Origin of the sequence: Flavobacterium luteum (assembly GCF_008806775.1) — a bacterium.
Classification (GTDB): domain Bacteria; phylum Bacteroidota; class Bacteroidia; order Flavobacteriales; family Flavobacteriaceae; genus Flavobacterium; species Flavobacterium luteum.
Window position 1 is genome coordinate 1 of sequence record NZ_WAEM01000005.1, and the last position, 57,671, is coordinate 57,671.

General features: G+C 34.1%; 37 protein-coding genes and 1 tRNA gene (1 of these 38 running past the window's edge). 26 read left to right on the plus strand and 12 right to left on the minus strand.

Annotated features, from left to right (window positions below; all coding sequences use genetic code 11):
* From F6464_RS10140 to F6464_RS10210, 15 genes are all read left to right on the plus strand, one after another.
* Positions 1-1,534, plus strand: a 1,534-nt coding sequence (locus tag F6464_RS10140; RefSeq protein ID WP_151107696.1) for a T9SS type A sorting domain-containing protein, incomplete at its 5' end; no start/stop codon positions are given.
* 271 nt (positions 1,535-1,805) lie between these two features.
* Positions 1,806-3,179, plus strand: a complete 1,374-nt coding sequence (locus F6464_RS10145; protein ID WP_151107697.1) for a T9SS type A sorting domain-containing protein — start codon at positions 1,806-1,808, stop codon at positions 3,177-3,179.
* 175 nt (positions 3,180-3,354) lie between these two features.
* A complete protein-coding gene (locus F6464_RS10150; RefSeq protein ID WP_317132238.1) occupies positions 3,355-4,821 on the plus strand; it encodes an arylsulfatase in 1,467 nt (488 codons plus the stop codon).
* Between the two features lie 52 nt (positions 4,822-4,873).
* On the plus strand, positions 4,874-6,373 hold the full coding sequence (locus F6464_RS10155) for a sulfatase family protein (protein ID WP_151107698.1): 1,500 nt from the start codon (positions 4,874-4,876) through the stop codon (positions 6,371-6,373).
* 262 nt (positions 6,374-6,635) lie between these two features.
* Positions 6,636-8,681 carry a T9SS type A sorting domain-containing protein gene (locus F6464_RS10160; protein ID WP_191963359.1) on the plus strand — a complete coding sequence of 682 codons (2,046 nt, stop codon included), beginning with the start codon at positions 6,636-6,638 and terminating at the stop codon, positions 8,679-8,681.
* Between the two features lie 13 nt (positions 8,682-8,694).
* Positions 8,695-10,455, plus strand: coding sequence for a T9SS C-terminal target domain-containing protein (locus F6464_RS10165; RefSeq protein ID WP_151107699.1), 1,761 nt, complete (start codon positions 8,695-8,697; stop codon positions 10,453-10,455).
* A gap of 142 nt (positions 10,456-10,597) precedes the next feature.
* On the plus strand, positions 10,598-12,601 hold the full coding sequence (locus F6464_RS10170; protein ID WP_191963360.1) for a T9SS type A sorting domain-containing protein: 2,004 nt from the start codon (positions 10,598-10,600) through the stop codon (positions 12,599-12,601).
* Positions 12,602-12,623: 22 nt separating this feature from the next.
* On the plus strand, positions 12,624-14,378 hold the full coding sequence (locus F6464_RS10175) for a T9SS C-terminal target domain-containing protein (protein WP_151107701.1): 1,755 nt from the start codon (positions 12,624-12,626) through the stop codon (positions 14,376-14,378).
* A gap of 28 nt (positions 14,379-14,406) precedes the next feature.
* Positions 14,407-15,999: a sulfatase family protein gene (locus tag F6464_RS10180; protein WP_151107702.1), complete on the plus strand. Its 1,593-nt coding sequence runs from the start codon at positions 14,407-14,409 to the stop codon at positions 15,997-15,999.
* A 6-nt stretch (positions 16,000-16,005) separates the two neighbouring features.
* Entirely contained in the window at positions 16,006-17,415 is a 1,410-nt protein-coding gene (locus tag F6464_RS10185) for an arylsulfatase (protein WP_151107703.1), read from the plus strand.
* A gap of 11 nt (positions 17,416-17,426) precedes the next feature.
* Complete coding sequence (locus F6464_RS10190) at positions 17,427-18,965, plus strand: sulfatase family protein (RefSeq protein ID WP_151107704.1); 1,539 nt, start codon at positions 17,427-17,429, stop codon at positions 18,963-18,965.
* 2 nt (positions 18,966-18,967) lie between these two features.
* Positions 18,968-20,116 (plus strand): aldose epimerase family protein, encoded by a 1,149-nt coding sequence (locus F6464_RS10195; RefSeq protein ID WP_151107705.1) that lies wholly within the window; start codon positions 18,968-18,970, stop codon positions 20,114-20,116.
* Positions 20,117-20,310: 194 nt separating this feature from the next.
* Positions 20,311-22,782, plus strand: coding sequence for a TonB-dependent receptor domain-containing protein (locus tag F6464_RS10200; RefSeq protein WP_151107706.1), 2,472 nt, complete (start codon positions 20,311-20,313; stop codon positions 22,780-22,782).
* Between the two features lie 288 nt (positions 22,783-23,070).
* Positions 23,071-25,422 carry a hypothetical protein gene (locus tag F6464_RS10205; RefSeq protein WP_151107707.1) on the plus strand — a complete coding sequence of 784 codons (2,352 nt, stop codon included), beginning with the start codon at positions 23,071-23,073 and terminating at the stop codon, positions 25,420-25,422.
* A 412-nt stretch (positions 25,423-25,834) separates the two neighbouring features.
* Entirely contained in the window at positions 25,835-29,953 is a 4,119-nt protein-coding gene (locus F6464_RS10210; RefSeq protein ID WP_151107708.1) for a hybrid sensor histidine kinase/response regulator transcription factor, read from the plus strand.
* A 539-nt stretch (positions 29,954-30,492) separates the two neighbouring features.
* On the opposite strand, the gene F6464_RS10215 is transcribed toward F6464_RS10210, so the two are convergent.
* From F6464_RS10215 to F6464_RS10235, 5 genes are all read right to left on the minus strand, one after another.
* Positions 30,493-32,343: a glycoside hydrolase family 36 protein gene (locus tag F6464_RS10215; RefSeq protein WP_151107709.1), complete on the minus strand. Its 1,851-nt coding sequence runs from the start codon at positions 32,341-32,343 to the stop codon at positions 30,493-30,495.
* Between the two features lie 522 nt (positions 32,344-32,865).
* Positions 32,866-34,653 (minus strand): hypothetical protein, encoded by a 1,788-nt coding sequence (locus F6464_RS10220; RefSeq protein ID WP_225318066.1) that lies wholly within the window; start codon positions 34,651-34,653, stop codon positions 32,866-32,868.
* Positions 34,646-36,592 (minus strand): beta-galactosidase, encoded by a 1,947-nt coding sequence (locus tag F6464_RS10225; protein WP_151107711.1) that lies wholly within the window; start codon positions 36,590-36,592, stop codon positions 34,646-34,648. Before F6464_RS10225 ends, F6464_RS10220 begins: the two co-directional genes overlap by 8 nt.
* Before the next feature lie 290 nt (positions 36,593-36,882).
* Positions 36,883-38,247, minus strand: coding sequence for a flavin monoamine oxidase family protein (locus tag F6464_RS10230; RefSeq protein ID WP_151107712.1), 1,365 nt, complete (start codon positions 38,245-38,247; stop codon positions 36,883-36,885).
* Positions 38,248-38,323: 76 nt separating this feature from the next.
* Positions 38,324-38,557 carry a hypothetical protein gene (locus F6464_RS10235; protein ID WP_151107713.1) on the minus strand — a complete coding sequence of 78 codons (234 nt, stop codon included), beginning with the start codon at positions 38,555-38,557 and terminating at the stop codon, positions 38,324-38,326.
* Between the two features lie 1,112 nt (positions 38,558-39,669).
* Here F6464_RS10235 and F6464_RS10240 point away from each other — a divergent pair.
* Positions 39,670-45,819: a T9SS sorting signal type C domain-containing protein gene (locus F6464_RS10240; RefSeq protein ID WP_151107714.1), complete on the plus strand. Its 6,150-nt coding sequence runs from the start codon at positions 39,670-39,672 to the stop codon at positions 45,817-45,819.
* Between the two features lie 245 nt (positions 45,820-46,064).
* Here the strand turns inward: F6464_RS10240 and F6464_RS10245 are convergent, their stop codons facing one another.
* Positions 46,065-46,538, minus strand: a complete 474-nt coding sequence (locus tag F6464_RS10245) for a T9SS type A sorting domain-containing protein (protein ID WP_191963363.1) — start codon at positions 46,536-46,538, stop codon at positions 46,065-46,067.
* On the minus strand, positions 46,519-46,662 hold the full coding sequence (locus F6464_RS14510; RefSeq protein ID WP_191963364.1) for a hypothetical protein: 144 nt from the start codon (positions 46,660-46,662) through the stop codon (positions 46,519-46,521). The genes F6464_RS10245 and F6464_RS14510 overlap by 20 nt, the downstream gene beginning before the upstream one ends.
* Before the next feature lie 314 nt (positions 46,663-46,976).
* On the opposite strand from F6464_RS14510, the gene F6464_RS10250 reads away from it, so the two are divergent.
* Both F6464_RS10250 and F6464_RS10255 read left to right on the plus strand, forming a co-directional pair.
* On the plus strand, positions 46,977-47,234 hold the full coding sequence (locus F6464_RS10250) for a hypothetical protein (protein WP_151107716.1): 258 nt from the start codon (positions 46,977-46,979) through the stop codon (positions 47,232-47,234).
* A 15-nt stretch (positions 47,235-47,249) separates the two neighbouring features.
* Positions 47,250-47,444 carry a T9SS type A sorting domain-containing protein gene (locus F6464_RS10255; RefSeq protein ID WP_151107717.1) on the plus strand — a complete coding sequence of 65 codons (195 nt, stop codon included), beginning with the start codon at positions 47,250-47,252 and terminating at the stop codon, positions 47,442-47,444.
* A 1,185-nt stretch (positions 47,445-48,629) separates the two neighbouring features.
* Here F6464_RS10255 and F6464_RS10260 read toward each other — a convergent pair.
* A complete protein-coding gene (locus F6464_RS10260; protein ID WP_151107718.1) occupies positions 48,630-48,842 on the minus strand; it encodes a hypothetical protein in 213 nt (70 codons plus the stop codon).
* A gap of 521 nt (positions 48,843-49,363) precedes the next feature.
* On the opposite strand from F6464_RS10260, the gene F6464_RS10265 reads away from it, so the two are divergent.
* The 5 genes from F6464_RS10265 to F6464_RS10280 all read left to right on the plus strand — a co-directional run bounded on the left by F6464_RS10265 (position 49,364) and on the right by F6464_RS10280 (position 51,848).
* Entirely contained in the window at positions 49,364-49,843 is a 480-nt protein-coding gene (locus F6464_RS10265) for a hypothetical protein (RefSeq protein WP_151107719.1), read from the plus strand.
* Between the two features lie 11 nt (positions 49,844-49,854).
* Complete coding sequence (locus F6464_RS10270) at positions 49,855-50,247, plus strand: hypothetical protein (RefSeq protein ID WP_151107720.1); 393 nt, start codon at positions 49,855-49,857, stop codon at positions 50,245-50,247.
* 82 nt (positions 50,248-50,329) lie between these two features.
* Positions 50,330-50,494, plus strand: coding sequence for a hypothetical protein (locus tag F6464_RS14515; protein WP_191963365.1), 165 nt, complete (start codon positions 50,330-50,332; stop codon positions 50,492-50,494).
* On the plus strand, positions 50,469-51,482 hold the full coding sequence (locus F6464_RS10275) for a recombinase family protein (protein WP_151107721.1): 1,014 nt from the start codon (positions 50,469-50,471) through the stop codon (positions 51,480-51,482). Before F6464_RS14515 ends, F6464_RS10275 begins: the two co-directional genes overlap by 26 nt.
* Positions 51,483-51,497: 15 nt before the next feature.
* Complete coding sequence (locus tag F6464_RS10280) at positions 51,498-51,848, plus strand: hypothetical protein (RefSeq protein WP_151107722.1); 351 nt, start codon at positions 51,498-51,500, stop codon at positions 51,846-51,848.
* Between the two features lie 114 nt (positions 51,849-51,962).
* Here the strand turns inward: F6464_RS10280 and F6464_RS10285 are convergent.
* From F6464_RS10285 to F6464_RS10300, 4 genes are all read right to left on the minus strand, one after another.
* Positions 51,963-52,040 (minus strand) — tRNA-Val (locus F6464_RS10285).
* A gap of 80 nt (positions 52,041-52,120) precedes the next feature.
* The gene (locus F6464_RS10290) at positions 52,121-53,341 is read right to left on the minus strand and encodes a bifunctional folylpolyglutamate synthase/dihydrofolate synthase (RefSeq protein WP_151107723.1); all 1,221 of its coding nucleotides are present in this window, start codon (positions 53,339-53,341) and stop codon (positions 52,121-52,123) included.
* 34 nt (positions 53,342-53,375) lie between these two features.
* Positions 53,376-54,260: an energy transducer TonB gene (locus F6464_RS10295; RefSeq protein ID WP_151107724.1), complete on the minus strand. Its 885-nt coding sequence runs from the start codon at positions 54,258-54,260 to the stop codon at positions 53,376-53,378.
* 68 nt (positions 54,261-54,328) lie between these two features.
* A complete protein-coding gene (locus F6464_RS10300; RefSeq protein WP_151107725.1) occupies positions 54,329-55,441 on the minus strand; it encodes an anhydro-N-acetylmuramic acid kinase in 1,113 nt (370 codons plus the stop codon).
* Between the two features lie 94 nt (positions 55,442-55,535).
* Here F6464_RS10300 and F6464_RS10305 point away from each other — a divergent pair, with 94 nt between their 5' ends.
* The 3 genes from F6464_RS10305 to F6464_RS10315 all read left to right on the plus strand — a co-directional run.
* Positions 55,536-56,672, plus strand: coding sequence for an acyl-CoA dehydrogenase family protein (locus tag F6464_RS10305; RefSeq protein ID WP_151107726.1), 1,137 nt, complete (start codon positions 55,536-55,538; stop codon positions 56,670-56,672).
* Positions 56,673-56,802: 130 nt separating this feature from the next.
* The gene (locus F6464_RS10310) at positions 56,803-57,480 is read left to right on the plus strand and encodes a Crp/Fnr family transcriptional regulator (protein WP_151107727.1); all 678 of its coding nucleotides are present in this window, start codon (positions 56,803-56,805) and stop codon (positions 57,478-57,480) included.
* A gap of 83 nt (positions 57,481-57,563) precedes the next feature.
* On the plus strand, positions 57,564-57,671 hold the 5' end (the start) of the coding sequence (locus F6464_RS10315) for a DM13 domain-containing protein (protein ID WP_151107728.1). It continues 306 nt past the right edge of the window; 108 of the gene's 414 nt are visible here — the first part of the coding sequence; its start codon is at positions 57,564-57,566; its stop codon lies beyond the right edge, outside the window.

A 57,671-nucleotide genomic window follows, 5' to 3' on the forward strand; every position in this document is an offset into this window, starting at 1 on the left:
AGTTAATCAAAGTTTAACGGTGTCAAAAGCCAACCAAAGCATTACTTTTAGTGCCTTGCCTTCTAAGACAGTAGGTAATGCTGACTTTAACCCAGGAGCAACAGCCAGTTCTGGTTTAACTGTTTCTTATGTTAGTAGCAACACAGCAGTAGCAACCATAGTAAATGGATTGATACGCATTGTTGGCGCTGGTACTGCTACTATTACTGCTTCTCAAGTAGGCGATACGAACTACAATGCAGCTCTTTCAGTTAATCAAAGTTTAACGGTGTCAAAAGCCAACCAAAGCATTACTTTTAGTGCCTTGCCTTCTAAGACAGTAGGTAATGCTGACTTTAACCCAGGAGCAACAGCCAGTTCTGGTTTGACTGTTTCTTATGTTAGTAGCAACACAGCAGTTGCAGCCATAGTAAATGGATTGATACGTATTGTTGGCGCTGGCACTGCTAGTATTACTGCTTCTCAAGTAGGCGATACGAACTACAATGCAGCTCTTTCAGTTAATCAAAGTTTAACGGTGTCAAAAGCCAACCAAACAATTACTTTTAGTGCCTTGCCTTCTAAGACAGTAGGTAATGCTGACTTTAACCCAGGAGCAACAGCCAGTTCTGGTTTGACTGTATCTTATGTTAGTAGCAACACAGCAGTTGCAACCATAGTAAATGGATTGATACGTATTGTTGGCGCTGGTACTTCTACTATTACTGCTTCGCAATTGGGTAATACGAACTACAATGCAGCAACAAATGTATCCCAAACACTTACCGTATTAGCGCAGGTAGTAACAACTTATGCTCCCACTTCCTTTACGGTGCTTCTCGGTACAAGTAATACGGGTACTGTTAGTAGATTAGCGTTAAATGACAATTCTGTTTTGGTTTTTAATTCGTCAACGTCCGGTACAAGAAGTTCAGATTGGTATAGTAGTACTTTTATTACTCAGGCTCCATCTAGTGTAACAAAGCTTACCATAAACTATGATGGCAAGTATTCGATAAGTAGAACACAACTACTTTACTTATACAATTGGTCCACTTTGTCTTGGACTCAGATTGATTCTCGCACGGTATCTACTACCGATGTACTGGTTACCAATATTCAAAATTCGCCTGTCAATTTTATTTCTCCTACAGGAGAAATTAGGTTAAGAGTTTTCAGCTCAGGAGGCAGTAATAATTATACTTGTTCAGCGGATTGGGTAAGTTTTACAGTGCAAAATACTAGTGGTTTAAGATTAAAACAAGATACGAGCCAAACAGTTTCTTCGAATAATACAAAAAATTTCAAAGTTTTTCCAAACCCTGCCACTGGATTCTCAAACTTTGAATATAGTATTCCTGCGGAAGGAAAAGTTCAATTAAGTATTTATAATTTAAACGGTCAAATGATAAAAACAATTGTCAATAACGAAACGCATTTATCAGGCAATTATACAAAAGAATTTAATGTTAGTGGTTTGGGTAATGGAGTTTATGTTGCTCAATTAAAAGTTGGTAACGAAGTTAAGATTATTAAAGTAATTGTTAAGAATTAATACAGAATTTATATAAAGGTTTTTATTTATTAGGACTGCAACATTTTTTGTCACAGTCCTTTTTTTTGTTACATAGCGATAAAAAGGTGTTGGTTTTTAATGTCTTGTATGAATTGGACTCGTTATATTTACGCTTTTTTTTAAATATTAGTTCCCTAAGTTAATAAACGATATTGAAACAAAATCGCCTTATATATAATACTTTTTCGCTAAGACTAATTTAGAGTTATTGTCTATTTTTACAAAAAATATAACTTTAAACTTTTTTATTATGAAAACAAAAATTACTTTTCTATTCTTATTTATTATTCCTTTTCTAACTTTTGCTCAACAATTTAACACTCCTGGAGATAATGAAGGTTTTGTTATTGTAGGAACTACTACAAACACTTTAGTTGCAAATGGTACTGATTTGGTGTTAACCATGGCAAAAAGTGGTAACCCTGTAATTGCAACAGCAACTGCTAATATTGATGCAGACACTAATAATTATCTTGAAATCAGTTTAAAAAACAACAGTACTACCGATCAATTGAGATTTTCTAATACAAACCCTGCAGTAGCTCCTTTTTCGAATATAGTTATAACAAAGGGAGATACCAGCTATCAAACGTATTATGTTGATATTACCGCTTGGACAGGGATTGTAAATGTATTGAGTATTGTTGGTAAGCCTACTACTGGGGGTTATACCTTTGTGGGTGCAGGCGAAACTATTTCAATTGATTATATTAAACCTGTTGTTTCCTTGCCAATCGTAGTAACTCCTGAAGTAAACACTTTTAGTTTTGACGGGGCTTCTAATGGTGGTTTTACAACACTTTTGAGAGCTACCGCAGTTCAAGCTACGGAATCATCAAAAGAAACTTTAAAAATAACGTGTACTGCTGCCAATACAGGTAACTCTAAAGTGAGTTTAGCTGCAGGTGTTGCTCATGTTGGTGGTCTAAACAAATATGCGCACATAATTATTAAAAACACATCCTCGAATAATGCTTTCCAAATAGCTGGTCTTGTTGGTGGTGTAGTTAAGTCTTTTAACCCAAAACCAGTTTTCACGGCTAATGATACAGACTATATGACTTATGATTTTGATTTAACCACTTGGGATGATGCTAATCAACAACCTGATTTAATCATCGGTGTTAAATCGACTTGGGCAGCGACAGGAGTTTATGCGGTAAATGATCAAGTTATTTCTTCAAATAGCACGTATAAAAACTTAACAGGTATAAATACTACAAACAATCCAAGAGCTGATATAATAGCTAATGCAGCTGCGGTACCACCTCTTCCTCAAAATTGGGAATTAGTTGGCATAGAAGGTGCCCTTTTAGATATTACAAATCCAATCTACATAGATCAAATTGTTTTTGACAACGAGAAAGGAAATTTAGGAAATAGAGATTTTGGATCAAAAAGCAATACTATTGCTATTTATCCAAATCCTGCCAGAAATGTTCTTAATGTGAAATCAGACAATACGATTTCAAAGATTGATGTATACGATATGCAAGGTAAAAAAGTGGCTTCTAAAAACAATACTTCTGATATCAATGTATCTTCATTAGGAAAAGGAATTTATATTATTTCAGTGCTACAAGATAACGGAAGTGTAGCTTCAAAACAGTTTGTAAAAGAGTAACAAATTCTCAATTTAAATTCAATACTTACTAATTTATAATAAAGCAAACATCCTAATTTTTATACAATTAGGATGTTTTGTATTAATACAATTGCTAAAATTAAATCTGAACTGCAGTGAGAAGAAAGAATTTAAATTTAGTATCGAACTAATAATTATAACTTAAAAAATGCAAATGATTAATTTAATGATGAGAAAAGGATTCTACATTGTTTTTGTAAGCATTTTTTGCTTATTTCAAACTACAGTATACGCACAACAAAAGCCAAATATTATTTATATACTCGCTGATGATTTGGGCTATGGTGATTTGTCTTGTTACGGTCAAGAAAAAATAAACACCCCAAATTTAGACAAACTTGCCAGTCAAGGCATGCAGTTTATGCAACATTATGCAGGAGCTCCTGTTTGTGCGCCATCTCGATCTTCCTTGATGAGTGGACAACATACTGGTCATACTTCCATTAGGGGCAATGCTACAGAAAAAGGGATGGAAGAAGGTCAAGTACCAATGAGTGGAAAAACCATTACTTTAGCCGAAGTTTTAAAACAGGCAGGTTACAAAACTGGGGCTTTTGGAAAATGGGGATTAGGCTATATCGGTTCCGAAGGGGATGCGAATAGTCAAGGCTTCGATGAGTTTTTTGGTTATAATTGCCAGGCAGTTGCTCATCGCTATTATCCTGATCATTTGTGGCACAATCGCGACAAAGTGATGCTTGAAGGTAACGATTGGAAACATACTGTTACTTATGCTGCAGATGTTATTCATGATAAGGCCTTGCAATTTATTTCTGACAATAAGGAGAAGCCTTTTTTTATGTATTATCCAACGACCCTTCCTCATGCCGAATTAATCGTTCCTGATGATGCTATATTTAAAGCGGAAAGAGAAAAATTTGGAAATGAAAGACCCTACGTTGGAAAAAAGAAAGGTGATGGCGCAGATTACGGCGAAAAGTTAGTGATTAAAGAATATACTAAGCAAAAATATCCACACGCTACTTTTGCTGCTATGGTTATACGATTGGATCAACATGTTGGAGAAATAATGGCTAAGTTAAAGGAATTAGGTATCGAAAAAAACACCATTATTATGTTTTCAAGCGATAATGGCCCGCATGATGAAGGTGGAGCAGATCCGGATTTTTTTAATAGTAATGGCGATTTAAAAGGCATAAAAAGAGATGTTTATGAAGGTGGGATTAGAGAGCCCATGATTGTCCAATGGCCAGCTCAAATAAAAGCCGGTTCAAAAACCAACAATGTAACGGCATTTTGGGATGTGATGCCTACATTGGCAGAGGTTGCCCAAGTAAAAACACCCAAAGAAAGTGATGGAATTTCTTTTTTACCCACTTTGATTGGAAAAAAACAGAAACAGCACGATTTTTTGTATTGGGAATTTCATGAAAAAAACTCAAGTCAGGCGGTTCGATTAGGCCAATGGAAAGGAATACGACAAAATATTACAAATTCAAAGAATGCTCCAATAGAATTGTATGATTTAAGCACTGATGTAGGTGAAGAAAAAAATATTGCCACCGTTCATCCCGATATTGTGGCTAAAATTGCAAAAATTATGAATGATTCTCATATTGAAAATGATAGATTTCAATTTGATTATGAAAATAGTAAATAAGAGCAACATTATAAGCCATTAATAAAACAAATCAATATTAATTTATAAATAAATGATTTTAAATAGCAAATCGAAAGTAGTACTATTACTAATTGTTTTTCTAAATTTATCTTTTGCATTCGGTCAAAAATCAAATAAAAGTGGAAACAATAAACCTAATATCCTCCTCATTTTATCGGATGATCACAGCTTTCCTCACGTCGGTTGTTATGGAGATGAAAATGTATTAAAGTATAATTTAACGCCTAATTTAGATTCGTTTGCTAAAGAAGGAATGCGTTTTACAAGAGCTTACACAACCGCGCCCCAATGTGCTCCATCAAGAACATCGATATTTACGAGTTGCAGCCCAGTGAGTATTGATGTGTCCCGGTTTGGAGAGCCTTCAAGAAAGGAAGTTCCTTTTTTTACGGATGTGCTAAGAGAAAATGGATATTGGGTAGGACTTGACGGCAGAAACCATCATTTAGACGGAGCAATAGAAAGCAAAAATCCAATGATAAATGAAGTCCTTACAAAAGAAGGAATGAAGAATCTAGAACAACGTTTTGACCATGTTGCTCGATTCAATACCAAAGGAGAAAATTTTTCAAAAGTACCAGAACGATTCAATACGGTTTTAAGTGAGATTCCTGAAAACAAACCCTTCTTTCTTTATTTTGGGTTTAACCAACCCCATCGTTCTTTTGATGAAGATTATGAGGAAATTAATCCAAATGATTTGGTTTTACCTCCTGATTTTCCAGATTTGCCAGAGATCCGAAAAGACTATGCTAGGTACCTTTCAGATGTGAGAGATATGGACAAATGTATGGGCTATGTATTAAAAGTTTTGGCCGATAGAAAGTTAGATAAAAACACTATTGTCATTTTTATGGGTGATAATGGAGATTCTTTATTGAGAGGAAAGGGAACACTTGCCGGAAGAGGGATTCATGTTCCATTAATTGTCAGATGGCCAGGCGTAGTGAAGGGTAATGTATCTAGTGTTGCTTTGGTCAGTGGCGAGGATATTGGACCTACCTTATTGGACGCTTTAGGATTAAATTTCAAAAAAGAAGTTTCGGGAATAAGTTTTCTAAGTGTTTTAAAAGGAACTCCAACAGGAAATGAACGAAAGTATGTTTTTGCCGAACGTGGTTTTCATGCAGGACCTTTGATAAGAACTGATGGTTTGGACCTCTCTAGATCGGTGACTTCCAGCCAATATCATTTTGTTTTCAATGCGTTGCCAAAACAAGAGTTTGCTCAAGTTGATATGGTAAAAACAAAGGCTTGGGAAGAACTGCTCAAATCTCATTCGGAAAACACTTTGGGAGAGACTTACAATAGATTGTATTTTTATAAGGAACGCCCCATTTTTGAATTGTACGACTTAAATAGAGATCCTTTTGAATTAAACAATTTAGCTGGTCAGAAAGAAAGTATTGAAATCGAAAAAACACTTAGAAATGAAATGGAAGCTAAGATGCTTAAGGATCATGATTTTCTTCCTTTGCCCTCTGATGTAATTGAATATGGAAAGAAAAAAAAGGCAAAAACTGAGGAATAATGTTCTTGTTTTTTTCTTGTAATTTTTTTTAAAATACTATGCTTGAAGCAGCTTTTTGTTATAACGCTTGAGGATGCTGGTATTTCTTAATTATTTCTTAAATTATTCATTTTTTGAAATAGTGAAACAAAATTGCATACTAATGACCAATTATTACTCATTACTCTAGGTAACAAGGTTTATTTTTGTCGCTAATTATACAATTATATGTTTATAATAAATTAAAATTGGGTTTTTAACAATTGTATTAAGCAATTAAAAAATGAAAAAAACGCTTTATAAATTCATTTCACTATTTTTTTTCCTGATACTCTTTTTGACCAAAGCACAATCGCAATCCCTACCAATTTCTTATTATGGTATCTGGGATCGAGGCGAAGGAATAGTAGATTATTCAGATCCAAAGGCAGATTTTGTTTTGGGTATTGAAACTTCAGCGAGATGGGATGATATTCAGCCTAATGGTCCAAATAGCTGGGACTTTAAGGATTTTCAAAACACGTTGGATCTTGCTGTTGCCAATAATAAGTTAATTCGGTTTAGTATAAATGTTGGGGGAGATTCCCCAGTGTGGCTTTTTAATAATGGTGTTCCAAGAGTATATGTAAATAGCAACGCTCCCAAGAATGATCAATACGCCAATCGATACCCATATTATTTAGATCCAGAGCATAAAATGTTCTATTTTAAAATGATTGAAAAATTCGCACTTTTTTTGAGAAATCAGCCCCCAGAAAAATTTAAGCACATTGCTTTTGTACAAGTAAAAACAGGAGCAACTGGTGATGAAGAACCATATAAAGGAACTGTTGTTGATAATAACTACGCCATATCTTCAAATCTATGGGAACAATTTCGTTTGGATGCTTTCAATGAATTTAAAAAATGTTTCAACGATGTTCCTGATCGAAAAGTTGTTTTGATATTCAACAATGTGGATCCTATCAAACAACCGGAAGCCTACAATTACGTCATGAACGATTTAGACCCGGTAATTGGTTTTGGCATTAAAGGCGGCGCCTATAACCGAGGGCATCATTTATCAGACGAGCAAACTTTCAAAGAGCAATGGAATCCGTTTTTAATTAATCCTAAAATAAGTCCATTAAATCCCAAAGGGGTAAAACTATTTTCGGCTTCAGAAATGGATCAGTCTTGGACAAAAGGTTTTTTTGCTTTGAACTATGAAATTGGATTTTATTGGTCATCCCTTGGAGGTATTAATACTGGGGTTTCTTGCTCAAACATTTCGGTAAGTGCTATGCGGTATGCTTTTGCTAATCCCGGGATTATTGAAACTTTTAAAATGTACAACAGATACGCTCAACAGGTTTATCCTGAAACGGCAACTACTGCTTTTTCTGTTTTTCACGAAGGACTAAATGCTGCCGATAAAGATAAATTTCCAGAGGATAAATATGGAAAAGCAACGATGAGCAACACAACCCGTTATCAAAAAATATGTGATGACCCTAAATATTATAGCAGAGGAGCCCGTATGGATGATATGGCCGCTGTAGTATTAGGACAAGTTGGTCAACGTGAAAATCAAGATTTTTACAATGATGCTGGCTGGGAGATTTGCGAAGGAAACATTGAGCGATTTTTTACCCAAATCAAACCTGATGACACATCAATAGGCCTATTTAGGGTTCGTGGAGCAATTACTGCCAATTCATCAAAATACGACCGTTTTGCTCGTTCTTTTGAGAATACAACAGGTAAAAATAAGATGTATTTTAAATTTGACAAAGAGGTGTTTACCAACTCAATCCCTAAAAGTTTACAATTCAAAATCATTTGGTTGGATAAAAATGCTGGTTCAACCTGGGCATTTAAATACCGATCGGCTCAAGGAATTAAAGTGGCAAAGCTAGTGACTGGACTAGGTGATAATACTTGGAAAGAAGTAATCTTTACTATTACCGATGCCATTGTAGATGGTAAGGGGGTAAATGGTTCTGATTTTACGCTAGAAAACACCGATATTGTTGACGATATTTTTAATGGTATCGAAGTAGGTATCGAAAGAACTGCTTTATCAGTTGGCTCGACTAAGATAATTCCATTCGATTTCATATCGTTTTTCAAACAAAATGAATTTAATGTCAAAATTAACTTGAATACCGATTCTAGAGCCAATATTAAACTTTATGCTATAAACGGAAGTTTAATTTTATCCGAAGATATTAATTTAAAAGCTGGAAACACTTTTTTCTCAAAGACGGTATCGGTTTCATCGGGAATTTATATAGCGGCAGTAAAATATGAGGATCAAACAATTTCTCATAAAATTATAAAAAAATAACGAATAAATCAATATGAAATATAAAAAAAACTGCTATCGCGTATTCCTTTTTGCACTTCTTTCTTTTGTTTATGTAGCTAAAGCTCAAAAAATAGCAATTCCTATAAGTTCCTACGGAACTTGGGATCGTGGCGAAGGGATTGACGATTATGATAATCCAAAAGCCGATTTTGTGATGGGAATAGAAGTAGGTGCACGTTGGGCGGATGTACAACCAAACGGGCCAAATAAATTTGATTTTTCTGTTTTTCAAAATACATTAGATAGAGCTGCAAAATATCATAAAATAGTTAAAATGAGTATTAATGTTGGAGGAGACGCTCCAATGTGGCTTTTTAAAAATGGTGTTCCTTTAGTGAATGTAAAAAGTAATAAACCCAAGAATGATAAATATGCAGATTCCAATCCCTATTATTTGAATGAAACCTATAAAAATTATTATTTCGAACTGATTAAGCAGTTTTCGCTATTTTTGAGAAATCAACCAAAAAATAAATTTGATTGCATCTCATTTGTACAAGTAAAAACAGGTTCGACAGGCGATGAAGAACCTTACAAAGGCAATCCTTATAATAAAACATATATAATTCCTGAAGATAAATGGGAAGCATTTCGCCTAGAATCTTTCACTCAATTTAAAAAATATTTCAATGATGTATCCGATCGTCAGATTGTTTTAACATTCAATAATGTAGATCCTGAAAAACAGCCCGAAGCTTTCAATTGGGTGATGACAAAAATAGACCCTAAAATTGGTTTTGGTTTAAAAGGAGGTGCATATAATAGGGGTCATCATTTAACTGGTGAGCAATCGTTCAAAAAGCAATGGACACCTTATTTGATTAATCCAAAAGGAATGAAGCTCTTCTCAGCTTCAGAAATGGATCAATCTTGGCAAAAGCCTATTTTTAATATAAATAAAGAACTTGGTTTTTATTGGGCAGCATTGGGTGCCATCAATACCGGACTTTCGTCAACCAATATGTCTAAAGGAGCCATCCAATTTGGTTATGAACACAAGGAGATTAGCGATATTTTTAGAATGTACAATAAATATGCCCAGCAAGTTTATCCTGCAACTGCAACGGCAGCAGTTTGTGTATTTCATGAAGGTCTTAATGTAGCAGACAAAGTCAAATTTCCCGAAAGCAAATTTGGAAATGCCAATGCAAAGAATTTAGATCGGTATGCCGCTATTTGTAATGATTCCATCTACAAAAGTCACGGTGCAAAAATGGATGATTTAGAAGCTGCGGCTATAGGGCAAGTAAACCAAAGGGAAAAACAAACAGGGTATAATGATGCTGGATGGGACATTGCTGAAGGAAATTACGAACGATTTCTAACTCAAATTAATCCAGATGAAACATCGATAGGACTATTTAGAGTACGTGGAGCCATTGATAAAAAATCCTCGAAGTACGATCGGTTTGCACGTTCGTTTGAAAATGCAACGGATAAAAACACGATGTATTTTAAATTTGATGATGAGATGTTTGCCAATTCTAAACCCAAAAAATTAAAATTCACCATTACTTGGTTGGATAAAAACGTAGGTTCTACTTGGTCCTTACAATACAACAATGGAAAACAAATGAAAACCGTTCTTGAAGTAAAAGGAAAAGGAGATAATAAATGGAAGACTCAGATTGTGGATGTAGCCGATATGTCATTAGATCATAGTGGACCGTTACAATCTGATTTTGTTTTGGTAAATACCGATAAAACAGATGATATATTTAACGGCATTGAAGTAGATATTCAAAGAAATTAAAAGATAGAACATAGCCATAAATGAGTATTAATAGGTATAATTTTTTTATTGTACCTAAAATCTTGAGTTTAAAATAAAAATTTTTAAGATGAAAAAACTAACTTTTAAATATTGCATATTCTTCGTTCTAATGGTTTCAAGTTTGAAAACAATACAAGCACAATCTTTACCGATTTCTAGTTATGGCGTTTGGGACAGAGGCGGTAAAATCACTGATTTCTCTAAAAGCAATGTCGATTTTGTTATGGGTATTGAGGCGAGTGCAAAATGGGAAGATATTGAACATGTTAAGGGAACCTTTAATTTTTCTTCTTTACAAACAGAAATAGACAAAGCCTATACTAATAATAAACCAATCAGACTAAGTGTGGAGGTAGGGCCAGATGCACCACTTTGGATGTACAAAGGAGAACCCTACTCAGGTGGTATTACTTATCCACAAGTTGAAAAGGTAACGACCAGTGGTGGAAATGATAAACCCTTCTGGCCTTTTTATCCAGAATATTTAAGCCAAACGTATCAAGATTATTTATGGATATTTTTAAGTAAATTTTCCGATTTTCTAAGAAATCAACCTCAAAGGAAATTTTCAAAAATAGCATTTGTTCAAGTAAAAACGGGTTGTACCGGCGACGAAGTTCCTTTTAAAGGGAATGTTGATAATAACCTTTATGATATATCAAACAAAGATTGGTATGATTTTCGTTTGACCGTTTTTGGAAAATACAAACAATACTTTAATGATGTACCGAATAATCCAATAGTTTTATCGTTCAATAACATTGACCCATCAGACCCTAATGAAGTATATGCTTGGGATTGGATTACTACTCAAATTGACACTAAAATCGGTTTCGGTATAAAAGGAGGGGCATTCAATAGAGGCCATCATTTGAGTGGGGAGCAAAGCTACAAGGAATCTCTGCACCAATATTTGGTCAATCCTAAATTACCAATAAAAACATTTTCGGCATCAGAAATGGACGGAACTACTCAAGATACCTATTTTCAAATCTGTGAAGATATGAGTTATTATTGGGCAGCACTTGGTGGTATCAATGTAGGCTTATCAACCAATAATTTAAACGCTGTCGCGATGGATTATGCAATAAACAATCCAATTGGTACAGATACCTTTAGAATGTTTACCAGATACGCTCAACAGGTTTATGCAGCGACCGCAACCACCGCTTTTTCTATATTTCACGATGGCTTAAATTCAGCAGATACAGCAAGATTTCCTGAAAAAGATTTTGGAAATACGAAAGCAACTATGGACAACACCGATCGCTATGTGAAGATATGTCAAGCTTATGCCAGCAGAGGAGCAAGAATGGATGATTTAGCTGCAGTTGTTCAAGGGCAAGTATATCAAAGAGCCCGCCAAACAGGGTTGAATGATGCCGGTTGGAATATTGCGGAAGGAAATATTGAACGCTTTTTTACACAAATTAATCCTAATGACACCTCCATCGGGTTGTTTAGAGTGCGGGGAACCATAACGGCAAGTTCCTCAAAATATGATCGATTTGCCCGTTCTTTCGAGAATAGTAGCGGTAAAAACACCATGTATTTTAAATTTGACCCGGAGGTATTTACCAATTCAATCCCTAAAAGTCTGCAATTCAAAATCATTTGGTTGGATAAAACAAAAGGTTCAACCTGGGCTTTTAAATACAAATCCCCACAAGGAATAAAAGAGGCAAAACAAGTTACGGGAATAGGTGACAATAATTGGAAAGAAGAAACTTTTACCATAACCGATGCCATTGTGGACCAAAGTGGTGATTATGGTTCCGATTTTACGCTTGTCAATACAGACACGGTAGACGATATTTTTAATGGCATTGAAGTAGGTATCGAAAGAACAACTTTGCCTTTGTCCGTTGGCTCGAATACAATACATCCAGCAGATTTTATTTCATTTTTCAAACAAAATGAATTCAAAGCCAACATTAATTTTAATACGAATTCAAAAGCGAACATTAAACTTTTTAACCTCAATGGAAGTCTAATGATGTCAGAAGACGTTATATTGAAAGCAGGGAATAATTTCTTCTCCAAGACTTTGTCGATTTCTTCAGGAGTTTATATTGCAGTATTAAAATTGGAGGGTAAATCCATATCTCAAAAAGTAATTAAATAATAAAAGCCAAATAAATATGAAAATGAAAAAAAACAGATTTAATTTAAGTTTACCGTTTGTTGTACTCTTTTTTTGTTTCATTATATCACAAGCACAAAAAGTTGCGGTTCCCATAAGTTCTTATGGAGTATGGGATCGTGGAGGAGGAGTTGAAGACTATTCCGATCCGAAGGCCGACTTTGTATTGGGAATAGAAGTATCGGCTACATGGGCAGAGGTTCAGCCTAATGGGCCGGGAAAATTTGACTTTTCTGAATTTCAAAAAGTGTTAGATAAGGCCGCGATGTATCATAAAATAGTCAAGGTAAGTGTTAATGTAGGGCCTAATTCACCCTTATGGCTCTATGATAATGGTGTGCCATTGGTAAAAGTAATTAGCGATAAACCTGAAAAACATGCTGTAAAATTTGCCAATTACCCCTATTACTTAAATGAAACACACAAAAAATATTATTTTGAATTGATAAAACAATTCTCACTTTTCTTAAGAAATCAGCCCAAAAATAAGTTTGATTGTATTGCCTTTGTGCAGGTAAAAACAGGTGCTACCGGTGACGAAGCACCATACAAAGGGGAACCTGAAGATGGAAAGTTTGCCATTAATAAAAAGACAGAATGGGAAAAATATCGTTTGGAGGCATTTGCACAATTTAAGAAGTATTTTAATGATGTAGCCGATAGACAGATTGTTTTAACATTTAACAATGTTGACCCGGTAAAACACCCCATTGCCTACAATTGGGTAATGAATACAATCGACCCGAAAATTGGTTTTGGCATTAAAGGCGGTGCCTATAATAGAGGACATCATTTAACGGGCGAACAATCTTTCAAGGAACAATGGAATCCTTATTTGATCAATCCGAAAGGGATGAAACTGTTCTCAGCTTCTGAAATGGATGAATCATGGAGGCAACCAATATTTAATATTAATACAGAATTAGGATTTTATTGGTCAGCTTTAAGTGGAATTAATACAGGATTATCGTCTTATAATTGCTCTAAAAAAGCCATTCAATATGCCTTGGGACATCCTGAAATTAGAGACATTTTTAAAATGTACAACAAATATGCACAACAGGTCTATCCAGCCTCTGCCACTACGGCTTTTTCCGTTTTTCATGAAGGTCTAAATGCTGCCGATACGATTAAGTTTTCTGAGAAAACATTCGGTAAAGCAAAAGAGAAAAATCTGGAACGCTATACCAATATTTGTAATGCCTATGCGTCAAGAGGAGCAAAAATGGACGATTTGGAATCAGCCACCATAGGTCAAGTCAACCAACGGGAGAGACAAAAGGGTTATAATGATGTTGGATGGGACATTGCTGAAGGGAATTACGAACGTTTCTTAACACAGATAAATCCCGACAAAACGTCTATCGGGTTATTTCGAGTTCATGGAACAATTGATAAAAAATCCACTAAATACGACCGATTTGCTCGTTCCTTTGAAAATGCAACCGGCAAAAACGCCATGTATTTTAAATTTGATGATGAGATGTTTGCCGCTTCAAAACCCAAAAGTTTAAAATTTACCATAATTTGGTTGGATAAAAATGCAGGTTCAACTTGGGCATTAAAATACAATAAAGGAATGAATACGGCTCTTGAGGTAAAAGGCAAAGGAGATGATAAATGGAAAACGGCTGTTATTGATGTCGCAGATATTGAGTTAAATCATAAAGGCGAGTTGGGTTCCGATTTTATTTTGGTTAATACAGATAATGTTGATGATATTTTTAATGGCATTGAAGTAGATATTCAAAGAAAGTAGAATAGTATTGTATCATAAATTCAAAAAAATGAAAAAAAGTTTTTATTTGTTGGCATACAGTTTGTTTTTAATGGTCTTTTTTTTGCGTTCTGCAGATGGGAAAGCTCAAAATAAGCGACCTAATATACTTGTTATAATGGGGGATGATATCTCACGAAATAGTATGGGAGTATATGGAAGCAAGTACATCAATACACCTAATTTTGATCGAATCGCAAATGAAGGAGCACTTTTTACCAATGCCTATGTTTGCAACCCAAAATGCTCTCCATCAAGAGCTTGTTTCCTAACAGGCAGGTATTCTTGGCAATTGGAAGAAGCCGCAAATCATATTCCAGTTATGCCGGCAAAATGGAAATTTTATCCTGAGTTATTAGAGAAAAGTGGTTATGCGATAGGTTTTACAGGAAAAGGTTGGGGTCCAGGAGTGTATTACGGTGAACACAATCCTGCAGGTTGGGAATTTAATGATATATCACTTACGCCTCCTTATAAGGGAATTAGTAAACAAGATTATGCGTCTAACTTCGAGGCATTTCTAACCAAAAGAGACACTGAAAAGCCCTTCTGCTTTTGGTTTGGAACTCATGAAGCGCATCGTAAATACGAAAAGGATTCTTATAAGAAAGAGAATAAAGATTTAAGTAAAGTTACTGTTCAAGCCTTTTTCCCAGACAATGAATTGGTTCGAGGCGATTTGGCCGATTATGGAGTAGAAGTGGAGTACCACGATCGTCAAATAGGATTAGCATTGGCCTCTTTAGAAAAAAGAGGTTTGTTAGACAATACGATAATTATTGCAACCTCAGATCAAGGAATGCCTTTCCCACATGTAAAAGGACAAATTTATGATGAAGATTTTCACGAAGCTTTTGTAGTACGATGGGGTGACAAAATTATTCCAGGAAGAGTCGTTACCGATTATATCAACTTCCCAGATGTTGCACCCACAATTATGGAAGCAGCTGGTCTAAAACCCGATAAGCAAATGACAGGCAAGAGTTTTCTGGATGCCTTACTTTCAGAAAAATCGGGACGAATTGATGAAAAACGTTCCTATTCATTAATTGGAAAAGAACGTCACGATAACGGAACCAGTGATGGGAATCAAATTGCTGTTAGCTATCCCGTAAGGGCAATTAGAACCGATAAATATTTATACTGCCACAATTACAAACCAGACAGATGGCCAGTTGGAGATCCTGAATTCAACTATAACAATTGTGATGATTCGCCAACAAAATCGTATTTAACTAGTTTAAAAGAAGGGGACAAAGATTATAATTATTTTTCATTATCTTTTGGAAAACGCCCAGCAGATGAGCTGTTTGATTTAGAAAAAGATCCCGATTGTGTTAATAATCTTGCATCCGACCTTCAATATGCTTTCTTAATCAAGGAATTGAAAGCGAAGATGGAAACCGATTTAAAAAAGCAAAAAGACCCTAGAATACTTGGCAAAGGTGACATTTTTGATTACTATCCACAGATTCGTGAGGAAAAAATAAAAAAACTGTATAAGGACAAATATTATAATATGTTTGACAAGTTTTTTGAAGTATTTGGTAAAAAAACAGTTCCAGTACCTGCAGGTTTTGTTGAAAAAGATGGAGAAAATTAATTAAAAATGAACATAATAATGACTACAAGAAAAATACTAGCTTTTGCAATTTTGCTGACTTCACTTTCGATAAATGCACAAGAAATAAAAAACTCTAAAAAACCTAATATTATCTTCATATTAGCCGATGATATGGGCTATAATGAGTTGGGTTGTTATGGTGGAAAAGTAATTGAAACCCCAAATATTGATCAATTGGCAAAAGAGGGAATGAAGTTTTCCAATCATTATACTGGGTCTAATATTTGTGCTCCATCGAGATGTGCTTTAATGACAGGCAAGCATACGGGGCATACCTTTATACGAGACAATAGAGCACTTCCTTACGAAGGTAACGAGCCCATACCAGCAAGTGAAATTACAGTTGCTGAACTATTAAAGACTGCGGGATATACTACTGGAGCTTTTGGGAAATGGGGGCTTGGGTATCCTGCTTCGGAAGGATCTCCAAACAATCAGGGTTTTGACCAGTTTTTTGGCTATAACGGACAGATTCATGCCCATAATTATTTTACCTCATACTTACGCAAAAATGACTTAGTAGAATTAAATTCAAATATGGACATTCCGTTTTCCGCTTATAGTGCAGATCTGATTAAAGATAGAGCCTTAGAGTTTGTTGAACTCAATAAAAACAAACCCTTTTTCATGTATTTTTGTCCTACATTACCTCATGAGCCATACCACCAGCCGGATGATAAAACTTTAGAGTATTATGGCAAAAAAACCGGATTTCCTGTTGGAGAAGCCCATTCTGAAGAATTCAGCGTTCCTAAATATGCTGCGTTGTCATCAAGATTAGATCAGCAAGTAGGCGAGATTGTGGCTAAATTAAAAGAAATGAACCTCTTGGATAATACACTCATTATTTTTGCGAGTGACAATGGTACTGCTCTCCGTCCAGAGGAAGATAGCTATTTGCATACTGCTGGAGATTTAAGAGGTCGAAAATCTGAAGTGTATGAAGGAGGTATTAAAACCCCGTTAATTGCGTATTGGAAAGGGAAAATTATTCCGGGAAGTAGTAGTGAACTTATTTCTGCATTTTGGGATTTCTTGCCCACTTGTGCCGAAATTGTAAATGTGAAAACCCCTGATAATATCGATGGTATTTCTTATTTACCAACTCTTTTAGGTATTAAAGGTAAACAACAAACACATGAATATTTGTATTGGGAGCGCAACCAGTGTCAAGCTATCAGAAAAGGGGATATGAAAGCCGATATTTTTTATGATAAAGCCACTCAAAAACAAAAAGTTGAAATTTATAATCTTGCCAAAGATCCTTACGAGAAAAAGGATTTAGCTGATGCAATGCCAGAACTTAAAGAGGAGTTTGTTAAATTAGCTCAAACCGCCAGAATAGAATCTGAAATTTTCCCATTAATTAAAAAGAATAAAAAACCAAAAAAATAAACCTTTAGTCAATGAAATTCACACCTATTTTTTTAAGCTTCTTAGCACTATCTTTTAGTTTAAATGGTATAAGTCAAAATAAAAATTCAAATGTAAAACCCAATATTGTTTTTATTTATTTGGATGATTTAGGCTACGGAGATTTAAGCTGTTATGGTACAACCTCTATAAAAACGCCAAATATTGACGCCTTAGCCAATGGAGGAGTGCGATTTACAAACGGTTATGCTACTTCAGCAACTTGTACCCCAAGCCGTTACGGTCTTCTTACAGGTGTTTATCCATGGCGAAATAAAGACGCCAAAATTCTTCCGGGTTCCGCGCCTTTATTGATTGGCAAAGATCAGCAGACAATTCCAAAAATGTTAAAAGAAAAGGGATACCAAACCGCTGTTGTGGGCAAGTGGCATTTGGGTTTAGGCACTGGAATTGTGGATTGGAATAAACAATTAGATGCAGGTCCAAATGATGTTGGTTTCGATTATTCTTATATTATGGCGGCTACTCAAGATAGAGTACCAACCATTTACATTGATAATGGAAAAGTAGTTAATTTGGATAGTAAGGATCCAATATCCGTAAATTATGATAAAAATTTCCCAGGACAACCCACAGGGAAGGAAAATCCAGAATTACTCACGATGAAATGGCACCATGGTCACAACGGTTCTATCGTAAACGGGATTCCACGTATTGGTTTTGTATCAGGTGGTGCTAGTGCAAATTGGAGCGATGTCGATTTAGCAGATCATTTCTTGGCGAAAGCACAAACCTATGTAAAAATCCACAAAGCAGAACCATTTTTCCTCTATTATGCTTTAAATCAACCTCATGTACCTCGTACTCCCAATCCAAGATTTGTAGGTAGATCGGGAATGGGACCTCGTGGAGATGCTATTTTAGAAGCGGATTATTGCGTAGGTGAAATAGTAAAAACGTTAAAAGACGAAGGAGTTTTAGACAACACCTTGATTATGTTTTCTAGTGATAACGGACCAGTTTTGAACGATGGTTATTACGATGACGCATTAGAAAAACTAGGCAATCATAAACCCAACGGTCCATTAAGAGGCGGCAAATACAGTTTGTTAGAAGCTGGCACTCGAGTTCCATTTTTTACATATTGGAAAGGTACTATTACACCCCAAGTTTCTGATGCATTGGTTTGCCAAGTCGATTTAATGGAATCTATTGCCAAGTTGGTTGTAATGGATGTAAAAAAAACAGACAGTCAAGATTTACTAAATGTATTTTTGGGTAAAAGCAATAAAGGAAGAAAAAATCTCATTATTGAAGCCAATACTAAAACTGCGTTCCGCCAAGGTGATTGGTTGATGATTCCACCTTATCCAGGTGATCCAATTTTAGCGGAAGTCAATATCGAAGTAGGCAACTCCAAAGATTTTCAATTGTATAATTTAAAAAAAGACATTGGTCAAAAACAGAATCTTGCTAAATCGCAACAAAAACTTTTAAGCGCAATGGTGAAAGATTTCGAAAAAATCAGAGGTAATGATTATAAAAATGTAGAAAAAATAGAGTTGAAATAACCATGAAAAAACAAGTCCTTTTAGCCTTGCTATTTTTAGTTTTCATTTCTTTTAAAGCTACTAGTCAGAGTTATTTGCAAAATGGGGGTTGTGCTCAATTAAACCCAATAGATTTCAATACGTTAATAAATGGAAAGAAAACAGGGTTGTTTTTTCTTAAAAAAGGAAATCTAACGGCTGCCATAACTAATTATGGTGGCCGTATTGTTAGTATATGCGCGCCTGATAAAAACGGTCAAAAAGCCGACGTAGTGCTTGGCTTTAAGAGTATTGAAGATTACCTAAAAGCAACTGGAGTGTACCACGGAGCCATTATAGGAAGGGTGATAGGAAGAATTTCTAAAGGAATCTTTGAAATGGATGGAAAAACATATTCACTTCCTATAAATAATGGGGCTAATCACCAACACGGAGGACTAATGGGATTTCATAATCAAGTCTGGGATGTAAAATCAGTTACACAAAGTTCAATAGTTTTGTCTTATAATTCTGTTGATGGAGAAATGGGTTATCCCGGCAATTTAAAAGTGGAAGCCACTTATACCTTAACTTCAAATAATGATTTGACTTTGAAGTTAAGTGCTACTACAGATAAAGCAACTCCTGTAAACTTGACCAATCATGCTTTTTTCAACCTTGCAGGAGAAGGGAAGGGAACTATTTTAGACCACATTGTAACGATTCCGTCTAATTCTTTTTGCGCTGTAAATCCCGATAAAATTAAAACAGGTGAAATACTAAATGTTGAAGGAACTCCTTTTGATTTTAGAAAATCAAAACCTATAGGAAAAGATATCATTTTAGAAAATTCAAATGAACAGTTGAAAATAGCTGGCGGATATGATCAAAGTTATGTCTTAAAGAAAAAACACAGTGCTAAAATTGTTTTAGCGGCAACGGTTGTAGATCCCAAAAGCGGACGAAAATTAGAAGTTTTTACCAATAATCTAGGAGTGCATTTTTTTAGTGCCAATTTTTTTAAAGGTACCGATATCGGAAAAATGGGAAAACCATTTAATTTTAGAGAATCGTTTGCAGTAGAAACCCAAGATTATAATTCACCAAATCAAAAATCTTTTCCAACACTTATTCTCAACCCTGGCGAAAAATATGAAAGCTATACTGTTTACCATTTTTCTAATACTAAGTAGGTCTTTTTTGTTGAATAATGACCTGTTTTGTAGTTAAAAATTAAAAAAAATCACAGAAAATGATAAAAATTTAAATGTAGAATAACGATTTGATTACTATTTTTTTATCTAATTAATGATGACTTGAATTAAGTATTAAATCATAATTTAAATAAGTATTCCGATAGGAAAAATATAAATTTTAAAAGTATAAAATGTCAATAAAAACACTTTGTTTTTTTTATTTTATTTTAATAGTTATAAATACAATAGCTGCTCAAAATGGCTCTATAAAAGGATTAGTTCAAGACAATCAAACCTTAGAACCTATAGAATATGCTAGTATTGCAATAATCAATCCGATTACACAATTGGTTGTTAATGGAGATTTGTCAAACAAAACTGGTAGTTTTTTAATCAAAAATATTAAACCAGGCAACTACAAAATTAAAGTCTATTTTGTAGGTTATGAAGAACTACTTTTAAACAACATTATAGTTGTGAATAATCAAAATGTTCAGTTAGGATTAATTAAATTAAAAATTGCAAGTCAAGCACTAGATGAAGTAGTGGTGAAAGGTAAAAAAATGAACTCTTCTAATAAAATAGATAAGCAACAATACAAAGCTAGCCAGTTTGAAACTGCCAAAGGTGGTTCCGCCATCGATGTAATTAAAAACCTACCTTCGGTCACTGTAAATGGGCAGGGCGATATTAGTCTCAGGGGTTCCAACGGATTTATGGTTTTGGTCAATGGCAAACCCGTTTTGACAGATGCAGCAACCATTTTGAGTCAATTACCCGCCAATACCATTCAAAATATAGAATTGATCACTGCACCTTCTGCAAAATATGATCCTGATGGCAAAGGCGGCATCATAAATATTGTCACTACCAAAGGCAGCACGGATGGTTTTGCACTTTCTGCCAATGCAATGGGAGGATTAGCAAGCACCGACGATTATAATAATTTGGAAAAACCAAAACGTTTTGGTGCCGATATCACAGCCAATTATAAAAAAGACAAAATAGACCTTTCTGTTACGGCCAACTATCAAAGGAATGACAATAACGGTTATCGAGAAGGCGATGCTTACACCAGGGATTTCGATGCAAATACCATCACCCGATTTCCATCTAATGGTGAAAGAAGTTTTGATAAGTACAATTATTCCGCTAAAACTGCCTTGCTTTATACAGCCAATAAAAACAATTCGTTCAATTTTGGTTTTTATCTCGGCAAGAAATTCCAAGCCCGAAGAGCCGATTTGGTTTACAACAACAGCACTTCCGACTTGACAACGGATGCCGTTTTAAGTACGTTTCCTTATTTCAATTCAAATGTGCAAACTAAGGAAGGAAAATTTACCTTGGTCAATTTTGATTATACCCACACCTTTTCCAATGCATCTACTTTGACCGCTTCGACACTCTATGAACACGCGAATTTACATGGAAATACCATCAATTTGAATATGGATTATCCAGCCAAGGAGACTGTTTTTCAAGAAGTAAACAATCCTTACACCAATCCGATTTCTGGTTTTCGCTTTAAATTAGATTACGCCATTGCTATTGGAGAAGGAAAATTAGAAAGTGGCTACCAATATCGAAATGACAAACAAGACGGAACTTTTGGTTATACCTTCAATCCAGAACCTGTTCTTCCAGTTGACAATTCCCAGTTTAGAGGAACAGCCAAAACCCAAAATCACATCAATGCTGTTTATTCCCAATATTCGGGAAAATCAGAAAAACTTAACTATATTGCTGGTTTGCGCTATGAATATGCCCAAAGGGAAGTGATTTTATCTACCGATATAAATCCTTATCTTTTGAATTTCAGCAATCTTTTTCCGTCGGCTAATTTGTTGTACACTTTCAATGATGCCTGGAATGCAAAAGTGGGTTACAGCAAAAGAGTACAGCGCAACAATAATTCCGAATTGAATCCGATACCCGAAAGAGAACACTCCGAAACCTTAGAGCAAGGAGATCCTGATTTGTTGCCACAATTCGTCGATTTGGCTGAACTGGGAATAAATCATGCGTTCAAAAAAGGAACATTTTTTACCACATTGTATTATCAAAATATCAAAAACCCAATACAAAGAGTCAACAGTGTTTACAACGACACTATTTTGAATAGGGTGTACACCAATGCTGAAAGAGCGAGACTTTTTGGCTTGGAATTGGGAACGAATCTAAAGCCCAAAAAATGGATGTCTCTGTACTTTGGAGCCAACATTTACAATTACAAGATCAATGGTGACTTGGATATATTGGGAGAAACATCAACCGTCAATAATTCGGATTGGGTGTATTCCCTGAATGCCAACGGTACTTTCAATTTAGACAAAAATTGGAGCCTGACAGCCAATGTGAATTATACTTCGGCAAAACCAACAGCACAAGGAGAAGATTCACAATTTTTATCACCTAATATGTCTGTAAAGCGAACCATAATGAATGGTAAAGCGAGTTTAGGATTGCAATGGCAAAATGTAAAATTTGGCGATATGATAACAAATCAACAAAGAATCACAACATTTGGAAATGATTTTTACACTACAACAAATTACATTTATGAGACCAATGTTTTGTTGATTAATTTTAGTTACAACTTTAATAAACTGTCTAGTAAAAATAAACTACCAACAAGTGAATTCGGAGAAAAAGAATTTTAGGTTATTTGATTTTAAAAAAAGTTTTATTTTAAAGAAAAAAGGAGTTTTCAACCAATTTAATTAATACGATATGAATAATAGATATAAATTTCGATTATTATTTTTTAAGAATTCTTTAAAATACTTTTAATGATGACATTTCAAACGCTGAAAGCAAAAGAAAAGTGGCATTTCGTTATTTGTTTTTATCAATTATAAGCATCGAAACCGTTTTTGAAACTTAAGTTTTTTTTAATTTGAATTTACCAACTATACTATTTTAACATACCACCATTAATATATCTACAAATGAGAATTACCCTTATAATGATTTGCAGTGCATTGTTTTTTCAAGCCAATTCTCAAACTATTAATAATAAAAAATTAATAGAGAATTGCTTAGAGAATTATTTTCAGTACGATAGAGAAAATATACACGTTCAATTCAATAAAAATAGGTATGTGAACAGTGAAGATATTGGTTTTAAAGGATATATTACCAGTAAAAACAATATGATATTAGCTGAAAACACCACTAATGTGCAATTGATAGTTTATGATGCCCAAAGGAAAATCATTCAAAAAAAATTACTTTTTGCAAGTAAAGGCACCTTTGCTGGAGGAATTCATCTGGAGGACAAATTCAAAGCGGGTAAATACTATTTTCATTTTTTCACCAATTGGATGCACAATTTTATAGAAGATGATTCTTTCGTGCAAACCATCGAAATTATTGATAAAAAAGAAACGTATAATTTTGATTCAGAAGAACCCAATTGGAAAACAGCCGAAATTAAATTATTTCCTGAAGGAGGGTCTATAATAAGTGACATTATCAATGCTGTTGGAGTCAAGATTACTGATTGTAATCGAAGAGGAATCCAAATAAATGATGGTATTATAGTGGATTCTAAATCAAATGAAATTTCACATTTTCACACTAACCAATCAGGAAATGGTGTTTTTTATATAAATCCAGATCTAAATGAAACTTATACTCTAAAGGTAATTTCTGAAAAATTAACTATCTCAAAACCATTACCCAGTATTCAAGAAACGGGTATTGTAGTTAGTTACAAAAATAATTTAAGTGGGGAAAATCTATTAGTTAATGTCAAAACGAATGACAAAGGTGTGGCATTATACCAAAATAAAACGTATAACCTCTTGGTGCAACAAAATAAAAATGCAATTCTAAAAGAAATCACGTTTAATAATAAACAAACGGATCAAATAGTTTATTTCGATAAAAAATACCTTTCAAATGGTGTCAATAGTATTCGAATAATAGATGAAAATCTAAATGAAATCACCGAACGGTTAATTTATAATTATGGCAGCATAAATCCTGTTACTGCTCTCGAAGCGAAAGCTGTTGCTAATGATAGCATAATATTGTCTGGGAAAATAGACCTGAATCAAGCAAATCTAAGTGTTAGCGTACTTCCTGCAGATAATAAGTGTGCTGAGCAAAAAAGATCTATTATGGGCACTTTTTATCTCAATGCCTACTTAGAGATCCCTGAAATTAATAACTATTCATACTATGATCCTGAAAACAAAAACAGAAAAGAAGAGATGGAGTTACTAATGTTGAATCAAAATAGAAGTAAATACCTTTGGAATAACATTAAATTGTATCCTCCAAAAATGAGTTATACTTTTGATAAAGGAGTAACTATTAGTGGTAAAGTGGAGAAAGTAATAAAACCAAATTCAAAATTTAAGGTCTCCCTTTTTTCTCCAAAAGACAACGTTTTTGAAGAAACAACTATTGATGAAAAAAGTAATTTTAAGTTCGAAAACTTTTATGCCAAGGATTCTACCGTTTTCATTTTGCAAATGATGGACGAAAAAAACCTATCCATAACTACTAAAATGACAACAAGAGTTTTTTCCAATACATCACCACGATATTTAGTTTTACCATTTGAAAAATTCATTTGTCCTCCCATAAATAAAACAAACGATAATTTTACTTTTAGTGCCCCAAAACTTGAAGAATCTGTTATTAAATTAAATGAAATTACAATTCAAAACAATTTCAAGAAATTGACTCTAGTAAGTAAAGCCGATATGAGTATGAATGCTCAAGGATTTAAAATTCAAGAAGGACAACACGGAAGCGTTCTAGATTTCATAGGTAGAAATGGTTACAGAACTGGTATTGATGTAGAAAATAACGAAGCCTATATTCGAAGTTCTTATTCAAGTAATTCAGATAATGCTCCCGCTGTTTATATAGATGATATTCAACAAACGGATTTTAATTTTTTATTTGATCTCGAAATCAGTGATGTAGATGAAATCTATATAGACAAATCTGGACTTTCAGATACTTCTAGTAGGAGTAATGGCACAATTAAGATTTTTCTAAAGAAAGGAGTTAAAAACAAATATTTCAAGACGAAATACACTTCAATGATTGTAACAAATGGCTTTTCGCCAAACATTGAATATAAGAGCTCTTATTTCGAAACCCAAAAAGAGTTTTATTATTTTGGGACTTTAAATTGGACTCCAACTATTACAATAAAAGACACCCCTTATTTTGTAGTTAAGTTTCCAAGAGGAAATCAAAATGAAATAAAAGTTCAAATTGAAGGTTTTACTTCCGATGGACAACTAATATCTGAGATAAAAAAAATACCGGTATTATAAACAAGGAAACAAGTGATATTTAAATTGGTTATTTTTTAAATAATAATGAGTGGAGGTACTTTTCCTGACTATCACTGGACAATAAAAAATGTTGAAAAAATAAATAATTATTTCGTAATAAAAGAATTAGAAGTTGCTTTCAAAAAGTTTGTTGACCGATACAATAATTAGCAATATCATGAATCATTAGAGAACTTAGCTCTCGGAGATGTTTATTTTGGAAGTGGGGGAATGATATAAAAAAAGACAAAAAATAAAGAAAATTGCTATAACAATAGCCCAAATTAGTGCAAACAAATAAAATTATCAACAAACAGAAAAAATATTTATCTTTGAAATATTAAATTAATAAGCTCTCCGAAAAAGGAAAATTTAGTTTGAAAACATACAACATTACCAATAAAAACAATAAATGCAAAGAATTTTAACATTACTAATCACATTATTTTTTTGTGTATATTCATATGGTATACAGCCTTATGTTGTTAATTTTAAAAATATAGACAACAAACAAGGTTTATCACTAAACGGTATTACCACAATATTTCAAGATAGAGATGGGTATATGTGGTTTGGCACCCAATATGGTCTAAACCGATATGATGGTGTAAATATTAAAAGCTATTATGCTGGAAATTCATTTAACGAACTTTCAGACAATATTATAGTTTCTATTCTACAGGATCTATCCGGCAATATTTGGATTGCTACCGAGCAAGGTGTTACGGTCCTAAACCCTGTTACAGAAAAAATTTTTAATCTCAAAAAATATAATTCAAAATACAGTGTTTTTAGTCAAAACATACTCTCTATAAAATTGATTGATGGAAAAATTATGCTCACTACCTCAAAAGGGCTTTGGAGCATAAATCCTGGAACAAACCTTTTTACAGATGAAAACATAGAATCAATTTTTAAAAATAGTGTTTATTATAAAATTAATAACAGTATAAAAACTGAATCCTTAAAAATTTGGTTAAAAGATAAAAATGAAAACTATTGGTTAACTACAAATAACCAAGTAATTATAGCTAAAATCAGTAACAATCAATTAGCAATAAAAGATAAAATTCGTATTGATCCTTCAGTTGATGTTACTATCTCCACTTTTTTTCAAGATAATTTTTTAAACACTTGGATAGGAACTCAAGATAATGGTTTATATCATGTAAAAGAAAATAAAGGAGCCTATTTAGTATCTAAAATTTACCCGAAAAATAGTTCCACTAACCGTTTTTCTAGAATTTCAAACATCATCCAAGATCGCAACAATAGTCTGATAGTGACCTCTCGAGGCGATGGAGCTATTTTAATACCAAAGGAGTTGCTTAAAACCAATAATTTTGCCAATAGTGCTATCAACCCAATTAATTTACAAACTCAAAAAATCAAAAGTATTTACCTCTCTCGAGATAAAACACTATGGGTTGGTTCGCTAGGAAATGGTATCTTTTATCAAAATAATTCTGGCTTAAAATTTAAAAACTATCAGATTAAAGATAAAAAAAACAATTCAATAGTCAATAATACCCGATCAATTAGTAAAGATTCCTTTGGTAATTTATGGATGGGAACCTTATTTGAAGGCGTTTATATTTATGACACTACGAATCAAAAACTAGTCAACAATCTATTTAATGGAAAATCTGTTTTCGCATTATCTAAAATTGACAATAACCATATTCTGGCAGGTACGTCTGATGGATTGTATGTAGTTACTTTTGATAAAAATAATTTCAGTACAAAAAAACTAAACACAGACAATAAGATTAATGCAATTATTTTTTCAATAACCCATGCCAAAAATCAGTATTGGATAGGAACAGATAATAGTCTCATAAGTTTTACTTTGACCAATAATTTTGAAATAGCAAATATAGTCAACTACAAAAACAAGATTATTAATCCTGCAAATTCCAAAAGTTTCATTCGTGTGGTTAAATATGACCCAAAACACAACACCTTATGGGTTGGATCTCAGACAATGGGACTTTTAATGGCAAGATTAAATAGTGATTTTACCATAAAGGAATTATATAACATTAATAATTATTCAAATAAACTTGAAAAAAATGAATATATAGCTGACATTAGTCTAGGTAGTAACAACAATTGTTGGATAGGAACACGAAAGGGCCTGATAGAAATTAAATTATCTAAAAATGGAGCTATTTCAGAAATAAAAAAAATTACTGTTAGTAATGGATTGCCAAGTAATCTAATTCAATCATTACAAAGTGACAAGCAGGGAAATTTATGGATAGGCACAAATAGAGGTTTAGTAAAATTAAATCATTCCTACTCAGTTAATAATTATGACAAAAACGACGGAATTCAAGACAATGAATTCTCAGAACATTCATCCTATTCTGATGCTGATGGATTACTTTATTTCGGAGGTATTAACGGTGTTTCTAAATTTGCCCCTAAGCAAATCAAATATTCAAATTATACTGAACCTGTAAATTTAAAAGATATTATTGTTAACGGAATAAATGTAAATAATAGAAGACCAATTAATGATTCTATACCCCTTGAACTCTCCCATCAAGAAAGGAATATAAAAATAAACTTTCTATCTCCCAATTATACCAATCCTAAAAATTGTAAATATTCCTATATTCTAGAAGGATTTGATAAAAAATGGAATTTTACAACTTCAAATGTTTATTCTGCAGAGTATAAAAATTTACCCACTGGTACTTATACATTTAAAATAAAAGCATCGAATGAAGACGGAACTTGGAATGCTAATTATACTTCTCTGAACATCGAAATCAGCCCTTCATTTTGGATCTCATTCACTGCAATTGTTTTGTATATAATCATACTGTATGCTTTAATACTTTTGGTTTCAACTATTACAAAAAAACGACTTGAGAAAAGAAACAAAGAGAAATTAGAAAGACAATATCATGAGCAAATGGAGAAAATTAATGAATCGAAATTGGAGTTCTTTATAAACATTTCACATGAAATTCGTACTCCCCTAACCCTTATTTTGTGTTCTATTGAAAAACTAATTTCTAATTTTACACTGAATCCTAAACAAGAAAAAGAAGCATTAACTATTGACAAAAATGTAAATACCCTTTTGGAATTGACAAACGAATTATTGGCTATTCATAAAATGGAAACAGGTAATTACCAATTAAAAGTTCAGAAAAATGATATAATTTTGTTTTTGAAAAATATTAAAATTGCTTTTAATGGATTAGCAAAATCGAAAGAAATTAAAATTTCAATAGATGCCTATCAGCCCGAAGTATTGATTTGGTTTGATAAAAATGCCCTTGGGAAAATAGTTTATAATTTAGTTTCCAACGCCATTAAACACACCAATAAAGGCGGTAAAATTATAATTAAAATTAGTCCTTCAACAAACAAACGCTTTTTAGCTATAGATGTTATTGATAATGGCACAGGAATAGACGCCAATTTTTTGTCTAAAATTTTCAATCGATTTTACCATCATGGGGGCAATATGGACCGCTATGTAAGTGGATTTGGAATTGGATTGTCACTAACTAAATCTTTGATTGAATTGCATAAAGGAAGCATTTCGGTAAGTAGCGAATTGCATAAAGGCTCTGTTTTTACTTTGAATTTACCATTGGATGAAAACGTTTATTCCAGCGAAGAAAAATCAGAAACAACCCTTTGGGATAATGACTTATCAAAAGTTATAAGTGCTACTAATTTTGATGAAAATAATGAGGTTGATAATACTAAATTAGTTGATAAAAATATTGAATTCAACGCTGAAAAACCAACAATTTTATATGTGGATGACAATATTGAATTGCTTGAAAATATAGCCGATTACTTTTCTAATTCCTACAACGTATATACTGCAGAAAATGGGGAAATTGGATTTGAAATGGCAAATAAATTACAACCTGACGTAATTATCAGTGATATAGTAATGCCCGTAATGAATGGTCTTGAGTTATGTGTTACTATTAAAAACGACATAAACACCTCACATATCCAAGTAATTCTATTAACAGCTCAGGGCGATATGGATAGCCAATTTAAAGGATTGCAATCTGGGGCAGATTACTTTGTCCCAAAACCTTTTAATATTAAAATTTTAAACCTAACCATCAAAAACCTTATAGAGTCCAGAAACAAAGTTAAAAACCTATTTTTGACTAATAAATATAAGGATGCTGGAGACTTAACCACAAATAGTAAAGACAAGGAATTTATTGAAAAACTATTAAAATATGTTAACGATAACATAGAAGTGGATAATTTGAATATAATCAATATCTCGAATGAATTTTCAATGAGTCGTTCTACCTTTTTTAGAAAAGTTAAGATGATAACAGGTACTACTGGTAAAGGGTTTATAGATTCAGTACGATTGAAAAAAGCTACCATACTTTTACTAGAATCAGATCTAAATGTATCTGAGATTGCATATGCTATAGGTCATTCTAATCCACAGTATTTTTCTAAGTGGTTTAAATCCCATTGCAAAATGTCGCCTTCAGAATACATTTTAAAATACAAATTGAAGGACTAAAGTAATTGATGTCTTTCAGGCTTAAGAAGTAAAAGGCAATAGTACTTAGCTTTTAAATTCGATAATGATTGGTGTAAAACCGTAACAAAAAGCCTTATAGATTCTGATATCCAATATTATAATCTAAAATCTTTGACATTTTAATCCCGACGAGATTGCTTCTATGTTTTTTAATAATTGGGATTCAGAATATTATACTTGTTCAATAATAACAATTATAATTATTGATTAGTCCAATCATTATGGCATAATGCAGCAGTATATTTCATTTTGTTCAATTTTTATTGGACTAATTTTAAATAACAAGCGGTATAGCCTAGTATTTCAGCATTAATCTATTTATAAAATATAATTATACATATTGAATAAGCATTTTTTTTTAAAAAGACATCTATCAATCTAAAAAGTTCCTTTTATAGTATCAATTTGTTTCAATCAAATACATTTTGGATATGCAAATAAATACTGAACATTAAGTTAAGCTACATTTTTGTAATTAATTTGATTGTTAAATTCTTCAATATTTGCATAGCTCAAACTTATCTTGACTGAAGTTTTTTACAAAGTTGATCAAACGATTCTTTACCTTCGTATTTGAAAATTTTAGAATGACGCCCTTCTAAAAGTACAGGACTTGTTTTTCCAAAAGCTTTCAAATCATATTCTTTAGGTTTATCACTCCAATTGAAAACCCCAAGGTAAATATCCTTATCTTTTCTGGCAATTATTAACTCGAACCCATCCTGTTTGCTAGTTCCATGCTCCCAAAAATCTAACGGCACGGTCTCTTCCATTGCTGGAAACTCAAAAACTTCTTTTGATAATGCTTTACGTTCTGGGCGAAGTGTCATTAAATTATCACTTTGTAAACGGGTAGTACCGTAAAGTTTATTAAAATCGGCCCACATTTGAGCTTCATTCATCGTCATACTATGTCCGTGTTTTACATCTTCTTGAGATACTGTTGAATCTTCGTCTATGGCTTCACGGAAAACGAGGTAATCAGCATCTCCATTGAAAACTTTACCACTTAAGTAAAAGTTACTTAGATTACCCAAACAACGCTCAGGAAAAGCTTGGTAGATTGGATTGATATCTCCACCCGTTCGCATACCATCTACAAATCCGATAGCTGGTCCAAAAACAGCAGAACATCCTAAGAAATAGATGTCATCCCCCATGGCTTCTCTCATGGTTTTCATTCCCAAACGAAACCTTTCTACCCCTGTAATTGTAGGGTCGTAGGCTTTAAAACTTTTAACATGTTTGTTTTTAAGTTTAATATCATTCTGAAGGCCGTAACGCATAAAATCTACCTTAAAATATCGAATCCCCCAATTATCCTTCATGTTTTTTATGCAATCTGCGATATATGACCTTGCTCCTGGATGTGAGTAATCGAAGTAAATATAATGCATCACTTTATCTGCTTTTTCATTCTCTTCGACCACCAATTTTCCATCTTGATCATGAAGGAAGTACTCAGGATGAGTTTTATAAATTTCAGATGCTTCATCCCCTCTAAAACCATCAAAATGTATTCCAGGAGTTTTTCCTTCGGACGTAATCCGGCTAACTATCTCCTTGACACCACCAGGTAAAAGTCCTGAGTTCAACGTTTTATAATCTCCTCGTTCCGTCCACCATCCGCCATCAATTTGAATCATATTTACCTCGGGAGCCAATTGATTCAATTGATCCATATTACCATAAATGTCTTTTGGAGTGAATACTCTACCGTAATAATCCCAAGTTGCCCAACCTTTGAAATCGGCGGGTTTGAGCTTGGTAATTTTATTTTCGGCAGCAATCGCCGTTCCAAATTGATCAAGTAAATCAAGCCAGTTGTTTGCACGTCTAAGAACGATTTGTTCGTATTGTATGGTCTGACCTGGTTTTAGTTGTTTGCCTTCTCCATCAGACCATACTTCGAAAACACCTTGTTTTAATGTGAAATTAGGCATAAATATTCTCCAAGAAGTTGCACCTGCAAATAAATATTGCCCATCTGATAATCGTAACATTTCATACATGTTACTCGAACTACGATTGGTTTGACTGCCTATCTTCTGTTTAAGCAAAGGCGTACGCCCCATACAACTTCCTCCATAAACCATGTCCAAGTTGTCAGACAACTGAGTCTCTAACGGAATGATAATAGAGATTCTTTCAATCGTAATTGGTTTATTTCCTTTGTTCGATAGTGTTATTGACAACTGCTGAAAGCCATTCTTAATTTCCTTTAAACTATTAGTAGTCGATACTGTACCATTAGCCTTAACATCTACCCTAATCTCTTTCCATTGCTGATTTGTTCCAGCAAAAGACATTAAAACGTTTAAAAATACTATTGAAAGCGTCGTAACCGTTTTTTTAATTTTCTTTGACATTTTATTTTATGAATATGTATTTTAGTTTGGTTTTAGCTTTTGACAAAGCGGATTGAAAAACACTTTAGTTTCATTTTACAGATTAAGACTTGATTAAAAATTCTAATCTTATTTTGTAATTTTTATTATACTGAAAATTTCTATCCTCCTTGATCTTGTATACAAATTTACTGCAAGCCCTCTTTTATATAGATGCAAATAGTCTCATTTGTAGTATATATTTGTTTCATTTAAGGATTAATGCAATTAAATAAATCAAAAAACAAAACTTTTTTTGGTTATTAAAATACAAATTATAAAATAATGATTAAAAAAATCATTTTCAAATTGATTTTTACGAACTAAAAAAGAGACTGTTCAAAATAAAATTGTAGAGCCTCTTTTTTAATTTTTGTATTGTTATGATAGGATTATTGGTTATCCCTTTTAGATATTTATAATACTCTAATTTAAGCATGAAAAATCAAAACCACATAGGTTTTTTGTTTAAATTTATTTCGGAACAAGACATCTTAGTGAAAATTAATTTTTCGGGTTGCTCTTCATAATTTCAATCATATGAAAAACGTCGTCCTCATTATCCTCATTCACCAAGGAGAAATCGCTATTTCGGAGACCTTTATTGGCAAAAGCTCCATCGGCGATGGTGATGCTTTTGCTCAACCACCTGCCAGTGTTCGCTTTGGCGATGGTTGCCGCGGTTTTGTCTGGATCGGATGTGGAATCATAACGAACAGAGAATTTCCCAATACCCTTATCCAGATAGATGATTTTCAAAGTGATTGACTCCTTAGCTTTTGTCGATAGAAAATTGTCATCCAGATCAAAATACATCCGATTTCGTCCGCTTGAATTTTCAAACGCCCGCGCATATCGACCGTAGGGCTTATCTGTGGGGCCAACTCGCCATAACCCGACACTGGTTTCATTTGCATCGATCTGGGTAATAAACCGGCTATAGTTTCTGGCTATCAGCTCGAAACCTACATCGTTCATTGTTTTGGCTTCATAAAGATAATTGGATCCTGAGAGAGAAGTGGCTGCATGCAAATCACCGACTTTCGCTCCGTATGTATTGAATTCCGACTCAATTTTATTCATCCGCTCTGCGTTGCTCTGCATAGCCTTCCCGTATTTTTCCTCAGGAAAGCGAACGGTATCGGCACTATCAAGCACATCTCGAAGGGCGATAAAGGCATACGGGCTGGTCTGCGGTTGTTTGTAATAGGAATAGCGACTGGCGAAAGCAAAACCTTCATCGTATTTGCCCGTTTTTACGGTGTTATAATCAACTTCCCATAGATCAAGCCCCCGATCTACCGTGGAAATAGCAGTCCAGTAATAATTCCAAATCGGATTTTCCTGAAATATCCCGCCCTGTGCGAATTTGGAAAACTCTCCGCGCACAAACTCCGGTTTCTTGCCTTTCAGGCCGAAAAAAGTAGGGCGAAGCTCGGTGTCCTGCTTTATTTCACCATTTGCCTGATAACCAATGGCAATAGTAAATTGCTGTTTTCTTAGCTCAATCGGGTAGTTTTTACGAAGCCAATTTGCGTAAAGTAGTTCACCTGCTTTTGCACCCTTAGCCGCCTTCAGCACTCCAGGATTGCTTTCATCGTCCACATTAAACAGGAATCGGATATGTTTGAGTTCCGGCTTATCGAAGGCTTCGTAGAACCGTTTCGTTGCTCCACTGCAAAACTCAAGATACTCCTCGGCGCTGATTTTGTATTTCGGATCTTTTGGAGTGCCCTTGTAGAGCTGCTTGTCCCCTGTCGAACCAAATGCGGGCTGTATAAATGCAAAGGCCTTTCGGTCAGCCTCAGGAAGTGAGGCTATGTGATCCGCCAGCTTGCCGATAAAACGATGGAAGTAATTGATGTAATTTTGATCGAGGTAATATGGAAAATATTCTTTACCTTTGCCTCCATTCACAGCCACTTTCGGCACCCCTTGTTCATAAATCCATTCCGGCGAGTGAGGCCCGGTCCATAAGACGAAATAGTAATAATACTTTCCTTTTACGGCATTACGGATTTGAGAATCCATTTCCGACCAGTCATATACCTCTGGTTTTTTCTCAATATCAGCCCACTTAACTCTATCAGCCTGACCTTTAATGAAAGGAAAACGCTTAGTATCAATTTTTTCATTCTTGGAATTGGTAAAGAACCCCGCCCATTCTGGGCGCTCGAAAGCTTTTTTTTCATTTCCCTTGTTTTGTGAAAATGTCAATTGAGATAGTCCTAACAAAAATAATAATAGAATAACCCCTTTTTTAGTTCTTTTAAGTTTCATAGAACTAATCATTACTTTTATCTTTTTTTCTTTTTTCCCTTTTATCTTCTTTATCCTCTTTATCCTCTCTTTTCCCTTTCTTCTCTTTATCACCCTCAACGGCGTTTTCGCCTTTGCTATATTTGGTTCCTTTAGCACTACCCTTGAAAGCACGATTCTCTTCTTGAGGTCTTAATAAAGGAAGTTCTTGTTCTCCCCGGTGAACTTCTACAAGGCTAAATATATCATCTTTATCATCCGTATTCAATAGTACAAAGTCAGCACCTTTTGTTCCTCCATTTTTGAAAACGGCATCTTTAATAGTTATCACTTCATGATGCCATTTTTGGTCCCCTTTTCCAGTTACTGTCATTGCTGTCTTCATAGTTTTGTTTCCTGCATCGTAATCTAGTTTCCATTTAGAACCTTCTATGGCATCATACCAAACCACAGTTATCGACATTATTTTAGGTTTATTATCTTGAGAAAAACCATCATGAAGTTTGAAGTACATTGCATCTTTGCCCGTAGCGTGTTCGAATCCTCTTGCAAACCTTGAATAAATAGAAGAGTAAGCTGTGATAGGTCCTCCCACCCGCCATAATGGAATTGAAGTAGCATCTGGTTCAATTTGATAGAGTAATCTGGAGTAATTATCGGGCCAAATTTCCCAACCCGCATCATTAAAACCAACTTGGTCACCACGTTGCTTCACTTGCCCCATTTTAAGTGCATTTTTATCGTCGTTAGCCGCTCCATATTTAGCATATTCGGTTGTGATTTTTTCCATACGCTCTATATTACCATGTGAGGCTTTACCGTACGTTTCCTCTGGATAAGCCTTTGTATCGGCTGCATTCAAACCTTTATGCAAAGCACAGAAAGCATCGGTTGCTATCTCAGGGTATATTTGCCCGGCATACTTATTGAAAAAATAGAAAGAATAATCAAAACCTTGTTCCTTGCTAACCTTCAAAGCGCCGTTTGTAACATCCCAAACACTTTGACCCGCATTCAAGGCATTAATTGCTCCCCAATAAAAGTTGAGTTGAACATTTAGTTGATACCAAGGACGCGTCCAGGTTTGGTCCATCTCGGAACGACGAAAAAGTGTTACCCCTTTTGGGTCAACTAGGTAAGGCAAAAACGTATTCACTGCATCAATTTCCCCACTTAAATGATGTCCTCTTGAAAGTGCTCCATTTTTTATGCCAAAACCATCTTTAAGGTTCTTTATGGCCCAATCCCATTCTTGAACAAAATTATTTTTACCATTATTACTTTGAGGTTCTAGATTGTTGAGAAGCATGCTAATATTCAATCCTGATTTTTTACCAAACAATTTATCATGCAAGGCAAAGGTTTCAAGACGGAATTCTCTCCATTTTGCACTTTTCGTAGGTAAAGAATAATTTTCATCTATAGGTTCACCTTTATAGGCACACTCATCTCCTGTACATCCTGTTTTAACTTGAATAAATGAAATAGCTCTAATTTTTTCTTTAGAAAAGCTACTAATGTGCTTAGCCACTTCTGTTAGAAAACGGTGATAATACTTTTTATATTCTGGAGATAAATAATAAGGATAATGGTCAAATGCACCTGGGTTTTTACTAGCATTTGTAATTACCTTTGGTACCCCTTTTTCATAAACCCATTCTGGTGTTTTAGGCCCTGCCTCAAACGAAATATATAACGAAATTTTTTCTTTATAGGCTCTTTCAATGGCCTTATCTAATATAGACCAGTCATATTCCCCCGATGTTTTCTCCACTTCGTTCCAAGGAAAATCGCAGGATGTTCCTTTTAAAAATGGATACTGCTTGATATCCATAGCCTCTCCACGATCCCAAACACCAAAAGAGCTAGGCTGCGGACCTACCTGACTTATAACCATATTGGAGAAAGCAATGAGGGCAATAAGGATAATTTTTTTTATATTATTAAAGCTTTCAAAACTATATTTATTCATAATTAAAATTTTATTATTTACGATTTAGACTGTTAAATTTAATAATGGTTTAAAATATAAAAACAACATTTTATATTTAATTGATATTGCTTAAGTTATATTCATTACTCGTCTTTGAATTCTTTTGAGGCTTTCCCAGTCCATCTGTTTTTGTAAAATCTTTCCACCAAGACAACCATTACATTTCCATTTTCTTAGCAATATTTAGATGTTGCTAAATTAAATCGTTGGTTTTCGTTCCATCCTTAGCTCGTCTGATGCAAAACCTTAGCTTTTATCTGTCATTTTTTTTATAGTGCAATTATTTTATCCGCTTCTCTTATACCACTTAAATATGCTCCGTGTACACTCGCTCGATAGTCTTTTTCAGTATGCTCCCCCGCAAAAAATAATTTGTTATTTATTTCTGTAGCCATTGTTTCGAAATCGGCACTTGTAGTTCCATTTGTTGCAAAAGAATAAGTCCCGAAAGTATTGATGTTTTGCCCCCATTTCGTTCGTAACATATTTGTCGGATTAGGTATGGTATTCCCATAAATGGTTTTCAGTTGCGCCATTACTTCACTAATTATTTGGGCATCGGTCATAGTTTCGGTAACAGTTGCATAATCGCCATAAGCAAATGTCATTAAGCCGTTGGTTGTTGGTAAAAACTTCATCATGTTCATTAAATAATTGAACTTACCTTTTGTTTCTGGCGTATAGCCGATGTATTGTATATTGGTGTTCCAAAAAGGGGTATCCCAAATAAATAAAAACTTGTTTACATTACCCATTTGGATGTTTTGAATAGCTGATAATTTTGATGCTGGCAAAATTGGTTGAAAGGAAATGCTATTGTTTTTCAAAACGCCCAATGGCACACTAACAATTACATAATCTGCTTCAATTGAATTTTCGTTTACTTTCACCAATGATTTTGTTGCGTTATAATTTATTTCTGTAACTCTACTGTTCAATCTAATATCCAAGCCTTGCCCTAATAAATTTGCCACTTTATCGTAGCCATTGGTAACAATTACATCTTTTCCCGGAAATGCTTCATCATCATAAAAATATTTTGAAGATAATTTTGAAATATCGCCACCCGTATCAAATTCCAAATAAGCAGAAAGCATATATTTCCATAGCCTATTGTTGGCTTGTGTAGGATATAATGAGTTATAAATAGTTTGAAAACTCTGCCGTTTTGTCCCTGCGCGTCTAACTGCTTTTAGGGCTTTTTCAAATTGGGTATATTGGCTATCTAGAAAAGCGTCGGAATAAGCCGTTCCGTTGTTGTCAAAAACCTCAAGATTATCGTCGTCTGTTAGGTAGGTATTTGCACCTGCTTGCGAAGCTAATTTTGTTATTGGGTTCCCATTTGGCCCATGAATCCAACTAGCACCTTCGTCAAAAGCAATTCCCGTACTTCTGTCTGTCCGAAGTCGTCCTCCAATTTTTTCTTGCGTTTCTATCACAATTACAGTAAATCCTTTATCTTTTAATTTTTTTGCGGCCGCAAGTCCTGATATTCCTGCCCCAATTATAAGGACTGTTTTCCCATTTGGATTTGTAATGTCATCATCTTTGCTAAAAGAAGCAAATAAATTGGGCGCGATTAAAACCAGAGGGATGGTTTTTAAAGTGTCTAAAATAAATTTTCTTCTTTCCATAAATTTTTATTTCACAAACTCAATTATTTTAACAGTATGAGCAGGTTGGTCCAATGTTAATTTATTGGACTCGATTTTAAAATTCTTTTTGGTCCATATTTCCGTCAATTTGTATTTTGAATTCTCTAACCGAAACCCATTTATCGTTGATTTCAATTTCAGGTACCAGTGCATTAATTTGTGCAAATTGTTTATTCCATTGAATACTGTATTCTGGATTGCCATTGGAGTATTTAATCAGGGGTAGGGCAATAAGTTTTGGTAATACCATCACGAGAACTAAACAGAAAACTATTTTTAATCGTTTCATTACTTTAATATTGGATTTTAAGGATGTTAAGTAAGTTGAAAGTTTTTGAAAAAAAAGAAGAAACTACATTCAAACAATTTGAAGGATCGCCAAAAAAGGGATCTGTAAAATTTTTAAACATATTTTTTATGAGTTAAGTTTATTTTACTCCCTTCTTACGTTTGTAAAAAATTGTCAATATAATATGCAAAAATGAGGTGTAATTATCTTTAACAAGTTACAAATAGTTTCAATGATAATGTGAAAATGTGTCATTTTTTGATGAATACAATTTTTACGAACCTAATTTAATAACATATTGATTTAATTGTGCTAAGAAAAAAAGTAAATTATAAAAAATAGGATGTGTAAATTTGATGATGATATAAGAGCATTACTTCAATTTCGGGTATTTTAGAATTAAAGTTTAAACTTTACAAGAATTCTTTTTTTCTCTTTTTTTGACTTCCTGCACTTATATTCTTTTTTATTATTTTATTTTTCGGTTTACTGCCATCGTTTTTTAACTTCTACTGAAGCCCAGTAATAAATCTAAGTTAGTTGGAGGAACTAGCTGGGGAAGTTCTAATTCGCCAGGATGTTCTTAGATAATACTAAAAAAAGCAACTTTGTTATTCGTATTTAATAAACTACTTGGGGTAAAGTCCCAGAGATATTAACGAAATACTGCATCTATAATTAGTACTGCCTTGTGATGCCATTTTTTATCTACTTTTACATTAAAGTCAATGCATTTTTCATTTTTTTAGCTCTAACGGATTGTCATATTAAATTCGTTTATTATCATTTTAAAAAGCCTATCAACTAGAAATACCACTATGAAAGAGCAGGACCTGCATTTAACCCAAATTTCTTTATACAAAAGCACTCATACTCCTAATAAACAGTATTTTAACCTATCTTGATTTCTTAAGTACTAAGAATTGACACAAAAGCACCTCTACATTGAAACTTTATTACATATTAAAAGTATAGGTTTTTATTAATTTTGGTGTGCATTTAGAATTTTTATTGAACTAAACATGTAAAGTATTAAAAATAAGGATTTTGAAATAAAGTCACTCAGTAATAAACTTTCCTAAATTTACGATTTTTTATAATTTCATATCACCATGAAAAAATATGTACTTTTTCTTTTTCTTTTACCGATACTGACTTTTGGGCAAACCACCCAAACAATTACTACTGTAGGAAGTGGCTCTTTTGTCGTTCCTAACGGAGTTACATCTCTAGATGTTCAGGCTTGGGGCGGCGGCGGCTGTAGCGGGAATAATACTTCAGCAACTAGCGGGTCGTGTGGTGGTGGAGCAGGCGGCGCCTATACGGGTGGCACAATAAGTGTAAGCTCTGGGGCGTCTATTTCCTACACCGTAGGAGCAGGAGGAATTTATGCAACTAGCGGTACGACTACACCTGCTGCTGGAGGTCCTTCTACTTTTTCATCGGGAACAACACAGATTAATGCTAATGGTGGCGCTCGGGGAGGCACTAGTACCGCAAGTAATGGTGGTGCTATGACAGCTGCTTCAACTAATCCTGGTAGTGTAAGCTCGTTTGTCTCTTTTGCAGGTGGTAAAGGAGGTAATGGCGGTAACAATGCTGGTTACAGCGGTGGCGGTGGTGGTGGCGCGGGAGGTACTATAGCGACTGGAACTGGGGGAGCAAATGCCGCCTCAAATACTGGAGGTGCTGGAGGTGTTGGAGGTGCAACAGGTGGCGGTGCTGGTGGTAGCGCTAGTAATTTTAGTCCATCAAGCAATGGTGTCAATGGGACTGCACCTGGAGGTGGCGGTGGCGGTCGCGCCTATAATAACACCGGTAGTAATACAAACGGAGGTGATGGTCAGTTAAAAATCACTTATACTTGCACAACCTATGCATTAACGGCTGCAGCTTCTGCCTCTACATTTTCATCAGGAGCGCCTTCTACTGTTACCCTTAACTCAACAAGTTTACCTGCAGGATCCTATACCATAACGTATAGCACTACAAACCCGGTAACAAGCGGCAATACCGCTAGTATGAGTTTTAGCGGCACTTCTGGAACATTTTCTACAATGAATTTGACCGCTAACTCAGATATTACGGTAAACACCCTGCAAAGTGGTTCAGGAGTGGGATGTTTTAGCACCATTATAACTAATAATACTGCGACAGCTCTTTTAGACTCCACTGTTGTAACAGCTGGAGTTATAGCAGCAGATCAGACTATTTGCAATGGTAGTACGCCAGCAGCTTTAACATCTACCATAGCTGGTACTACGTCATCGGGAACGCTTTCTTACGAATGGCAGACCAATGCCAGTGGCAGTTATGTTACCATTCCAAGTGAAACGGCGGCTACATTCGCTCCACCAGCCTTAACTGCCACTGCCAGTTATCAACGAAGAACCTTGGCGGTAAATGGTGGGAACACTACCTATTCCGCTTATACCACTCCAATTGTAATCACTGTAAGTGCTGTGGTTAGCGTTGGAACTATAGGAATTACTACCAGTACTATTTGTAGTGGTTCTACTGCTAATATCAGCATATCAACAGCAGGAACAGGCTCAGGCACCATTACTTATGAATGGCAAACCAATGCAAGTGGTTCTTATGTTACTATTTCGGGCGCTATTGCTGCAACTTATATCACACCAACGTTAACGACCACTACCAGTTATCAAAGAAGAACCGTTTCTACATTAAATGGAATACCTTGTTACTCAGCCTACACTGCGGCAGTTACTATTATAGTCAATGATTTAAACACAGGAACAATAGGAATAGACCAGGCTATTTGTACAGGTACTGCTCCAGCAACTTTGACTTCAGTTGCGGATGGTACTGGATTAGGTACCATAACATACCAATGGCAAACCCGAACCTTACCGGGTAGTTATGCAGATATTTCAGGAGCAACTGGGGCTACGTATACACCGCCAACTATAACAGCAACTACAAATTATCGTAGAAGAGCCATTTCTGATTTAAGTGGAGTAGCTTGCCCTTCAGTACAGTCAAATGTTATAACTATAACCGTAAACGCAAATTTATCAGCAGTTGCAATAACACCTAATACAGCTCAAGCTATTTGCCCCTCAGGCTCTGGTACTGCATTAACCGTAACTGAAACAGTCGGTGGGGCAATCACAAGACAATGGGGCAAGCGTTCGGTAACTGGTGGTGCTATTACGGCCATAGCAGGTCAAACGGCTACCACTTATACCCCGACAGGTGCTAGTTTAGGAGCTGGAACTTGGCTCGTGGTTTGTACCTCAACCCCTACTTGCGGAAGTCCTATCGTTTCTAACGAAGTATCGGTTGCGGTGAGTGCACCGCATACACTAACAGGGGCATCACAAGCTGCATCTGTTTGTTCCGGGTCTGCAGCTATCATTAATTTAACAGGTTTGGTACCGAATAGTACCTCAACTATTACCTATCGAATTAATGCAGGTTCACTACAAACAATTACCGGAGTGGTTGCAGATGCCTCTGGAGCCGAAAGTTTTACAACTATTACCACATTATCAGGAACTAATAATGGACAAACCCTACAAATTACGGGTATTACGATACCAAGTGCTAGTCCGGTTTGTACCACTGTATTTACACAAGACGTGACACTTTCTGTTATTGCCCCAACAATAGGCTCTTACTCCCAATCGGCAGCGGTTTGTGCGGGATCGTCAGCCACTATTCTTTTAACAGGAATGTTACCCATTACTACATCAACCTTAGCATATCAACTTACGGGAACTCCTCAGCCAGATATAACGGGGGTTGTTTCTGATGCTTCTGGAAATGCCAGTTTTAGCATAGTAGCCACTAACGCACAAAATTTTAGAATATTATCCATCACCTCAACCAGCACGACTCCGAATTGTACAACAGCCATAGGGAGTTCTGGAGCTTTTAATCTGTCCGTACCAACGATAACTGCTGGGTCAATTGGGACCGCACAAACTGTTTGTAGCGGAACAGTACCTTCTACTTTATCCTCTACCATAGATGGCTCAGGGACAGGAACAATTACGTATGAATGGCAAGCTGATGATGGTGCAGGCTATGTTGACATTTCAGGTGCTGCGTCTTCCACTTATGCACCACCGGCTTTAACCACAACTACTAGTTATAAACGAAGAACCCTTTCCACTTTCGGTGGAATAACTTGTTATTCAGGATATAGCACCCCAATAACTATTACAGTTAATACTTTAACTGCAGGTGTCACAGGCGGTGCAGCAACTATATGCTCTGGAAACGATCGGATTATATCCCAATTAGTCCCAGGAACTGCATCAATAGGCTCGGCTGTAAAAAGTTATGAATGGCAAACCAATGCGAGTGGATCGTATGTTATCATACCTGGAGAAGTAGGAACTAGTTATCTAAGTCCTGTTTTAACCACAACCACTAGTTACAGAAGAAGAACGGTAGCAGTAAGCGGAAGCACCACTTGTTACTCTAATTATGCTACCCCAGTGACTATTACAGTAAATAGTGTAGATAAGGGGAAAATAGGAACAAAACAATCTATTTGTTCTGGAGACACGCCGGCGCCATTAACATCAATAACAGCAGGAATAGGTGCAGGCGCTATTACCTATGAATGGCAATCCAGAGTCTTACCCGCTATTTTTACAGATATACTGGGAGCCACTGGGCCTACATATTCTCCCGGAGTCACAACAGTACAGACGAGTTATCGCAGAAGAGCGATTTCTACATTAAATGGCTTAACTTGTGTTTCTGAATTTGACGCTTTAACCATTAAAGTAAATGAACCCGATGAGGGAATTATAGGAACAGACCAGACTATTTGCTCAGGGACTACCCCAGCTACTTTAACCTCAATAGAAGCAGGACAAGCCCCAGGGACTATTAGCTATGAATGGCAAGCTGATAATGGTACTGGCTATGTTACCATTCCGAGCGCTATACTGGCAAGCTACACTCCACCAGCACTAACAGTAACTACGAGTTATCAGAGAAGAACAACCGGTCAGTGCGCAGGATTACCTACTTATTCTGTCTGGACTACTGCAGTAACTATTACAGTAAATGCTGTAACAGCAGGGACAATAGGAACAAACCAAACGTATTGCACCGCGGCTACCCCAGCAACCATAACCTCAACATTAGCAGGAACAGGTTCAGGCACCATTACTTACGAATGGCAAACCAATGCCAGTGGTTCTTATGTTACCATTCCGGTAGCAACAGCGCCAACCTACTCACCTCCATTACTAACGGCAACTACGAGTTATCAAAGAAGAACGATTTCTACACTAAATGGAGTATCTTGTAATTCTGTATATACCACGCCAATAACAATTACAATCGATAGCAATCCAGTTGCTCCAACGATAACTGCTATTACAAATGCTACTTGTGTACCATTTACAGGAACGGTAACCTTATCAGGGTTACCTGCAAGTGGAACTTGGACTATTAACCCTGGAGGAATTACAGGAACAGGAACCAGTAACACCGTGACAGGTTTGTCATCAGGCACCTATACCTTTACCGTTACCAATTCTAATGGTTGTATCTCTATTGCTAGTAGTACAGCTGCAGTCGCATCGGCTGTTACTAATACTTGGAATGGAACTACTTGGTCTAATGGTACTCCTAATAATCAACAGTCGCTGATTTTTAATGGTAATTATCCGCCAACAATGGACCCTAACGTTGATTTATACGGTTGTAGTTGTACTGTTACTACTGGCAATAATGTTACTATAAAAGTAGGTCGTAGCCTATTCATAACAGATCAAGTAACGGTTTTAGGAACAGGAACTTTAACCTTTGAAAACACAGCAAGTTTAGTACAAGTTAATAACGCCACCAATTTTGGGAATATAAACTATATTCGGAACACTACCCCAATCAATAAATTTGATTATACCTATTGGTCAACGCCAGTGTTACCATTTGAACTAGGAGGAATCTCTCCAAATACCCTTGGCGACAAGTATTATTCCTTTGATTCTAGTATAAACAATTGGAAACAAGAATCAATTGCAACATCAATGGTGCCTGGTAAGGGATATATTGTTCGTGGGCCTCAAAGCTTTAATGACACTGCTCGTTCTACCTATGTAGCAGTTTTTAATGGTGTACCCAATAATGGTACTGTTAGTATTTCAGGAATTGTCTCGAATGCTCCCTGCCTTTTAGGGAATCCCTATCCTTCTGCTTTAGATGCCGATTCGTTCTTAAATACAAACCAAAACGTCCTTGATGGTACACTCTATTTCTGGACGCATAATACTCCTATTGCTGTAGGTACTCCGAATCCCGGTACCGGATATTTTGCTTATTCGGGTGATGATTATGCTACTTATAATCAAACTGGTGGCACAGCGGCTGCTCTAAGCAGCACGACAGGAGGATTTAACACCAATATTCCTTCCGGAAAAATAGCTTCATGCCAAGGTTTCTTTGGACGTACTAAAACAGTTGCTGCTGGTTTTACATCATCGACTCCTATAGTGTATACTAATGCAATGCGTGTAGGTGTTGGAGGAATTTCAGGAGATAATACACAGTTTTTCAGAACTAAAGGCCTAGCCACTAAATCTGCAACTCTCGTTGAGAAACACCGTGTTTGGCTTAACCTTACCAATGAGCAAGGTGCGTTTAAACAAACTTTAGTTGGCTATATCACTGGTGCTACCAATGCGTATGAAAGTCGTTTTGATGGAAAAAGTATTGACGGAAACAAATTTCTTGATTTTTATAGCATCAACCAAGATAACAATTTAACTATTCAGGGGCGTGCTTTGCCATTTGATGAAAATGATGAAGTTATATTGGGGTATCGTTGTGCTATCAATGGTGATTTTACAATAAACATAGACCAAGTTGATGGATTATTGACTAATCAGTCAGTGTTTATTGAAGATAAATTGACTAATTCCATTACCGATTTAAAAGCCAGCAACTATTCATTTAAAACCACAAAAGGAACTTTTAATGATCGGTTTGTGTTGCGTTATAAGGATAAAACATTAGGCACAAATGATTTATTAGCTGAATCAAATGTAGTGTTGGTTTCTGTTAAAAATAAACAAATCAAAATAAATTCCTTTGCTGAAACTATCGATAAAGTGACAATTTACGACTTGCTTGGTAGAAAAATCTATCAAAAAGATAAAGTAGGTAGCGATGAATTATTAGTAATGAATTTTGTTTTCAGTTATCAAACACTGATTGTGAAAACAACTTTACAAAATGGCACAACAGTTACCAATAAAATTTTTATAAGGTAGATTAAAACCATTAAAAAAATCCGCGTCGTTCGTTTCCACTGTAGTGAGCAGGTGGAAACGAAACAGACGGATTTTAAATCTTGTCTTGTCCTGCAATAGCGACACAAAAAATTCATCGTTATGGGGAAAATAAAAAATCCAGTCAAATGACTGGATTTCTACTTTTGCTCCCTCTCTTGGAGAAAGTTACAAATTTGATGAGTTAAAATATCTATTAATTATCTTTAAATCAGAAAAGTAAAAATTTATTTCTTAATGAACTTATAAGTGTTTTTCTTATTTCTGCTTACTATTTGAATAAAGTACATACCATGAGGAAAAGCTGAAACATCTATAATTGTTTGCTTATTATTTAAAATTTTAGAATTGAGTTCTTGACCCAAAATAGAGTAAATTGTTGCTCGATTTCCGATTTGATTTTCTGAAATTATTAGATTTAGTTGGTCAGTAACTAGATTTGGAAATACAACGAAATCAGTTTCATTAGTTGTATTGATATTTCCTAAACTGGTTTGCTGATACACCCTAACATAATCAATTTCTATAGTAGATTGAATAAAGTTTGCAGGTGCATTTGATAGAATTGCTATATTTAATAAAATATATTGTTCAGTGTCAAAAGGCCAAGTAAATTGGTTTTTAATTAATGGTTCATAGTTGAGATCATTAATCCCATCTAAGCTTAATGTTATTCTTTCATTAATTCCATTCAAGCTCATAAATATGGAAATTACTAGTTTCATCATCTTTACATTGATAATTAGCCATGTATTCATCTATCGACAAATTGCCATCTATTGGATCGTGAACTGTGCTTGATATTACATTGCCCCAGTATTCCATAATGTCTATTTGCCACAGGCAGGCCATGTAACAGCACCATATCCATTTAACTGCCAATTGGTGCAACCGAATATACATTTGAAGTAACTAGAACTGACAATAATGTTGCTGATACTGTAGTAATGCAAGATTATTACTTTTTCCCGGCTATTAAAATAACAAATGGTTTAGTTTGGGGCAAATCGTATTCAGTAAAAGTTAAAGCTAAAATTGTGGGTACTTATACTCCTTATGGAATACTTGTATTATTACAGCACCAGCTTAACCTCTAGTTACAATTACTAAAATTAGACCAATGGCAGTATGGAAAAACAGTGAATTTCATCACTGATGCTATTCAGGCAAGTCCTGTATACTTGGCAGTTCGATATGAGTTTGAAGTTACTGATGGTGTTACCACTATTGTTATACCTTCTAACACATCTTGTTTTAGACTAAGTCAATTTCCAGGAGGAGGTGTTGTAAACACAGCTTATACAATAAGAGTAAGATCATCTAATGGAGCTGCACCTGCAGCATTTACAGCTTGGGGAGATCCTTGTATAGTTTCAACTCCAATCGCTAGATTATGAGAAGAGGCTAATGATATGTTTGAAGTAAAATCATTCCCGAATCCGTTTGCCTCATACTTTAGTTTAGACATCGAGAGTTCAAGCGACGCTCAAGTAGAATTGAAAGTGTATGATATGATAGGAAGACAACTGGAAGCTCGTAAAGCTACCGTGTCTGAATTGAGTGTTCTAGAAGTAGACGCAATTATCAGACAGGTATTTACAATTTAGTTGTATCTCAAGGTAAAAAATGTGAAATCATTTCGAATGGTTAAAAGATAAGTTAAAGTTGTTTTTAAGTTAATTAAAGCCTCTTCGGAAACGGAGAGGCTTTTTTGTGGTGGGAGTGAGAATAGGACAGTTGTAAGTTTTCATAGTCAGTTTTTTAATTTTGAGCTTCGCTCTATTCATTGTATTGCTTCTTAAAACTTCGAATCAATTTGTTGACTTCAAATGGCCGCTCAACTCGAAGATAAATACAGTGAGAAGTTAGAAAATAGAAGCTTGAGGTGAATAATTAATAACTACTAACTTTAATATTGATTACTCCTTCAACTTCATGGTATACTAAATGTCTTAGCTTTACTAATAAATTAGAATGGAATGGATTTTTAGAAGCAGAAATAGAAAATAGAATTAGGTTACGAATATAAATACCTTTACATCAAATAAGGCGCATTTTTGCTATCAAATCAATATACTTGAAAAAAATACTCGGAACAGCATTCTTGTTGTTCCCAGTTTATTATTTCTTTAGTATTACGTCATCAATTACTTATTATTTAGTAATTAATTTTTATTGTTTTATAGTAGTAACAGGATAAACTACCTTTATTGCTTAGGAAGCGATTTATTATTGTTACCCTGAGACGACATTACCTAGAAACACCAAGATTGACACCATAATTGTTTTAAATTTTTAAAGAAAACATCAAATTTTTTCCCAAAAAACCCTTATAAAAACATATAAAAGCTTGCATATTAATTATCCGAAACCAGAAGATGTGAATTATGCGAAAATTCACTTTTAAAAACCAAGTGGTGATATTTGTATTCATGGTATAAAAAATGGCTTTGGTTTCCTACATAAATTTCACAGATTTTATAATTGGACAGATAGATGCATAGCTATTAATGATAAAGAAATGGATGATATTTATAATTCGGTTAATTCAAAAATTATTGTTATTATTAATCCCTGATTTGTTAAACTTTTTAAATAAATAATTCTGTTATAAGTATCAAAATAAAATATGAATTACCGATGAATTATCGAAGTTTTCATTGGTAAATATTATCGCTTAAAATAAGTAATCATCAGTAATTGCTGATAAAAACCACTTATTACTACTTATAACTAGATTAAATCAGTGATTAGCGATTATTAGCTATTATCACTGATTTTTTTTATTAGACCTAATTTAGTTTTTTGCTTTTGTTTTCTTGGTGAATTTGGTAGACGCGATAGGAAATTAATCCTAATGTAATTGTTACCAATACACCAATTAAAATGTAGGTTGCTATTTTGGTGTTTTCTATTTTTTCTGGTCTTGGAAATAGACCAAATTCATACGCGAAAATATCGGGTGGTAGCATTTGTTGTCTAAAGGTAAGGATTATTTCTTTCATTTTTTTTCTGTTTTTTTTATAGATGATTATTTTAGTTTGGTCTTCTGGGTCTAATCCAAATCAATGTGTTTAAATTGATAATATTTTGTAATTACGCCACTAATCTTGGCGAAGAATTTAGGCTCCGGTAGATATTTTGTGTTAAAACCTAATTTTTCATATTTGTTTAAGTTTTCAATAAGAATATTTTTATTACGGTGTAACTTTAATAGTTTAAAATTTTCTAAAATGCCTTTTTTGAAATTATTGAATTCTAAATTTTCCTCAGACCGCCTTTTATGACCGTGATGGTTTCTGCAATAATCATTGCAGTATTCACTTTTTGAAGATTTGTAATCAAGAATTTCATCTTGGCAGTCCGGGTTTTTAAAAATTTTATTGGTTTTTTCATATAATTTGTTTATTTTGAGTAATATATAAAATAAATTTAAAGTTACAATTGTGTAATCAAATCAAATTAAAATACATTTTAGATATCAAAAACATTACAATGAACATATACGATTTTTATCCGAAAATTTTTGAAAAGAAAATTCCCCCTTAACTTGTTGGATATACCTTCGAGGAATGACCTCCACTGGAAAAAAGAGAATTTATTAAATATACTTAAAGAAAATAAATCAGATAGTATTGAAAAAAGAGAGAAGGTATTGTTAAATGTATTTGGTGCTCTTTGGTTATTAATCATCAAAGAACTTAGAGAGTTTAATATTGATTTTCCAACCATCAGAGCTGTAAAAGATGTTTTGTATTCTAATATTCAATTAGATCAAGAAAAATTAAACTCAACATCAAAAGATAAATTTACAAATACAATACTTAAAAACATTCCCGATGAATATCAAGAAATGATTAAACCACTTCTGCTTGACGGTAGTTTTTTAAAATTTATTGATAAAAAAAATATAATCTTATTTCAAAATATTGGCGGAATTTTATTTGATATATTAATTAGAGAAATTGCTGTGTCTTTAATTATAAAAAAAATAGCGATGCTATAGAAGTGGAATTTTTGAAAAACAATAGTGGTAATTCTTCTCTTCGCATAGCGGAATCAATATCTAATAGTATAATTAAAGATACCTTTATAAACGTTTCGATGCTACCTTTAGTAGCTAAAATGTTTGAAAACTCCAACTTCCAATTTGATTTGTTCAATCAAAACGAAAAAAAAATTATTGACGCCCTAAATGATGATCTGAGCAAAGAAATAAAAGTTACCAAACATCATAGCGGTGACATTACTCTGAATTTGACTTTTGAAGCAGATGTTAAAAATGAACACGCTAAAGAAGTAAGGAGGATATTGGGTTTAAAACAATATGAAAAAATTGAGTTAGTTTATAGAAATGAGAAACATTTAATTATTAACAATACAAGAAAAGAAATTTTAAAAAAAGAATAATGTCCTAAGTGTCCCTTAGCACCAAACCGCCTAAAAGCACAAACAAGTATGTTCTACTTCTTTTGGCTCATAAAGGTAAAAAATGGAATTTGAAAAAGTAAAACAAATTTTAAACACAGAAGCAGATAAAAAGTACACAGACCAAGAAATAACAGAAATAATGCAAATGCTTGAAGTATTTGCTGATGTTTGGGTGAATAATCTTTTAAAGTCAACAAAAAATGAAAAACGTAATTCTTCATGTTAGGGTCTCTACAGATGAACAAGCGGGTAGGGTATATTCACTGCGGGATCAAGAACAAAAATTATTGACCTATTGTCAAAATTATAATTTTAATGTTTTGCATATATTTAAGGAAGATTTTTCAGCAAAAACTTTCAAGCGTCCAGAATTTAGGAAGTTATTAGAATACTGTAAGAAAAACAAAAAGGATATTCACCAAATGATATTTATCAAATGGGATAGGTTTTCTAGAAATACGGCAGAATCCTATCAGATGATTGGGGTTTTCAATCAACTTGCAATCCAAGTTAATGCTATTGAACAACCCTTGGACTTGACTGTTCCTGAACAAGGATTAATGTTAGCTGTTTATATTTCCATCCCTGAGGTGGAGAACCAACGTCGTTCTTCAGGAATGCGAAGAGCATTTAAAGAAGGAAGGTATGTTGGAAATGCTCCAAAAGGATACTCTAATGGAATGGATTCAAGTAAGAAACCCTTGTTGGTTCCGAATGGTGATGCTAAATTTATTCAAGAAGGGTTTGAGTTAATCGCTACTGGAATTTACAATCAAAAAGAAGTTTTCAATAAATTAAAAGCAAAAGGTTTTAAAAGTAGTATGACAGCAATTGCATCTATTTTTAGAAACCACTTGTATTATGGAGGTGTTTTTATAAAAGGTTATAAAGAAGAAGAAGAAACTGTTGTTGATGGAATACACGAACCAATAATTACTAAAAAACTTTTTCTAAAAGTACAAGACATATTGAATAACAGATGTAAAAAGTACCATACTGCACATAAAAAAATAAATGAAAAATTTCCCCTTAAAGGATTTTTAACTTGTCCGGCATGTTCAACGCCTTTAACTGCAAGTTCTTCAAAAGGCAGGTCTAAACATTACACCTATTACCATTGTATTAGACCTTGTAATGAGAGATACCGACTTGAAGACATAAATCTTTGGTTTGCGGATTTCCTCCAATCAATTAGAATAGAAAAACCATTTTAGAAAATATTAGTTGAAATGATAAAAGACCAATTAGTAAAGCAATCTGGAAATGAAGCATCGGGACCTAAACATTATGAAAAAATTAAAAGTATAGAAGATAAATTAGTTAGATTACAAGACTTATACATTAAAGGAAATATTGACAAATCAGAATATAAAATTGCAAAAGAACGTTACGATAAAATTCATCAAGAATTAAAATCAAACGAAGTTGAACTAGAAGACAAAAAGAGGGTTATTAAAATCTATGAAAATGTTTTGATGAAGCTCAAATCTATTGAATGTCAATATAATGAATCAGATATAGAGGGCAAACGAAGAATAATTGGTTCGATATTTCCGAAAAAAGTTTCAATTCGAAAATAAAAAAGTTCGAACCGCCGATTTAAACCCCTTATTTTTGAGAATTACTAGTATTAAAAGCCTTTCACAGAGGACAAAAAAAAAGGACAAATTCAAAAAAATTGAATTTGTCCGAGATGGTGGGCGATGAGGGGTTCGAACCCCCGACCCCCTCGGTGTAAACGAGGTGCTCTGAACCAGCTGAGCTAATCGCCCGATATAAAGAATATGTTCTCTTTATTTCGTGTGCAAATATAAGGCACTTTTTTGGATATGCAAATAAAAATTGATAAAATTTATAAAATTTCTGCAACAACAAAAGTACTGCCTCCTACATATATAAAGTCAGATTTTTTAGCGGTTTTTAAGGCTTTTTTATAAGCTTCTGAAACAGAATTATATACTTCGCCTATCAAACCAAATTCTATTGACTTTTGTTGTAAAAAGGACGCGTCTAATCCTCTAGGGATATCAGGTTTACAAAAATAATAAATGGCTTTTTTTGGAAATAAAGGTAAAATATCATCTAAATCTTTATCGTTTACAACTCCTAATACAATGTGTAGGGTGTCAAAAAATTCTTTTTGAATTTGATGTAAAACAATAGTTAAGCCGTGTTTGTTGTGTGCCGTATCACAAATTACTTTTGGGAATTCATTTATTTGCTGCCACCTTCCAAAAAGGCCAGTATTTTTTATAACATTTAGTAATCCGTTTTTTATTTGCTCTTCTGTAATAATAAATTCATTTTGTGAATTCAATATTTGTATCGTTTGTAAAACAGTTTTTTTATTATGTTCTTGATAATCACCCATCAATGTTGAAGGAAAAGTTTCTTCAATGATATCTGAAGCAAAAAATAATTCTGAACTAGAAGCTTTAGCTTTATTTAGAAAAACGGTTCGAGTTTCATTTGTATATTCGCCAATCACGACAGGAATTTTGGGTTTAATGATTCCTGCTTTCTCAAAAGCAATACGCTCTAATGTAGTGCCTAGGAACTGAGTGTGATCTAGACCAATATTTGTAATTACAGAAATTAGCGGTGTAATGATATTAGTAGAATCTAATCTACCACCCATTCCTACTTCTATAACAGCGATGTCAACTTTTTTAGTTTTGAAATAATCAAAAGCTAAACCCACTGTCATTTCAAAAAAACTTAATTCATTATTTTCAAAAAAACTTTTGTGTTCATTTATAAAATTGCAAACAAAATCTTCATCAATTTCTTCACCGTTAATTTTAATTCGTTCTCTGAAATCTTTTAAATGAGGAGAAGTATACAAGCCTACTTTGTAACCTGCTTCTTGTAGAATGGAAGCCAGCAAGTGTGATGTTGAACCTTTGCCATTAGTACCAGCAACATGAATGCACTTTATTTTTGCTTCTGGATTTCCAAGATGATTGGCTAAAAGAATTGTATTGGTTAAATCTTTTTTATAAGCAATTGCGCCTTGTAGTTGATATACAGGAAGTTGATTAAACATCCATTGCACCGTTTCTTGATAATCCATTAAATATATAATGTATGAGGAATAGAGTAATTACCTAATCGGTTAATTTAAAATTATAAATAATTTTTCCTACTTGTTTTTCGGGAGCTGCATCGTCTGATTGCCATTTGGTATTTAATGCAGCAATTTTCGCTTGGTCTAATAAACATTTAGCAGCATTTGTAGTTCCTCTAATACCTGGATTTGCAGTAATAACTTTACCCGATTTATCTACAGCTATTTGAACTACAACTATTCCCTGTTCATCACATATGTAATTCGGTTGAGGTTTATTTAATGCTTTTCTATTTCCTAATTGATAATTGCCGTTGCCATTTCCTGTTCCGCTCCCTGATCCTGAACCATAACCACTTCCAGTCCCTATACCCTGTCCAGAGCCGTTTCCTCCGCCGCTTCCTGTTCCGCTTCCTCCACCGCCATTATAACCGCTGGCATTTTTATCACCATTTGATTTTCCTTTATTTCCAGCTTCTTTATCATCACCATCTCCAGCTTTATTTGATCCGTTTAATAAATTAGATAAGGCATCAGAAGTTGATTTTGAAGGTTTTGGAACTTCTTTTACAATAGGCTTTACGACTTCGACTTTTTTAGGTTTTTCATTTAGTTTTTTTACTTCGGCAATTGCGGGAGCATCATCATTTTCGCTTACCACAATTTCTTTTTCATTAGAGGAAGTTGGTTGTGTTTGTTTTGGAGTGGCTACTACTTTTTCAACAGATTGAAAATTATCGCCCGAGCCTACATCACTATCTCCAAAATTTACCGCTACTTCACCGCCACCACCACCGCCCTCAAGACTAGGACGTTCAATTTGATTGGAGAATTTTAAATAAAAAAAGATTAAAAACAAAAGTGCAAATAATGCAGTTGTCATGAGTAATGACTTTTTTTTGTTTTCTAAATCTGTCAATTCCATATTTTTTTAATTGATTGTCTTGTTTTTCATAACGAATATATAAAAAATAAATTGTTTATTTTATTAGTTTAATTCAATTTTAAATCTAAATCCTCATCTGTATTATAAACAAAGCCTGAACAATGGTCTTTATTAGAGCCTGTTACACTATTTAAAACATTTATTTCATTACGCAATTTTAAAACACCTAATAATGCAAAAATTAAGGCTTCTTTGTATTCAAGTAATTTAGAATCGGGAATTACTATTGCTATTTTTGGTAAGTAATATTGTGTTCTTTCAATTAAAAAAGCATTGTATGCACCACCACCAGTAATTAATAATTTTCCGTTTTTGTCTTTGCGAGATTCGAAGCTATCTAAAGCCAATGCTATTTGCTGGGCAATATGTTCGGTAAAAGTTCGCATTTTATCTTCAGTTGAAATACCATATTTTTCAATTAATGGCAAAACGATTTCTTTTACAAATTCAAATCCGAGTGATTTTGGGAAAGACTTTGTGTAAAATTCTAAACTATTTAATTCATTCAAAAGGGTTTCATTGATTTTTCCTGAGCGAGATATTTGCCCTTTATCATCATACTCTAAGCCCAATATATTGGCGTAGTAATTTAAAACTGTATTTACAGGAGAAATATCAAAAGCAATACGTTTTTTATTTGATTCAAAAGAAATATTTGAAAACCCTCCTAGATTCAAGCAATACTCATATTCAGAAAACAGTATCCGATCTCCTATTGGAACTAATGGAGCACCCTGCCCGCCCAAATGCACATCTTGTATTCTGAAATCACAAACTACAGTTTGTTTACAAATCGAAGCAATTTTAGGTAAATTCCCAATTTGTAAAGTAATTCCTTTTTTGGGTTGATGTAAAACAGTATGTCCGTGTGAACACACTGCATCGAGATTTAAAATTTTATATTTTTTAATAAAATCGGAAATAACAGTGCCTAATAGTTCTGTATACTTATTGTCTAAGATTTTTAACTCATTTGTGGAAAAATCTATTGCTTTTTTTAATTTAATAATCCAATCGTCGCTATAGCCTACAGTTTCATATTCAAGAATTTCGAAAGTCCAAATTTTATCAATAATTGTAAAATGAATGTGAGCTAAATCGATACCATCAAGCGAGGTTCCAGACATGACTCCGATAACATTGTATTTTTGTTGTAACATCAGTCAAAAATACAAATCAAAATTGAAAATCTAGCAATAAAAAATTACCTTTGATTGTATTTCAAATAAATCACAATTTTTATCTTAATTAACTATGGATTTTAATCTTACTGAAGAACATTTAATGATTCAACAATCGGCTAAAGATTTTGCTCGAACAGAGTTATTACCTGGTGTAATTGAAAGAGATGAGCACTCAAAATTTCCGACAGAGCAAGTCAAAATGATGGCCGAATTGGGTTTTTTAGGTATGATGGTAGATCCAAAATACGGAGGTTCAGGTTTAGATAGTATCTCTTATACTCTAGCCATTACTGAAATTGCAAAAGTAGATGCTTCAGCGGCGGTGATAATGTCGGTTAATAATTCCTTAGTTTGTGCGGGATTAGAAAAATATGCCAACGAAGAACAAAAAATGAAATATCTAGTTCCTCTTGCTAAAGGAGAAGTACTAGGCGCTTTTTGTCTTTCTGAACCTGAAGCAGGTAGTGACGCCACTTCTCAAAAAACAACTGCTATTGATAAAGGAGATTATTATTTGTTAAACGGAACTAAAAATTGGATTACTAATGGCTCAACAGCTTCTACCTATTTAGTAATTGCGCAAACAGATGTAGAAAAAGGGCATAAAGGTATCAATGCTTTTATTGTTGAAAAAGGTTGGTCAGGTTTCGAAATTGGCCCCAAAGAAAAGAAAATGGGAATTCGTGGTTCTGATACACATTCGTTACTATTTAATGATGTAAAAGTACCAAAAGAAAACCGAATTGGCGCTGATGGATTTGGTTTTGCATTTGCCATGAATGTATTAAATGCTGGACGAATTGGTATTGCATCACAAGCATTAGGAATAGCAACTGGTGCCTACGAATTGGCATTATTATATTCACAACAACGCAAAGCATTCGGAAAAGAAATTTTTAAACATCAAGCCATTGCATTCAAGTTAGCTGATATGTATGTGAAAATTACTGCAGCCAAGTTATTAATATTGAAAGCAGCTTTTGAAAAAGATGAAGGTAAAGACATTGCCCATTCTGGTGCTATGGCAAAATTATACGCTTCAGAAATTGCTTTGGAAGTTGCTAATGAAGCCGTTCAAATTCATGGTGGTAATGGTTATGTAGCCGAATATCATGTAGAACGAATGATGCGCGACTCTAAAATTACACAAATTTATGAAGGAACCTCGGAGATTCAGCGAATTGTAATTTCTAGAGGATTGGTTTAATAATACGTTCAAAAAAATATTTTAAATCATTAAGGAGTTAAGGAAATTAAACATTGTTTGGTTTATTGAAACTTAATTCCTTGATGGTTTTTAAATTTATAAATAAGCTATTTTTACATAAAGAATCGAAATGTCAGAAGAACTAAAATATTGGTATTTACGAGATCACAAGTTATTTTGGACACTGAGTATGTCTCAAATCAAGCAATTGTGCATTATTACAGGTTTTAAAAAAGCCAAAAAAAACGATGTTATTTATTTTTCATCTTCTGATGTGCCTCGTATATTCTTATTAAAAAAAGGCAATATCAAAATTGTCGAAATGGATGAAGATGGTAACGAAACCATCAAAGATATCATTCAAAAAGGGGATCTGTTTGGAGAATTAACTTTAGAAAACGATAGAAACTCTAACGAATATGCCAAAGCACTAACCGATGAAGTAGCCATTTGTAGTTTCTTGATGTCGGATTTTGAAAACTTAATGCTTCAAAATCCAAACTTAGCGTTGACATATACTAAGTTCGTTGGATTAAAAATGAAACGCATTAAAAACAATTATTCCAATTTGATCTCTAAAGATGCCAAAACTCGTTTGTTTACTTTTATAAAAGATTGGGCTGAACGAGAAGGAAAATTTAACGGAAATAAAGTCACAATAGAAAACTATTTAACACAAGCCGATATTGCCCAAATCATAGGAACTTCTCGCCAAACCGCTACTCAATTGCTCAACGAAATGGAAGAAAAACAATTGATTTATTATTCTAGAAAAGAAATATTCATTGATGATATTACTAAGTTTTAGATATATTTTCTACTTAATGTAAACTACACGACAAATCGCTGTTCTCATCTGTTGTAGTTTTGTCATAGTAAAAAACAATTGCTATGAAAAAATTACTTTTATTAACAGTAATTATTCTTTTTGCCTCCTGTCAAGAAGAAGGGATATTAACCAAAGAAAGAGAAAAAGTTGTAGTAAATCCGGCTACAGAA

Excerpts from the sequence above, each read along its gene's own strand:
- F6464_RS10145 (WP_151107697.1), top strand. The coding sequence starts at position 1,806 with ATGAAAACAAAAATTACTTTTCTATTCTTATTTATTATTCCTTTTCTA.
- F6464_RS10150 (WP_317132238.1), top strand. The coding sequence starts at position 3,355 with ATGATTAATTTAATGATGAGAAAAGGATTCTACATTGTTTTTGTAAGC.
- F6464_RS10155 (WP_151107698.1), top strand. The coding sequence starts at position 4,874 with ATGATTTTAAATAGCAAATCGAAAGTAGTACTATTACTAATTGTTTTT.
- F6464_RS10160 (WP_191963359.1), top strand. The coding sequence starts at position 6,636 with ATGAAAAAAACGCTTTATAAATTCATTTCACTATTTTTTTTCCTGATA.
- F6464_RS10165 (WP_151107699.1), top strand. The coding sequence starts at position 8,695 with ATGAAATATAAAAAAAACTGCTATCGCGTATTCCTTTTTGCACTTCTT.
- F6464_RS10175 (WP_151107701.1), top strand. The coding sequence starts at position 12,624 with ATGAAAAAAAACAGATTTAATTTAAGTTTACCGTTTGTTGTACTCTTT.
- F6464_RS10180 (WP_151107702.1), top strand. The coding sequence starts at position 14,407 with ATGAAAAAAAGTTTTTATTTGTTGGCATACAGTTTGTTTTTAATGGTC.
- F6464_RS10185 (WP_151107703.1), top strand. The coding sequence starts at position 16,006 with ATGAACATAATAATGACTACAAGAAAAATACTAGCTTTTGCAATTTTG.
- F6464_RS10190 (WP_151107704.1), top strand. The coding sequence starts at position 17,427 with ATGAAATTCACACCTATTTTTTTAAGCTTCTTAGCACTATCTTTTAGT.
- F6464_RS10195 (WP_151107705.1), top strand. The coding sequence starts at position 18,968 with ATGAAAAAACAAGTCCTTTTAGCCTTGCTATTTTTAGTTTTCATTTCT.
- F6464_RS10200 (WP_151107706.1), top strand. The coding sequence starts at position 20,311 with ATGTCAATAAAAACACTTTGTTTTTTTTATTTTATTTTAATAGTTATA.
- F6464_RS10205 (WP_151107707.1), top strand. The coding sequence starts at position 23,071 with ATGAGAATTACCCTTATAATGATTTGCAGTGCATTGTTTTTTCAAGCC.
- F6464_RS10210 (WP_151107708.1), top strand. The coding sequence starts at position 25,835 with ATGCAAAGAATTTTAACATTACTAATCACATTATTTTTTTGTGTATAT.
- F6464_RS10215 (WP_151107709.1), bottom strand. The coding sequence starts at position 32,343 with ATGTCAAAGAAAATTAAAAAAACGGTTACGACGCTTTCAATAGTATTT.
- F6464_RS10220 (WP_225318066.1), bottom strand. The coding sequence starts at position 34,653 with ATGATTAGTTCTATGAAACTTAAAAGAACTAAAAAAGGGGTTATTCTA.
- F6464_RS10225 (WP_151107711.1), bottom strand. The coding sequence starts at position 36,592 with ATGAATAAATATAGTTTTGAAAGCTTTAATAATATAAAAAAAATTATC.
- F6464_RS10230 (WP_151107712.1), bottom strand. The coding sequence starts at position 38,247 with ATGGAAAGAAGAAAATTTATTTTAGACACTTTAAAAACCATCCCTCTG.
- F6464_RS10235 (WP_151107713.1), bottom strand. The coding sequence starts at position 38,557 with ATGAAACGATTAAAAATAGTTTTCTGTTTAGTTCTCGTGATGGTATTA.
- F6464_RS10240 (WP_151107714.1), top strand. The coding sequence starts at position 39,670 with ATGAAAAAATATGTACTTTTTCTTTTTCTTTTACCGATACTGACTTTT.
- F6464_RS10245 (WP_191963363.1), bottom strand. The coding sequence starts at position 46,538 with ATGAGCTTGAATGGAATTAATGAAAGAATAACATTAAGCTTAGATGGG.
- F6464_RS14510 (WP_191963364.1), bottom strand. The coding sequence starts at position 46,662 with ATGGAATACTGGGGCAATGTAATATCAAGCACAGTTCACGATCCAATA.
- F6464_RS10255 (WP_151107717.1), top strand. The coding sequence starts at position 47,250 with ATGTTTGAAGTAAAATCATTCCCGAATCCGTTTGCCTCATACTTTAGT.
- F6464_RS10260 (WP_151107718.1), bottom strand. The coding sequence starts at position 48,842 with ATGAAAGAAATAATCCTTACCTTTAGACAACAAATGCTACCACCCGAT.
- F6464_RS14515 (WP_191963365.1), top strand. The coding sequence starts at position 50,330 with ATGGAATTTGAAAAAGTAAAACAAATTTTAAACACAGAAGCAGATAAA.
- F6464_RS10275 (WP_151107721.1), top strand. The coding sequence starts at position 50,469 with ATGAAAAACGTAATTCTTCATGTTAGGGTCTCTACAGATGAACAAGCG.
- F6464_RS10280 (WP_151107722.1), top strand. The coding sequence starts at position 51,498 with ATGATAAAAGACCAATTAGTAAAGCAATCTGGAAATGAAGCATCGGGA.
- F6464_RS10290 (WP_151107723.1), bottom strand. The coding sequence starts at position 53,341 with ATGGATTATCAAGAAACGGTGCAATGGATGTTTAATCAACTTCCTGTA.
- F6464_RS10295 (WP_151107724.1), bottom strand. The coding sequence starts at position 54,260 with ATGGAATTGACAGATTTAGAAAACAAAAAAAAGTCATTACTCATGACA.
- F6464_RS10300 (WP_151107725.1), bottom strand. The coding sequence starts at position 55,441 with ATGTTACAACAAAAATACAATGTTATCGGAGTCATGTCTGGAACCTCG.
- F6464_RS10305 (WP_151107726.1), top strand. The coding sequence starts at position 55,536 with ATGGATTTTAATCTTACTGAAGAACATTTAATGATTCAACAATCGGCT.
- F6464_RS10310 (WP_151107727.1), top strand. The coding sequence starts at position 56,803 with ATGTCAGAAGAACTAAAATATTGGTATTTACGAGATCACAAGTTATTT.